We start from the raw sequence: 57671 nt of genomic DNA, 5'->3' as shown, positions 1-57671 counted from the left end.
CGATTTCTGGGGGCGTATTCGCAGTCTCAAGGACGCCGCCTTGCAGAACTATCTGGCGTCCGATGCTGCGCAACGGGCTGTCACACTGTCGATCATCACACAGGTGGCGCAGACGTATCTGGCCATTCGCGAGCTCGACGAACGGATCGCTCTGGCAAAGCAGACAACGGACACCCGGGCCGAATCGCTGCGTATCTTCACGCGCCGGGAACAAGTCGGTTCCGCATCCAAGCTGGAACTGACCGAAGTCATTACCCTTTATCAGCAGGCCCGGGCACTGGTCACCCAACTCGAGCAGGACCGCGCTACACAGTCTCACGCGCTGGAGGTTCTGGTCGGCGCGCCGGCCGATGTCAAGCCGGCCATCGGCCTGGTCAACGACGCCGAGTTGATGCGTCAGATCGACGCTGGCCTGCCATCCGAGCAACTGGAGAACCGGCCCGACATCGTTTCGGCCGAGCACCAGTTGATGGCCGAGAACGCAAACATCGGCGCTGCACGGGCGGCATTCTTCCCGCGAGTGACGCTGACCGGTTTCGCCGGCACGGCCAGCGCGGACCTGGATGGTCTGTTCCGTGGAGGCAGTGGCGTATGGTCCTTCGCACCAAGTATTTCCATTCCGATCTTCCAGGGCGGACAGTTGCGCAGCAACCTCGACCTCGCGAAAGCACGGCGCGTGGAGGCGGTAGCCCAATACGAAAAGACCATCCAGAATGCTTTCCGCGATGTGGCCGATGCCCTGAGCGCGCAGCGCTGGCTGGCCGAACAGGTCGATATTCTGCAACTCACACAGGCGGCCCAGGCCGAACGCCGACGACTGGCGAAGCTGCGCTACGACAATGGTGCCGCAACCTTCCTCGAAGTCCTCGATGCCGAGCGTGATCTGCTTGTCATCGAGCAACAGGCCGTCCAATCGCGCCGCGCCCTGCTTGCCAGCCGCGTCAGCCTGTATGCCGCACTGGGCGGTGGCACAGCCGTCGCCTCGCCGTCGGAGGTGGCCGCTCCGGAAGTTGCGCCCGCCAGTGCAGCGCCTGACGCCAAGCCCTCCACACCTTCTACTGCTCGTTAACCAAGTCGGCCCATGAAGCTTCCTACCAACAAGCTCGTTCCCGCCCTGGTCGTGCTCGCTGTCGTCGCCGGCGGCTGGTACGCGTGGGATCGCCTGCGTGACAACGGCCCCGGCGAAGGTTTCGCGCGCGGTAACGGCCGCATCGAGGCCACCGAGGTCGATGTGGCGACCAAGCTCGCTGGCCGCGTCAGCGACATCCTCGTCTTTGAAGGCGATTTCGTGACGGCCGGCCAGCCACTGGCCCAGATGCAGATCACCACGCTCGAGGCCCAGCACGATGAAGCCGTGGCCCAGCATCAACAGGCCATCAACGCAGCCGCGGCGGCTGTGGCGCAGGCCGCGGCGCGCAAGAGCGACAAGGCCACGTCGGAAGCGTTGGTCGGCCAGCGCGAGGCCGAGCTCGACGCGGCGCTCCGCCGGCGCGCACGCTCCGAAACCTTGTCCAAGGAAGGCGCCTCGTCGATCCAGGAACTGGACGATGACCGGGCGCGGGCGCGCAGCGCCCAGGCGGCCGTTACCGCAGCTCGCGCCCAGGTGGCCGCTGCCCAGTCTGCCATCGAGGCTGCCCAGGCACAGGTAGTTGGCGCGCAGTCGACGGTCGCCGCCACGCAGGCCACTATCGCCCGCATCCGAGCCGATATCGACGACAGCGAACTGAAGGCACCGCGCGACGGCCGGATCCAGTACCGCGTGGCGCAGCCGGGCGAGGTGCTCGGCGCTGGCGGCAAGGTACTGAACCTCGTTGACCTGTCGGATGTGTACATGACCTTCTTCCTGCCCGAAGCACAGGCCGGTCGGCTTGCCATCGGCCAGGACGCCCGAATCATTCTGGACGCCGCGCCGGAGTATGTGATTCCGGCCAAGATCTCCTTTGTCTCGAGCACTGCGCAGTTCACGCCAAAGACCGTCGAAACGGAAAGCGAGCGTCAGAAGCTGATGTTCCGGGTTCGCGCCAAGATCGACCCGGATCTGCTGCGCAAGCATCTGAAGGTGGTCAAGACGGGGCTGCCGGGCGTGGCATGGGTCAAGCTCGATGCCAAGGCAGAGTGGCCCGCGTCGCTGACCACCAAACTACCTTGAAGACCGCGTAATGAACGTCTCGACGGGTACGCACGAGCACGTTGCCGAAGTCGCGCACGTCACGCTGCGCTATGGCAAGACGGTTGCTCTCGACGACATTTCGCTGGAGTTTCCCGCGGGCCGCATGATCGGCGTGATCGGTCCCGATGGTGTTGGCAAGTCGAGCCTCCTGTCGCTGGTGGCCGGTGCGCGGGCCGTGCAGGAAGGCACGGTCACCGCGCTCGGCGGTGACATGTCGCGCAAGGACCATCGCGACGCCGTCTGCCCGCGCATCGCCTATATGCCGCAGGGGCTGGGCAAGAACCTCTACCCGACATTGTCGGTCGAGGAAAACCTGCAGTTCTTTGCCAGACTGTTCGGCCACGGTGCGGCCGAGCGGCGTCATCGCATCGACGACCTCACGCGCAGCACCGGTCTGCAGCCGTTCCTGGATCGCCCGGCCGGCAAACTCTCCGGCGGCATGAAGCAGAAACTTGGCCTTTGCTGCGCGCTGATCCACGACCCCGACCTGCTGATTCTGGACGAGCCGACCACCGGCGTGGATCCCCTCGCACGCGCACAGTTCTGGGATCTGATCGCCCGCATTCGCCAGGATCGTCCGGGCATGAGCGTGATCGTCGCCACCGCCTACATGGATGAAGCCCAGCGCTTCGACTGGCTGGTGGCAATGGACAGCGGCAAGATCCTCGATACCGGGACGCCGGCAGAACTGCTGGCCCGCACCGGCGCCGCCGATCTCGAAGGCGCGTTTATCGGGCTGCTGCCCGAGGAGAAGAAGCGTGGCTACGAGCCCGTGGTGATCGCGCCGTTGGCCGTGGACGAAAACACCCCGATCGCCATCGAAGCGAAAGACCTGACCATGCGCTTCGGCGATTTCGTCGCCGTGGACCACGTGCAGTTCAAGATCCGGCGGGGCGAGATCTTCGGATTCCTCGGCTCCAATGGCTGCGGCAAGTCCACGACGATGAAGATGCTGACCGGTCTGCTGCCCGCCAGCGACGGACGCGCGTGGCTGTTCGGCCAAGAGGTGGATCCGCGCGATATCGACACCCGCCGCCGCGTGGGCTACATGTCGCAGGCGTTCTCGCTTTACACCGAACTGACGGTGCGCCAGAACCTGGTGCTTCACGCCCAGCTCTTTCACGTGCCGAGGGAGGACATCGAGGTCCGCGTGGAGGAAATGGCCCAGCGCTTTGGGCTGCAGGACGTGATGGAGAGCCTGCCGGACGGCTTGCCGCTCGGTATGCGCCAGCGGCTTTCGCTGGCCGTGGCAATGGTGCATAAGCCCGAGTTGCTGATCCTCGACGAGCCGACCTCCGGCGTCGATCCCGTGGCGCGTGACAACTTCTGGCGGCTGTTGGTTGCGCTGTCCCGCGAGGATCACGTTACGATCTTCATCTCCACGCACTTCATGAACGAGGCGGCCCGCTGCGACCGCATCTCGCTGATGCACGCGGGCAAGGTGCTGGTCAGCGACCCGCCGGAGAAGATCGTCAGCGATTGCGGCGCGGGTACGCTGGAAGCCGCCTTTATCGACTACCTCGTGGCAGCCGGTGGCGGCACGCAGGCGGCCGCGGAAGACACGGAGGCCCCTGCGTCCCCGGTAGAGGCCCAGGCGGAGACAGAAGCAAGGAGCAAGCATCAGCCATTCTCGCTCGGTCGCATGTACAGCTACCTGTGGCGCGAGTCGCTGGAGCTTCAACGCGACCCGGTGCGCCTGACCCTGGCCATGCTGGGCTCCGTGATCCTGATGCTTGTAATGGGCTTCGGCATCAGCATGGACGTTGAGGATTTGACCTATGCGGTCCTCGACCGCGACCAGACCACATTGAGCGAGAACTACGCGCTCAATATCGCCGGCTCGCGCTACTTCGTCCAGAAGCCGCCACTTGAGAGCTATGCCGACATGGACGCGCGCCTGCGCAGCGGCAAGCTGGCCCTGGCTATCGAAATCCCGCCCGGCTTCGCGCGCGATGTGGCGCGTGGCAAGCAAGTCCAGATCGGCGCCTGGATCGACGGCGCCATGCCGACGCGGGCCGAAACCGTTCAGGGCTATGTCCAGGGTATGCACCAAGCCTGGCTGGCGGATCAGGCGCTACGGCGTTACGGTGTGCGGGCCACATCGAATGTCTCGATCGAAACCCGTTTCCGCTATAACCCAGACGTCAAGAGCCTGCCCGCGATGGTGCCGGCTGTGATTCCGCTGCTACTGATGATGATGCCGGCGATGCTGACCGCCCTGTCGGTCGTGCGCGAAAAGGAACTCGGCTCCATCCTGAATCTGTACGTCACCCCCGTCACGCGAACCGAGTTCCTGCTGGGCAAGCAGATGCCGTATGTCGCTCTTGGGATGCTGAATTTCTTCCTGATGTCGTTCCTGGCAGTCACTCTGTTTGGGGTGCCAGTGAAAGGCAACTTCCTGGCGCTGGTGCTGGCGGCCCTGATCTTCAACGTCGTGTCCACGGGCGTTGGCCTGTTCGCGTCCACGTTCACCCGTAGCCAGATCGCCGCCCTCTTCTTCACGATGATCGGCACGATGATCCCGACCATACAGTTCTCGGGTCTCCTGACGCCGGTATCCTCGATGGAGGGTGCGGGCAAGGTGATCGGCGGCATCTATCCCGCCACGCACATGCTCATCATCAGCCGTGGCGTGTTCAACAAGGCGCTTGGCTTCTCCGATCTTTACGCTTCGTACTGGCCGATGCTGATCGCCATCCCCGTCATTCTCGGGTTGACGGTGGCACTGCTAGCCAAGCAGGACAAATGATGGACGTCGCGCCCAACGCCTCCACCCCAGCAGCCCCAGCGACCCCACCCGCTCGCACCGATGCGCGACGCGGCACGTTGCGCCATCTGGCGAATATCTACCGGCTCGGCGTCAAGGAACTCTGGAGCCTGGCGCGTGACCCGATCATGCTGGTGCTGATCATCTACACGTTCACGGCCTCGGTGTACACAGCCGCCACGGCCCAGCCAGATACACTGCACATGGCGCCGATCGCCATCGTTGACGAGGACCATTCGCCGCTGTCGCAACAGATCGCTTCCGCCTTCTTCCCGCCGCAGTTCACCATGCCGCAGATGATCACGTCGTCGGAGGTCAACGCAGGTATGGATGCGGGCAACTACACGTTCGCGCTCAATATCCCGCCGAATTTCCAGCGGGATGTCCTGGGCGGACGCTTCGCCGAGATTCAGCTCAACGTCGACGCCACGCGCATGAGCCAGGCATTTACTGGCAGCGGTTACATCCAGCAGATCGTCTCGGGCGAAATCCAGACGTTCGTGGACCGGTACCGCTCCACCACCCGGCTTCCCGTGGAACTGGCGCTGCGTGTGCGGTTCAACCCAACGCTGACACTGGCATGGTTCGGCGCGCTGAACCAGATCATCAACAACATCACCATGCTGTCGATCATCCTGACCGGCGCCGCGCTGATCCGCGAGCGTGAGCACGGCACGATCGAACACCTGCTGGTCATGCCCGTCACGCCGTCGGAAATCATGCTCAGCAAGGTCTGGTCTATGGGGCTGGTGGTGCTGGTCGCCGCCGCCATGTCACTGCTGTTGATCGTGCGTGGCGCCTTGCACGTGCCGATCGCCGGGTCGGAGACGCTCTTCCTGTGTGGCGCCGCGCTGCTCCTGTTCGCCACCACCTCGATGGGCATCTTCATGGCCACGCTGGCACGCTCGATGCCGCAGTTCGGCATGCTGCTCGTGCTCGTGCTGATGCCGCTGCAGATGTTGTCCGGCGGAAATACGCCACGCGAAAGCATGCCGGAGGTTGTCCAGTACATCATGCTGGCGGCGCCCACCACCCACTTCGTGGAACTCAGCCAGGCGATCCTGTTCCGTGGCGCGGGCCTTGAGGTCGTATGGGTGCAGTTCGTCGCGCTGTTCGTGATCGGGGCGGCGTTTTTCGTGATATCGCTGCGGCGCTTCCGCAAGACGATCAGCCAGATGGCGTAAAAGAAGGAGCCGTCCGATGGACGGCGTTCCATCTACCGCCGATCTCGGACTCGACACCTTCGCGAGGCCGGCAACGCCGATATCCTCTACTCCGCCGCGGGCGCCAGCCGTGGCGTCCTCGGCGTGGAAGCAAAAGCGAACGCAACCTGGATCAGCCCGAGGGTCAAGCCAAGGGACGCACCGACCTTCCACGCCAGCGAGTAACTCTGCATCTGGTCGTAGAGCCAGCCACCACCGAAGGCGCCAATGAAACTCCCGATCTGATGGCTGAAGAACGCCACGCCGGCGATCATTGCCTGCCAGCGCAGACCAAACGTCTGGGCAATCCACCCCTGCACCAGCGGCGACACCCCGAGCCACAGAAAGCCCATGATCGCGGAGAACATCATCGTGGTTTCTGGTGTCGGCAGTGCGTGGAAGAACCAGATGAAGCCGATGGATCGGCAGATGTAGATGCCACCCAGCAATAGCAGCTTGTTGACCCTGCCGCCGGCCCATCCAAAGAACAGGCTTCCCAGAATATTGAATCCGCCGATCAGGCCGAGCGCCTTGGCGGACAACATCGGATCCATGCCGCAGACTTCCAGATATGCGGGAAGGTGCGTGGTCAGGAAGACCAGTTGCATGCCGCATACCGTATAGGCGAGCGCCATGACGACGAACGGAGGGTGTCGCAGCGCGGTCATCAGGGCCTGGCGGCCGCTCTGTTCCGGCTGCGCCCGCGCCGCCGGCGCTTCCCGCACCTTGTCCGCGCGGCCCGCAAACCATGCGGCGGGCAACATCACGACCGCCAGCACTGCAAAGGCTGCCACGCCCATGCGCCAGCCCCATTCGCCGGTGATGCCCTGGCCCAGGGGCGCCGCGATCATCGCACCGATCGATCCCGAAGCAGACACCAGGCCCAGAATCATGCTTCGCACGTTCTGACTGACCGCGCTCGACGCCGCGGCCATGGCCAAGGCTGTGCCCGTAGTGGCCATGGCCATGCCAATCAGCACACCAGCACCAATCACCACGGCCCACAAGCCATTAGCCGTGGCCAGCAACACCAGTCCGATGAGATACAGCAACGATCCCCCCATCATCAGCGGACGAAAACCGGTCCGGACCGCCAGCGCGCCGGCGAATGGCTGCAGCAAGCCCCAGGTGAGGTTTTGCACCGCTACCGCGATGGTGAAGTCGCCCACCGTTATCCCGATGTCCCGCGTCAGCGGCGGCACGAAGATTCCGAGACTCTGACGCAGTCCCATGGCAAGGGACAGCATGACTGACGCGCCGATGAGAATCGGCAAGACGGGGCGCAGCGAGGATCGAGAGGACATATCGTGGTTCTATTTTGTGTCCTGCCTTGGTGAAGACAGGTTCGCCCATTCTCCATTAATTGCGCCGTCAAGGAAATGCTCCCGAACACCAGTGCTAGCCTGCCCTGCAGAAACCGGACGGGTCGTATGCCTGCCTAGTTCCTTTCGCGCCTCTCACGCCTTCCGCTCATTTAAAATCTCTCCCGATCTAGCCTGCGGTATCGCAATGACAGGTTTGCCGGGTTCCGCTACAAAGCCTGGTTGGCATCAGCCGCCGCACAATATTCCCCAGTTTCCCCCAGGAGTCAGCCATGAATGATCCACAAAAGTCCCCGCCCACCGTTGCCGAAGGCTGGCAGGCGCCGCCGGACCGCACCAGTGTGACGGACGATGCGCGCGTGGAGGACATCATCCCGCTGCCCCCGCCCGAGCACTTGATCCGTTTCTTCCCCATCCGTGGCACCCCCGTTGAATCGCTGGTCACCCAGACGCGCCAGCGCATCTCCCGCATTCTGCATGGCAGTGATGACCGGCTGCTCGTGATCATGGGCCCCTGCTCGATCCACGACCCGCAGGCCGCGCTCGACTACGCACGGCGTCTGGCGGCCGAACGCGAGCGCTACGCGGACTCGCTGGAAATCGTGATGCGGGTGTATTTCGAGAAGCCCCGCACCACGGTCGGCTGGAAGGGCCTGATCAACGACCCCTACCTGGACGAGAGCTATCGCATCGACGAAGGCCTGCGCATCGCGCGCAGCCTGCTGGTGGATATCAACCGTCTCGGGTTGCCGGCGGCCGGCGAGTTCCTGGACGTCATTTCGCCCCAGTACATCGGCGATCTGATCTGCTGGGGCGCGATTGGCGCCCGCACGACCGAAAGCCAGGTACACCGGGAACTGGCTTCGGGTGTGTCCGCGCCCATTGGCTTCAAGAATGGCACCGATGGAAACATCAAGATCGCGATCGATGCAATCCAGGCCGCATCGCGCCCGCACCACTTCCTTGGTGTGCACAAGAACGGCCAGGTCGCAACGGTCCATACCAAGGGCAATCCGGACTGCCACGTCATTCTTCGCGGCGGCAAGGCGCCCAACTACGATGCGGAAGCTGTCGCCGCAGCCTGCAAGGAACTGGAAGCGGCGCGGCTGCGCAATTCGTTGATGGTGGATTGCAGCCATGCCAACAGCAACAAGCAGCACCAACGCCAGATCGACGTCGCGCGCGATGTGGCGCAACAGATCAGCGGCGGGAGCCAGTCGATCTTCGGCCTGATGGTCGAGAGCCATCTGGTACCCGGGGCGCAGAAGTTCACCCCAGGAGAACACAACCCGTCGGTTCTGACTTATGGTCAAAGCATCACGGACGCCTGCATCGGGTGGGAGGACTCCGTGACGGTGCTGGAACTGCTGAGCGAGGCGGTGAATGTGCGGCGCGGGGTGAACAGGAAGGCTTAACCGGTGATCCAGACGGGAGATGACCGGTCGGGGCTTGCCAATGTCCACCTGACAATCGGCAAGCCTCGAGCGGAAATCTCTGTCAGCGATTAATGTCTAGCGCCTTTCCGGTATCTCGAAGATGTCCCAACCCTTTCGCTGGGTCTTGAGGAAGGCCTCGATCGATTCCACGGTCACGGTACGGATCCTGCCCGCAAACCGCAGGGAATCAGGGTGATCATCGAATGCCACGTTGGCCTTGAACATCCGTCCACCGAGTCGGGTCAGCGTGCCAACCTCCATTTCGGACGGCTTGTAGCCCGCCATCTCCAGCCACGCTTGTGCTTGCCCACGGTCACGGATCGTGGCATCGCGCGCGCTTGCGGCGGCAACGGTTTCGATGACCCAGCCGTTTGAATTCTGATAGCGCGTCGAGAACGGATATGCCACGAGGCTGTAAAGCTCGTCATGGACGGCGCGGAGAGCCTGTCCATCCGACAGACGCGAAAGTAGCGCCTTCGCCGTGTCTTCGGGCGGCACCATGACCAGAGTGTCGAACAGGAACAGATCGTCCAGATAGAAGTTCCCAACACCTTCATACCAAAGGTCCGACTGGTTCGTTCCACAAGTATTCAGCAGATGGGCGATGCGCCACGGTGCCCCGGGCGCGCTCCGATAGACGATGCCCACATGGCTGTACTTGAGTCCGTACTTGCTGAGGTCCTGCCCGACCCGACCCAGCAGCGCGACCTGCACGTCCCGGCGGTCCAGTTCAGCGGTCACCCGCTGAGCGGTTGCCATTGCCGTTTGCAGTACCGCCGGCGTGAGCGGGCTGTCATTGCACGGCTGGCCGGCAAAAGCCTCCGGCGAACCGGCCAGGCACAGCGCGACAATCGCGCTGGCGGCAAAGGCTCCGACACGTCTCGCTTTCATCTTGCTGCCCCTTGCTGAACAACGGGGCTCGTGCCAGGCACGCGCGAATGATGCAATAGCGCCTCACCTGCCGCATTGGGCAGGAAGGCCAGGACCTTCCCCGATGCGACCAGCACGGTGCCAGTCGACTGCGCGACCACGTTTACCGTGGTGCCAACGGAGAGTCCAACCGCCTCCACCGCGCCACGCGTCACCTTCAAAGACGCCTTGCCAGCCTGCCTGGAGCCCTCCAGCAGCACATCGAATGCGTCCTTTCCTGCCTCGGTGATGCCCGTGACAACGAGGACACTCCCCACCCCCGCGATCGAGACCAGCGCCGCGGCCGGATCGCTGCCTTCGGCACTCGCGGCGACACTGGCAGCCGGGCTGGCAATGATCGACAGCGTGCCAACGGAGATCTGCTCGGAGGGTGATTGATGGTTGACCGATTGAGCCAGGGAAATTGCGGGAAGACCGGCTGCGGCCAGAAGACAAATGAACGATCGGAGTGGCGTCATCAGGGAAACACGAGGCAAAGAAGCGAGGAGGCGAAATTGCGGTCAAGGGCGCTCCAGGTGGAGTCCCGGCACAGGGCCGCTGTAGTAGCTGCCATGCTTCGCCAGACTGTAGGGGGCCGAGATGACTTCGGGGTTCAGAGGCAGCACAAGCTGGCCGGAGAAATTTCTGGAAAGCCTTTGCGGATAGGTCGCAAGGCAGGTGCGCCACTGCATCGCGTCAACAGGATTCGTCCGTCACAGCCCAATGGGACAGGAAGGAGGGACACGCCCTCAGCGCTTACGCATCGCCCTGCCCGTACACAGTCGTCATGTGACTATCCAGCGATGCCAGCAGCACCGCATCCTTCATGTTCCCCAATGACGACGCGCCCATATAGCCGCGCATCTCGCTAGCGCAGGCAATGGCGGCTTCCACTTCGCGCATCGCCAGGATTTCCGCCGTCATGCTTGCCGCCATGACGTACAGCGCTTCGGGATCTGGTGCGTTCGTGTCGCGCTGCCTCTGTCGGGCGAAGATGTCGCCGAACGACTCGAGCAGCTCGGCGCATTTGAAACTGCCTCCCATCGTCGTGCTGTAGTACCAAAACTGCTCATCTTCGTCGACCTCCAGCTCGCCGCCGTCCCGGATATGTTGCAACATGCTTTCGAGCGGCGCGAAGAGCTTGTCGAGCACCCACGGCTGCAAGCGTCCGGGGAGATGGGCCTCTGCCTGACGTGGACGATACGGCTTGCGGGGGCGGCTACTTTTTCCCATTTTCGTGCGGGGACGCCAGACGAATGACGACAAGCAGGATGACGCCGAGGATTGCGAGTGCTCGCCCCGTCAGCATGACAAACTGCTGGAATTCGACCGCTGTCATGCGCGCCTCCCAGTGATCTCCGGGAGCGCAGACCCCGGTGCGGGAGGCGATACCAACGTCAACGGCAAGGCATTCGGTTGCGCGCCGGCATTTGCTTCCAACAGCAGTGCTAACGCGGCCTTGCGCAGCAGACTGTCTGTCGGAAGAATCTCGGTTAGCGTCTTGAGTTGGCGAATAGCATCGGTCGCTTCGCTGCCAAGGCGCGAAGGTGGGGCTTGATGCATAGATACTTGGGACTGCACGACTGTTCCTGAAGAAAGCCCGTATACCAACAGCAAGTGCAATTGGATGGGAACAGATGTTTCCCAAGCTCTGGCGGGAACAGTCACAATTGGCCGGCAAAGCGAACTTCTGCCTGACCTATCCGGGGCATGCAGTGCTGCCCAATGTCGATGCTGCCTGCAGCTACGGTAATGACATCAGCGCATCATTGCCAATGAGCGGCCAGTCAGCACGCCCCGAACGTTCAATCCTCGAAATCACTGCGCACCACCAGCACAGGGATCCTGGATTGCGTCAGTACGCCCTCTGAAACGCTACCAAGCACCATACGCTTGATGCCGCGTCGGCCATGCGTTCCCATTACGATCAGATCTGCGTCCCAGTCATTGGCTTCGCTGGTGATCGTGTCGGCAATCTGCCCTGCTGCCGACCCGGCCTCTTCAAGCAGTTCGGTGGAATAGTGCAAGCCGTTGGCTTCCATCTTCGAGCGAGCATGTTCCAGTATCCGCTTGCCGATTGCCGCGGTTGCCGCCTCGGCGGGCGTCAAGGTGCTGCCAAGCGCCTGTGTGACAACAAATAATGCCTTGACCTCCGCGCTCATGGCTTTTGCGACGGTCACGGCCTGCGCAAGGGCAAGCTCGGCGGCATCACTATCATCAACAGCCAACAGGATTTTCTTGTACACGATGACCTCCTCCTCTTCTGTTTGTGGAATCGTCTGGCGAATTGCGCTTATCGGAACACGAGAACGGGGATCGTGCTATGGGAGAGCACGTCCTGCGTGACGCTGCCAAGCAGCAGCTTTCCCAACCCCTTTCGACCGTGAGACGCCATGAAAATGACATCGCACTGCAATTCATTGGCTTTCTCGATAATCCCAAGATGTGGTGCCGAGGCGGAGGACGTTTTTCCGATACACGGTACTCCCGCCAATGCGGCTGCGGCTTCAATCCGGGAGAGTTCCTCCCGGGCCGCACTTTCAAGCCTGCTCGCGACACTTTCGGTATCGACCGCCGCGCTCATCGAAATGGACAAGCGAGGCTCTTCCTTGCAAATGTATGGCGTCAGACGGGCCCTGGTGCTACGGGCAAATTCAATGGCCGCCGATACAGCCTTGCGCGATTGGTCGGAACCGTCAACGGGCAGCAGGATGTGTTTGAACATAGAGGTCTTGGGTTGAGGGCGAATCGGTTTGCAAACGGCTGACCGATTGCCGAACTGGCGGCATTCCCCTGCCTTCAGGCACGGGATACCGGCACGGCATACGGGGAGCGTTTCTCGATTCGTAAACTGAATCGATTTAGTTACAGTATCCCCGTACCGCCCCGGTCTCCTTGACTGGAGTCAACGTCCCGATGCCGGCCCTCTCCGACACGTGCTCCCACGGGAAGCGGCCGGCAAAAATCCAGAGCATTGATAGCCATCAGAGCGAACTGCCGCGATTTAGTGGCTTGCAGAGACGCCGGGGCGACATCTGGGTAATGCTACGAATCCCCTGGTCAATTTGGATTTCCCACGGATTTGGCATTCAGACCGGAAACATCTGAAATCGGGTGAGCAACCCGGTAGCCGCGGGTAACGCGCCATCCATTTGCATCGCTACGCTTGGCTCGCGTGGCACGAAATGTCAACGCCCTGGCTGTTCATGCAAAGTCGATCGCCAGTTGCCCACCTATGCTGGGGCTCTTGAATCCATGTTCGGTTCATGCTTGAGCGCCCCCGTCAGCAACCCCGTCCACGACACACGCCGGGACATTCCGCATGTGAATGCCCCCGGATCGCCGATCGAAGTGCAGACCCTGCTTCGCAGGGGATGAAGAACCGATCGTCCGTTAGTCCCCGGCACAGCCTGCACACGCGCTCCATGCACTGAAGATGGGGCACGCACCCATTGAGGCGCGGGATCCGGCTACACCTCGACCACCCGTTGAACGATACGCGGCGCCGCGCGCGTCGGCGCGCGGGTATCGCCTGGATCTGGCGCCCGAACAGCTTTCAACACTATCAAGGAGACCTCGTGAACACCCTGAATGGCTATGACTACGAAGACCTGCAGCTTGGCATGACCGCAAGCTACGCCAAGACCATCACTGAAACCGATATCGAGTTGTTCGCGACGGCTTCCGGCGACAACAACGCCATCCATCTTGACGACGACTTCGCGAAGACCACGCCGTTTGGCGGGCGCATCGCCCACGGGATGCTGACGGCCAGCGTGATCTCGGCAGCGTTGGCCAGTCGCCTGCCCGGCCCGGGATCGATCTACCTGAGCCAGAACCTGCGCTTCAGGGCCCCGGTGAAGCCTGGTGAAACCGTGCACGTGACAGTCACGGTCACGGATCTCCAACCGGAGAAACGGCGTGTCGCGCTCAGCACGGTCTGCATGGTCCAGGACAAAGTCGTGGTCGACGGTGACGCCCTGATCATGCCAACGTCAGCAAAACGACGCGAGCAATGAGCCGCGCAACCGTCCGACATAACACGCCATTCGTCATGAGAACGCCAATGCCTGTGCCGACACCGCTTGCCAATCCGCTGCTGAACGGCTTTCCCTCGCCGCTGACGTCGCTCGCGGAGCTATTCGCCTACCCACGCTACCTGCCCAGCGGCATCGACATGCCCCGCCTGATGCAGTCCGGCTTCCGGCACCTTGAAGGTCAGTTTTCGATACTGGCCTCGGCATTCGGTCAGGCCGGAGCAGACCAAAAGCCGGACCGCCGGTTCGCGGTGAAGGACTGGGACGAGAACCCGTGGTACCGGATGCTCAAGGAAGGTTATCTCCTCAATGCCAAGACGCTTGCCGAACTGGCCGAGTCGATCCATCTGAACGACGACGACAAGAGCAAACTGTCCTTCTTCCTGGGGCAACTCGTCGATGCCATGAGCCCGTCCAACTTCCTGGCCACCAACCCGGAAGCCATCCGGCTGGCATTGGAGACCAACGGTGAGAGCCTCCTGAACGGCTTCGCGAACTATGTCGAGGACATGCGCCAGCGGCGCATCGCCATCACCGACGAGTCGGCGTTCGAGGTGGGCCGTGACGTCGCCACATCCGAAGGCGCCGTGGTGTTCGAATGCGATGTGATGCAGCTGATCCAGTACAAGCCGCTGACGTCGAAGGTGATGTCGCGCCCGCTGGTGATCGTGCCGCCCTGCATCAACAAGTACTACATCCTCGATCTCCAGCCGGAGAACTCCTTCGTCCGTTTCGCCTGCGAACAGGGTTACACGGTCTTTGTCACTTCGTGGCGCAATCCGCAAGAAGACATGCGCGGTACCACCTGGGACGACTATGTGGAAGGTGTCATCAAGGCGCTGGAGGTCAGCCGTGCCATCGGTGGCGCAAGCCAGGTGAACGCGCTGGGCTGGTGCGTCGGCGGCACGCTGCTGACCTCGGCCCTGGCAGTCCAGGAGGCACGCGGCGAAGACATGGTGGCCAGCATGACACTGCTGACGACCATGCTCGACTTCACCGACCCGGGCGACCTAGGTTTCTTCCTCGACGAAACCACCGTGGCGGCGCGCGAGCAGACCATTGGCACCGGTGGCATTTACTCTGGCAAGGAACTGGCCTTCGTCTTCCAGACCCTGCGACCCAACGACCTGATCTGGCCGTACGTCGTCACCAACTACCTGAAGGGGAAATCGCCGGCGGCCTTCGACCTGCTCTATTGGAACGCCGATGCGACCAACCTGCCCGGCCCCATGTACGCGTGGTACCTGCGCAATATGTACCTGGAAAACCGGCTATGCAAACGCGACGAGTTGTCGATGTGCGGGCATTCGATCGACCTGGGCAAGATCAAGGTGCCGAGCTACGTCCTGGCCACCAAGGAGGATCACATCGTCCCCTGGCAGTCGGCCTATCGCAGCACGCAACTGCTCGGTGGCGATAGCGAGTTCGTGCTGGGCGAAAGTGGCCACATCGCCGGTGTCATCAATCCGGCCTCCAAGCAGAAGCGCGGCTACTGGAGCGCCGGCGCACAGGGAGATCATGCAGAGGACTGGCTCGCTTCCGCACAGTCCACGCCGGGAAGCTGGTGGACGCACTGGAGCGCCTGGCTCAAGCGTCACGGCGGCAAGCAAAAGGCGGCGCCGGCGAAGCTCGGCGACAGCAGGTTCCAGCCGATCGAACCCGCGCCGGGCCGGTATGTGAAGGTCAGGGTCGAGTAAGTCTCAGCGGCCATAGCGCGCAACACTCGCGGCGCAGCCTGACGACCCGGACTCCGCTCACGGTACGCGCCGTAGCCGCGACACGCTCGCGGCTACGGGCACGATAACCGCGAGCCCAGCTATTGCCGTGACCCCCATGCGGTGATCGGGGCGAAGGAATATAGCCACTAGCACGCCGACGATGATCAGGATGCCTGCCCATGTGAGCCACGGGTAAAGCCACATGTGCAGAGGCATCTTCTGAGTCTCCGCATCGACCTTGGCACCCACCTGCAGTTGGGTAGCGGCAATGGCCAGTTACACCAGCGGAGCATGTGTTCCTATTCCATCTTTATCAAACTATTCCCATACGTTTTCGATCATTGCTTTATCGCAATGGATTGTGCAGGGGGCATCAATCCCTTTGACGTAGACGGGACTAAGGCACCGGCGCGGCCGCGTCCTTCGACAACCCAAGCGGCGCGGCAGCGAGCGCCAGCCGCAACGTCTACGTGGTGGAATGGTGGAACCAAAGTACCCGCAAGATCATGCTGGTACATTAAAGGAAGCTCCCAGTCCTTACCGGGCATCGATCAACGTATGCTTACGGATTGCCTTGCCCAGTGCAGTCCTGATTTACACGACGGGCGCTGACTCTCCACCGCTTACTGCTCGTGGTTCCGATGATGCGATCGATGCTTTCAAATATGCTGCGTTTCCGATCAATGATCGATGACCGCTTCGTTGTGGGGCACTTATGAGCGGGCTCCATGCCGCCTGGCGCAACCAGACTGATGACGCGCACACCCCACGAGCCCGTGCCATCGGGTTAAGCGACCCATGCCGATGCCAACGTGCAGTGTTGCTGGGAGACCGTCCGACTGTCGTCGTCATTCATCAAGGGTCGTCTCGCCTCAACGCCGATTTGGATGTCGTTGGCCACTCCTGATGCAGTGACAGCGCCATAGACCGATGGCTGCGACGGCGGCAGTCGTGCTCATTGGATGAGCACGGTCAATTGACTGTTGGCGTCTGAACCACGTACGTTCGCCACGTGTGTGGACGTCGCTGGCTGGATTCGGAGGGCACGTGGGAGGGAACACTCACAATTTGCCGGCGCAAGACGATGAGACCGGCGCGAACAAAAAAAACGGGCCGACGGGTGACGGCCCGGAAAGGGGGTCCACGAGTTTGAACCTTCCACACGTGCGTACGCAGCTTAGCGCATGGGGCTGGCAGAGCGGTATAGGCGCGCGCCTAAATGGCGCTTGTGTAACGATTCCCTGCGCTGCGGCATTGGGGAACGCGGCGGTTACCAGCGTCATTAACAATGTAGTGCTCTTGCGGAAACGAGTGCTTCGGCGTTTGCATGCACTTTCGTCATTGCGTAGACATAGACCGGCTCAGGATAGGAAGTTGGCGGGATTGGGAAAGCGCGTAATGTCGACACCGATCTCAGCCACGGGGACTCGCGGGAGTGCCCTTGCCTGAGGCGATGGTCATGAGCATGGTCCGGCCCGCTGCCGCCGCTAACAGGACACTGCCGAGCACGAGGTTGGCGTCCTTGCGCACGTTCTGGGTACGCAGGCGATTCTGAATGATCTCGCGGACGAGTCAGCGTGACTCCAATGTCACGCGTTCGCAACGCGGCTCAAGCAGTTTAGGCCGCGTCCTACTAGACCTTCGCGTCCGCTAATTTGACAATGCCCTGCATCCTATGCCGACGCGACAAAGGGAACGCGCATGTTCCAGACCAAGGCCATTGAAATCGAGTTGGGCACGGTTCCCGCCGCAGAATCGTGCGCGCAGGTTGACCATAAGGACTACAGCGAGCGTTCGAGACGCGAATGTGCTGTGTACATCCGACTGTTGCGACGAGTTTTCAACGAACCCAACCCTGGTCTGCTGACATTCGTGCGTCGCAGCTTTCCGCATGGGCTCGGGCGGTACAACAGCGTGGTGGCCGTCATGACAACTGAAGGTGCCATGCTGTTCGACCAGCAATTGGTACCGCACGAGTGGGACCACATCGCCCGTGCCGAACTGACGTGGCTCCGGCTGCGACAGAAGTGGTGCGAGACAGTGCATGCCCGTCCATCTGCAAAGGCATTGGTACCGGACATCTTTCTCCACCACGCGATCCCCAACTTCCCCAACCATCCTGCGGCAATATGGTGGGCAATGGGCTACATGCCCATTCCTGCGAACTATGCAACCGCCGTTCAATGAGCCTCGACTATGAAAAGCTTGCAATCCATGCCGACTATCGTGGTCCATTTGGACGGTGGCCGTGTGCGGCATTTCGAAAGCGATGACCCCGTGATCGTAATCGTGGTCGACCACGATGCTGAGGGCACCGATGCACACGAAGTGAAAACGCTGCCAAAAGGCGGCGCGGCGACAGTCCGTCAGCAGTTGGTCGTTGACGTGGCGCGCGAGACGGTTGAGGCGTGGCGCTGGCTGGCCCGAGGCTGAGACGCAATGCCAGGTGCTCTCCCATCTGGAGCCCCTCCGGCTGGGCGGTCTCCCGCAACCTACTGAGAGACCGGTACATTCAACCAGATCAACGACTAGTTCATTGCCGCCCAGAAGACGGCAGACCAGGTTGACACGGATCCCTAGCCGAGTTCAGCAAGTCGAGCAGAAAATCATACATATCCAGCAGTGACGCACCAACCTGCTGCACTTCCGAGCGCGGCGCCGCTTCGTACAGAACATCCAGTCGACGAACAAGCTGGACCAGGTAAGGTTGATTCAGCATCGTCAGGGCTGAAGCGGCCCGATGACACCAGAGGTGCAGGCCTGTGGGTGAAAGCTCCGCCAGATGCTTGCGAAGTGCCTCACGATCTTCCTTGAGAGCCTGCTGAAAGATCTGCCGTGCTTCCTGTCTTGCCAGTATGTCGCCTAGGTGCGAACTCAACTCAGCGGCGTTGATTCGCTCAGGACGAAAGCCGTCTGATCCGGGTGCTTCATGACCGGAGATCACTACGGGATCCTGCGCTCCAGCTGCGGGGGCTAGACCTAGAGGCTTTCCTTGCAACGCTGCCTCGATCGCATGATGTAACGATGCCGGAGTCGCCGGCTTTAGCAGGAACCCGTTCATACCAACGTTGATGCAATGGAGATGCTCCTCTTGATCGATCGTGGCGGTCACGCCAACTACGGGAATTCCGCGTACAGGAAGTCGCTCGCTCGCGCGAATCGATCGCGTCAGTTCGAATCCATCCATGACCGGCATATGGCAATCGGTCAGCACCAGATCGTAGGTGTCTGCATGGACTGCGGTCAGCGCTTCCTGTCCATTGGCGCATGTTGTGCAGCGATAGCCAAGCAGACTCAACTGCCGCTGTATAACCTCCCGATTAATGGGATGATCCTCGACAAGCAAGACCCTGGGCCCGCCAACTGCGGGCGTGGAATACTGGCTGGCCGACGGGACATGCCCGAGCACCGCTTCCAGTGCCCCGAGAAATGCTGTCCAGCGTAATGGATTGGTGCCAAGCAATACACCACGTTCATCCTGACGATAACCCAGCGGGAGAAATTCGTCGGTCAAATAGATCGTGATCCTGTTGTCTGGTTTTTCTGGTCCACAGTAATCGGTGAGCAGCACCCCATCCCTGGGAAGTACGTCACCTGCATCGATGTGCAGCATCCCGGCGGCGGCACCGAGCGCTATCAGTGCCTCTCGCATTTCAGCATCTCTGACCAAAACCGATAGCGGTCGACCTTTTAGGTGCGGGATGTCAAAGTCCTTGGAGACGACCTCGCAGGGTATCCGCAGCACCACAGTTGTACCGACGCCTTTCTCGCTCTCAAGCGTAACCTCGCCGTCCATCAGGTCAACCAGTCTTCGGACGATTGACAGGCCGAGTCCAGTGCCACCAATCCTTCGCGTGGCACTCTCCTTGCTCTGAACGAATGGTTCGTACAGTCGGCTGAGGTCCTCCTTGGCAATGCCAATACCGCTGTCCTCCACTTCCACGACCACATTCGGTGGCCCACCGCTTGCAGGCTCCACGGTTACGCGCAACGTAACGCGACCCCGCTCAGTGAACTTGACGGCATTGCCCAGCAGATTGAACAGGATCTGGCGCAGGCGGATACTGTCAGCCTGAACGATGGCAGGTAACTCTGCACCCACTGTTTGTCTCAAGCTCAAGTTCTTCTGGGCGGCTTGGGGTAGAAGCAGGCTCAGCACGCCATCGAACAGATTCCGAAGGTCCACCGGCGTACGCAGGATGATCATCCGGTCGGCTTCCAGTTTGGCGTAGTCCAGAATATCGTCGAGGATCTGCGCGAGTGCGTGCCCGGATTCGCCTGCCAGTGCCAGCATACGCTGCTGCTCTAGCGTCAGCGACATATTCTGCAACAGGTCAAGCAATCCAAGAATGCCGTTCATCGGCGTGCGGATCTCATGGCTCATCATCGCCAGGAAGCGGTCCTTGGCGATGGATGCTGCCTCCGCCGCGTTCTTCGCTTTTGCCAGCACTTCGGATTGTTCGCGGTCTTCCGTACGGTCAGCATAGTAGCCATGCCACAGGACGCTGCCATCGGCCTCTAGCTGCGGCATCGCCTGGACCCGAATCCAGCGTGTCTGGCCACGGACGAGAAAACGCAAATCCTGTGTCATGAGTTGAACCTTCGCCTTGGCATTGGCTGCCGCGGCCAATGCCTTGCGGAGGTCCTCCGGATTGACGATATCCAGCATCAGGTCGCTATCACCGACCAGCGAATCGGCGGAGCGATCCAGCAACTGCTGAGTGTTGCCGCTTACCCATGTGTACGCGCAAACGCCATCGCGTTCGCGCATCTGGAACACCGTGGCAGGCAAATGACGAGTCACGTCGACCAGCATGGCTTCGGCGGCTCGGGCTTTAGACTCCGCGTTGCGAATATCCGTGACGTCGACGGCCGCTGAGATGATGCCGGCGATGTCCTCACCAGCACCGATGATAGGTTTCGTCCAACACAGAAAATGGCGCCGCATCCCATCACAATCTTGGAAATCCACGGCAAACTGCTGCAATTGCCTAGTTTCCAGCGCTCGCTGCGAGCCAGCTTCCAGCGCTTCGGACACGCGTGCCGATTCCAACCTCTGTAAGTCGCTGGGCAACGCACCGATCATCTGCTCCCGTGTCATCCCGGCGATAGCCTGATAGACAGCATTGACTTCGACGTAGTACCCCTTCCCATCCTTGACAGCAATGGGGATGGGTAAGGCGTCCATCAGCGTACGCTGGAAAGCCAGCTGCGCTTGAAGCCGCTGCTGGGCAAGTCGCCTCGCGCTTGCCTCGCGCCGCAGTTGATACTGCCAGCGCAACAGGACACCGACAAAGACGACCACGGCAACCAGGTATGGAGCAATGCGCTTGAGTATCTGCTGCCATGATGGCTCCAGTGGGTAGCCGGCCGCAAAGTAACGGTTCGCGATCGCCAGCCGTTCGTCTTCCGGCATATGATCTATGGCGCGGTTAATAAGCGGCACCAGTCTCGAACCGAGCGCAGGGGAGACGGCAAAGCCCATCTCCACCCCTCGCCTGCTGGAGCCGATGATGCGCAAAGCACCTGCGAAATGACGTTCTAACTCCACTTCAACGGTGACCAGATCGGCCACGTAAGCGTCGGCTTTCCCATCAGCAACGGCTTTCATCCCTGCATGCACCGAACTTACGGTCGACAAGCGCAGACCTGGCACTGCCTCCTGGAGCAAGCCCGCAATACCGCTTCCCTCGTTGATTGTCACACGCTTACCTCGGAGGTCTCCGGCGCCGTCAATACCCGCGGCCGATAGACGCCCCGCGATGACCAGCGGAAATGTCGCGTAGGGTTGAGTGGCAAGCAATCCTGTCTGCATTGCATTTTCGCCTACTGCAACAGCAATGAGATCCGCCTTACCTTCCCGAACAGTCTCCAAGGCATGAGAAAAGGATGCGGTAGCCTCGTTCTGGAACCGCACGCCAAGCGTGCGATTCAGATAGGACAGATAGCCGGCCACCATGTCGTTGAGCCGCTTGTTCGCCTTTAGATAGCCGCACGGCGACGATCCGCTATGGAATGCTACCTTCAGCACAGGCAGAGACTGCAGGTACTCTCGCTCATCGGAAGTCAGAACGAGTTCCCCTGGGTGTGGTGTCGTAGTGGAGGTGGTCGGCGCCGAGACTGTCTCCGCTACTGGACGCCGCATGTCTGACGGCATTACCGACGCGGTCGTGACTGACGCGGATTCGGTCGGCGTGCCATGCAAAGCCAGTACTGGCAGGAGCAATTGCGCCCACGCCCGCAGGCGAAGCTGTCTGAGCCACCGCCTCGCTCGTCTAGGCACAGATATTGGGGTGCAGATCAAAGCCTCTCGCAGCAATGAGGATGTTTCGGGAAACTGTTGCCCTACTCGTACAGCGGTCTTGCAGACCTCAAGCGTGAATCTGCTGGGGATTTTCATAGTTGCGCAGGCGTGATAATCCATTGGCGTCTCGCCACGCCTGTACACGTCTCGTCGTTCCGTAAAGATGTCACGATGGCGCTAGTTAGCGCATCACTCTAGCCAGCCACGCCGCGCCAGATAATGAGAAAGGGCAAGGTCATTGCGCAAGCCGAGTTTGGCCATGGCCGAACATTTCTGAACACTCACTGTCTTCGGGCTACGACGTAGGTGCTTGCCAATCTCTCTCACACTCATTCCCTGGGCAATGAGCCGCATCACTTCACGCTCGCGCACGCTTAGGAGTTCGAATGCTCCGCCATCCTGCGTGGCAGTTAGGGGGGAAAAATTGACGCCTTGGGCCGCGGTACGCTTAAGGACATTTTGGCAGGCGCGCAACAACGTCTCGGTCCCTTCTGTCTTGGGGACGAAGGCATTGGCGCCGGCCAAGAGAATGTCATTGATGACAGGAGCCGACGTCACCATCGAATAAACAAGGATGCCGATATCGCTTCGTAGACGCCGCAAGCGGTCAACGAGATGCAAACCATCTCCGGGATGTCCGAAGACGTAGTCTGTAATGACCAACTGCACATCTGGGTTGAGAATGGCGGCGCAAGTTTCGTCTGCCGTCGACACCATCGCATCAACGGTAAACCCGTGTGAATTAAGGAAATGGCTCAATGCAATGAGTACGATGGGATGATCGTCTGCGATGACGATTCTACAATTTTTTGAGGGCGCGAAATCCGATCCTACTGCACGGATCATGGCGTCCCTGGATGATCTGTCGAAGCCTCGAAGGCGCTATTGGGGAGTGAACCCAAACGGCCCTGGCTGATGTCTGATTCAGCGTGTGTGAGCTGCATGATAGTGCCACGTGGATTCGATTGCGACGATGAAACATCGAGAATTGATTCGACAACGCAAACGATGTTCGGGCATGAAAAAGGATGAATCAATAGGCCTTGGATTATTTTATAATCTATCTTTTATTTCTGAAAATCATCCCTTCAGGGTGAAGCAGCGCGACCCGTGCGTCATTATGTCGGGACCATCGACATAAGAACCTAATACATTGCATACGGAAGTGTGCAGAATCCGGCGCAGCCAACTTACGCGTGGGCGGTTAGCCTAATCACACAAAGAAAGTTCGTCAATCCGGATAAACGAGGGTAGAACTGAAGCAGCGAAGCGCAGTGCGCTGGCGCCATCTGGCCCCTTTGGTTTATGGAGGGTCTGCACAAGTCCACGTTCGTAGGTCCTCAGTCGTTAATGCGCGGAGCCACCGCAAATGGCGAACAAGATGAAAAGGCCAGCCCTGGACTGAACCACTCAACCAAACGCACTCGTCAGCACGACCCCATAGTGAGACCTATTAGGCACTTTTCGCACTGAATCACCAGCAGCGCGCTATTGTGAATGTTCCAAGCCAATTAATTATTTGTCGATAGGCCATCGCCTAATCAATCGATGCAGGCGATGGCCTATCCAACAGCACGAACAAATCCGAAGAGAGCCTGAAGACATTCCGGCTGCATCCTTCAAAGCTCGCCTTTATCCATTTCAACGGTCCTGATCTCGGTCATCGGCATATGCTCCAGGATAGTCCTCCCCGATGACGCAGCCGCCACGGGATCTCAACGCTCCCCCAAGTCCCTGAAAATTTATACTGGTGGCCTAAGAACTCCGCCTCCGAGTCACGAATTACCTGAACCAGCCAGCCTCCTCAGTTTCCTTAGCGCCTCACAACTTCAATATTGAAAAAATCCTATGAAATTGTCAGTGACGCATTGGGCATCGAGTAGTATCTAAAAGCTCTCGCTTTCATTGATTTCGCGAACAACCATCCCTGCCCATGCTGCACGCCGGGATGAATCCGTCAGCAGTTGCTGTAGTGGCGGTAAATGAAGCTGGAATCGGATGCCAAGACGCAAGAAGAGTAATGCAGTGACGTGCTCAGCGACCGGAATTTGAAAAGGCCCCAACCGCACGGGGAAGGCTCGTCTCTTGCGTCGCGAGTGTTTCAGCCGCCGTTTAGTCTCTGTTACGCTGGCGGAAGTCGGTCGTCATTAGATGAAGATGCGAAGCGTCGCTTCATGCGTTGGACGGATTCTAGTTGACGGCGGACACGACATTCCTTTTCCCGCCTGATCCTGCGCCCGCCCAGGCCCAGCAGACCGAGCAATGCGAACAACGCTGCAATGCCAGGATCCACCGCACCACCACCACCACTGCCCGCACCACTACTACTACCACTACCACCGCTACTACCACCGCTACTACCACCGTTGACCGACGGTTTTGCTGTTACATCAATGAATACGGCCGAAGGCGGCCCTTCGTAGCTGACGGCTTCCGTCGCACCGTTCTGAGTGATGCTACCTGCATTGACGCCGCGAACATATATTAGATGGCGTCCCGGCGCGAGTTTGCTCGTGTCGATCTCGCCTGCTACCGACAAGGTTCGCGTCGTATCGAACGCGCCTGACGTTGCAGTCAGCGTAATCGGTTGCGCACCAACATCCCATGGCAGCTTGTCGACGAAGGCGTGTGCCGCCTTTATGTTCAGTTCATACGGCAGCGGTGGCGGCGCGACATGACTCTGTCCCGCCTTGCTGTACTTGTAACGGCTGTCGTCGATAAGCGCAGTGATTTTGACCTTTATTCCTTGTTCAACAGAGGCTGCGCCCACCTTGACGTCCGCCGTGTCTGGACCGAACGGTAGCTTGTATGGCGCCTTCAGGATCCGCGAGGCATATAGCATCGCATTGAAGTTTTGGGGATAGGTGGTTTTCTCGAACTTGTCGCACGGTTCATAAAACGAGGTGCCAAGCTCGATGGTGTACGACGGCGCGCCGAGCAGACCATAGAAGGTGTCAGTAGTCGTGCCCTCCACGTTGTAACTCAGCACTTGCTGCGGGGAATATGTGTTGTACCACGCCAGGCGCTGTGCCAGTACTGCCATGCTTTTGTTGTTCGGCGTGTGTGTGGTGTTGTTGTTTTCCGGCCGAGTGATGCCCCACGGCCACAGAATTGCGCGGCTGAAGCTATGTAGGTCGAAGTACAGGCCGGAATAATCATCCGGCGCTGGCGCACTCCAGTCTTTTACCGGGCGCGCATCGGGTAGCACGCCGCCGAGATAGCGGCCATTCTTCAACTCGCCAGCGATGTACTTGATGATGGCCTGCGTTTCTGGCTCCGATGCGGCAGCGGCGCCGCGGAACGTCTCACCGCATGCTCTTCCGTCCGAGCCCCCGGAGCCTTTGGCCGACCAGCCGAACGGAAAGTTGCGGTTCAGATCGACACCGGAGCTTTGCGCATGCGCGGCACAAAATGCCGTGTCGAAGTTCACGTTCTTGCGCCAGCCGGCCCCAGAGCTTGGCGCAGCCTGCTCCGCCATCTTGCGCCCGGCGGGATTCGCATGCAGGATGAAATGGAACTGGTTGTTGTCCACCAGCCAGGTGGCTTGCGGATCCTTGCCGTAGTTGGCGAGTAGCCATTCGGCATAACGCAGCAGCAATTCCGCCGGCTGATACTCGCGCGCGTGGATCGAGCCGGTGGCCGCCATGCGCGGCGTCTTGTCGTTCTGCTTTGCGAGGTTGCCGACGACAAGGACTTTCAGGTCATTGCCTGCCTCGCCGGGAAACGCATCCAGATTATATTCCCGCAACACCGCGGCTGGCAGGTACTTCACAAGCAGGTTGCGGAACGACATCGTTTGTTGCTGCACCCAGGTCTTGCCCACGCTCTTGAACTGAACAAGATTTGGGTACGTTCTTGCGAGAGCTTCCCCTGTGGCGAAGGATTGCTCCACGGTGCGATAACAAGCGTGCTTGCCGTTGGTGATGCTCGATGGAGTCAGCGTGTCAAACGACTTCTGCGTATTGGATGCGGCGGCCTCCGCAGCCTTGTAGCGACTCGCCATGAATTCGCGAATGCGAGCGGTCTCGCCTTCATCGACCTGAACAACCAAGCCCGCCTGTTTCAGTTGCTCCACCATGTCACCATCGACTTCAGCGAAGATGACGCGCTGATCCGCATCGAGCCGGAAATGATCGAACAGATCACTGACCTTGCGAATATCCTCATCCGAAGCGTACGGAATCATGATCGAGTACAGGTCGTGTGTCGTGTCTGCGTGCGCTACGCCGGATAGGCCGCCGACAAGGGCAATGGCGAGGGTAAGTGCCGCGAGATGCGGCCCGGTAAAGGGTTTCATAGGGTCTCCTCATTATTTGTGATGACAAACATAGCGCCGTGACATCATGGTTGATTGCCAGCGTATATCGCCATTGATGTGAATCTATTTACTGTTTCATTTGCATCAACTCCTAAAATTCATATCAACTCAAGACTCTCTGGCTATCGTAAAAAACCTCGCTTCTTCAATCGATAACCGGCGATAAAATTATCCGCCGAATATGTGGTTTGGCTATAAAAACAAATGTCACACCGAATAGATGACAATGTTTCGAATGGAGTGATCGTAGCCAATCTACTATTTTCTTCTATAGGCCATTGCCTAAATTTCTAATAATCTCAGTAGATATGGCTTAGTTGAGCGGGTTCTGTCGCTATAAAAAGCGGCGAGCCTAAGCCAGGCGGGCGGAGCGGCTATTGCTAGTGGCGTGCGCCCTCGCCCAGTCGTCGGAAGCAGGCCACTCCGCCCCTGGATGTCAAAGTGGCGCGATTCACATCGTGGCAGTCTCGGCAGCTCACTTGTGGATAGCAAGATTGCGTTGCATTGCAGCCCCACGAGATCCGGCGCGTAGCGTCGCGATATCAGCTATATGGAAAAAATGCGGTTACACGCGGAGGGGAACAGCTATCAATCGCAAAATAGGCGTAGGGCACGATCAGGCCGGCGCCATGCGCCCAAAATCTGTGTGAGTTCGCGTTGCGCAAACCTTCCTTGACATGGCTGCCAAGGTCCTCATCGCGTTGGCAATGAGGACTGGGAGTACTGCATTTCACAGTCCGGAAACCGGACGTCGCTGCATCGACTTACTCCGCTTTGCTGCATCTGCTCCATGAGTTAGCGCTCAGAGCGAATGCTGTAGAGCACCTGCAGCAGCATGGCCCGCTGCAACTCTCCCCGGCGCCCCCACCAGTACCGCCTCGTACATCTGCGCGAGCAACCAGCCCATCTTCGTCACCCGTAACACCGGAGTTACAAGAATCTAATGAGTTGCTTCGAATACCGTACGCAACGCCAACGGTCATCCATTGTGCTCTGCTGGACGGACATGGCGGGAGACAGGAGTCCGTTGTAACAACGTAGCTACCAGGATCGCCACCGCCACTATCACAGGCGGCAAGGAAAAGGGTACCGGCCAAGGGCGGCCATACGACTTCGGCGTTTCCGCAGGCGTGTAGGAGACCACTCTTTCTGCCGAAGAACCAACACCGATTGGCTGAGAGGCGCCCAGATCCTGCGCCAGCTTTGTCGGCTTTTGGTTTGTCGCCTAACGACATCATTGCGATAAGTTTTCTTATCGCAATAGCAACACGATAAACGAAACTCACAGAAAACCAATTGCGGGAGACCAGCATGCCGCCCCCCCTTACCAATGTCGGTCGTCGAATCTGAGCCATCAGAAATGAGCTTGCGCATGCGCAAAGTTCCCGCGCACACTGCCGTATGCCCGAACAAGCGCCGGCCAAAAGCAAACGGTCAGTCCTGCCCCAACCGCTCTCGCCCATGCGGCGAGGACAAATCAAGCATTGGACCCATCGGCACGATCCCCGTGGGGTTCAGCATCCGATGGCTCTCATAGTAGTGGCCCTTGATGTGCAGAAAATCGACCGTGTCCGCAATGCCTGGCCGTTGGTAGAAATCCCGCAAATAGGCTGACAAGGCCGGATAGTCGACGATTCGGCGCAGGTTGCACTTGAAGTGCCCTACGTACACGGCGTCGAAACGGATCAGTGTGGTGAAGAGCCGGATATCGGCTTCGGTAAAGCGGTTTCCGACCAACCAGCGCTGCTGGGAAAGATGTGCCTCCAGCCAGTCCAGCGTATCGAACAACGACCGCACGCTTTCCTCGTAGGCCGCCTGAGAGGTGGCGAAACCTGCCTTGTACACACCGTTGTTGACGGTGTCGTAGATCCGCGCGTTGACGGCATCGATCTGCGCGCGCAGATCAAGCGGGTAGTAATCCCCCGGCCTCGCCCCAAGCCCGTCGAATGCGCTGTTCATCATACGGATGATTTCCGACGATTCATTGCTGACGATCGTGGCCTGCTGCCTGTCCCACAGCACAGGCACGGTCACCCGGCCGGTGTACTTTGGGTTGGCCAATGTGTAGACCTGATGCAGCACGCGCGCGCCACTGACGGAGTCTGGTATCACCCCAGGGCCGTCGGCAAAGGTCCAGCCCTCCTCGCGCATTAGCCAGTGCACGACCGAAAGGCTGATCATGTCCTCCAGCCCCTTGAGTTGGCGCATGATCAGTGTCCGGTGTGCCCAAGGGCAAGCCAGACTGACATAGAGGTGGTAGCGGCCCGGCTCCGCGCGGAATCCACCTATACCAGTGGGCCCGGCCGCGCCATCGCATGTGACCCAGTTGCGGAAAGCCGCATCCTTACGCACGAAACGCCCACCGGTGGAGGTAGTGTCATACCACCTGTCTTGCCATTCACCATTCACCAGGAGTCCCATTGATCGCCCCTTGCCGTTTTACCGCCGCACCTTGCTTTGCCTGACGCATCGCGTTGAGATTGCATTGTGCTCCACATGACGACCTGCCATGTCTTGCGTATGCCGATCAGGGCTGCAGTCATCTGGGTGCGGGACGAGGCCGGCCAGCCGCCCCAACTACTTCATTTGAACGCGACAGAGTCAGATATCGGCCTGCCAAGCCTCATTGACCGAATCGCTCTTACAAATGCGTGCCAAGTGCCCGGCACCCTCCCCCCTTCACCTTCACCTCATCCTGCCTTCACCCACGCGCTAAATACTCCCTGCCATCCAATCACCAAGAAGGAACCGAGATGGCGACGCGAACCCAGGATTTTGACCATGACGTGGTAGTCGTCGGCGCAAGCTTTGCAGGCGCCGCCTGCGCGCTGGCTGCGGCACGTGCGGGATTGCGCGTGGTGGTGCTCGAGCGGAAGACGGACCCCGGGAGCAAGCTTCACACCACTGGCATCCTGGTCAAGGAGGCGGCCGAGCAGACATGGCTCGGCCGCGCTCCTGCCGATTGCGTGCGACGCATCGAGAAGGTTCGCCTCTATTCGCCGGCGTTGCGCAGCCTCGCGTTGGCGGCGCCCGGCTACTACTTTCTCACCACCGATACACCGAATCTGATGCGCTGGCTGGCCTCGGAACTGGTGGATCACGGGGTCGACCTGCGTCTCGACACCTCTTTCAGTCAAGCGGCACGATCCGGTGCCGGATGGTCCGTGCCGGGCGTCGGCCGCACGCGGTACCTGGTAGGTGCCGACGGCGCGAGGTCAAGGGTGGCCCAGATCGCCGGACTCGGGCAAGGTCACGCCTTTCTCTACGGCGTCGAATACGAGTTTGCCGGCCTGCAACTCTCCGATCCAGATGCCCTGCATTGCTTCGCCAGCAAGCACTTCGCGCCTGGGTATATCGGTTGGGTGGCCCAAAATCCCACCGGTGTGCAAGCTGGCCTGGCGCTGCGCCATGCGCCACGGCGTCGGGCGGCGCCGGATATCGACGGTTTTCTTCGACGTGTCCGGCACCTGCTCGGTGTACCGGAGGACGCGGCACCGACCACTACCCGTGCCGGCCTGATACCCTGTGGCGGGCCGATATATCCGTTGGCCCGGGATGGCGTACTGCTGACGGGCGATGCGGCTGGTATCGTGTCGCCGGTGACGGCCGGCGGCATTCACGCGGCGTGGCGGCATGGCGAAGCCGTCGGGCGGGCCATTGCGGCGCACCTTCGCATCGGCGCCGCAAAGCCGGAGCAAGTGGCCGAACAGAGCGCGCCGCGTTTTCGGACCAAGCGGGTGCTACGTTGGGCGTTCGACCATTTCCAGTCGGATTGGGCGTTCGATGTCCTGTTGCATTCGGCGCCTTTGCGATGGGCCGCGGAACGCATCTATTTCCATAAACGCGGCGTCGCGGCAAAGATTTGAACCTGATAGCGAGACTTGTGTGATGAAACAGCCAGCCGTACTTGTGGTGGAAGATGAATCAGCCATTGCGGACACGATTCTGTACGCCCTACGCACGGAAGGTATGCAGGTCGAGACTTGCTCGCTGGGGAGTGAAGCATTGGATCGCGTGCGATCACGACGCCCCGATCTCGTTATCCTCGACGTTGGGCTGCCCGATATCAGCGGCTTCGAGGTCTGCCGCTCGATGCGGACGTTTTCGGACGTTCCCGTCATCTTCCTGACGGCCCGGCACGAGGAGATCGATCGCATCGTCGGGCTCGAAATTGGCGCCGATGACTACGTGGTAAAGCCATTTTCGCCGCGTGAGCTTGCCGCTCGTGTCCGTGTGATCCTCCGTCGCGCCAAGGGCGCCGGCGACTCCCCCCACCCATCGCTGACGGTCCAGGAGGAAGCCAATTTCGTCCATGACACTGACGGCGCCCGCCTGGCCTATCGAGGCCGTTGGCTAGACCTCACCCGTTATGAGTACCGCCTTCTGGCGCTTCTGGTGCAACACCCAGGGCGCATCTTCGCCCGCTCGCAGCTCATGGATCTGGTCTGGCACGATTCGCTCGATACGGTCGATCGCACCGTCGACACGCACGTCAAGACGCTCCGAGCCAAGCTCCGCGAGATCGACCCCGTCGGCGACCCGATCCGGACCCATCGCGGCATGGGCTATTCACTCGAATCACGATAAGGAAGATAAGGGCATTCCATGCATATCGGCCTGCGCATCTTCTTTGGCTTCTTCCTTATCGTCGGGCTGGCAGCGTTCCTGACCTTGCGCGTGTTTGTCCAGGAAGTGAAACCTGGCGTGCGTCAGGCCATGGAAGATACCCTCGTGGACACCGCCAACGTCCTCGCCGTGCTGGCCACTGACGATTTCAAGAGCGGTCATCTTGCCGACGGCAATTTCGCGAATCGTCTGGCGCGGCTGCATGAGCAGCCCGTCGAAGCCAGCGTGTGGGGGATGCACAAGGGTGCCGTCGGTTACCGCATCTACATCACCGATGATCGTGGCATCGTCCGCTTCGACTCGTCCGGCGCGGCGGTCGGGCAAGACTACTCCCGGTGGAACGATGTCTACCTGACCCTGCAGGGCAAGTATGGCGCTCGCAGCACGCCCTCCGACCCCAACGATGACAGCAGCACGGTCATGTATGTGGCGGCCCCGATCCGCGATGGCGAACGAATCATCGGCGTGCTGACCGTGGCCAAGCCGAACCAGACCGTGGCACCGTTCATCGCGCGCAGTCAGCGCACTATCCTGATGTACGGGCTGTTGCTGATCGGCGGCGCCGCGGTCATCGGCCTGGTTTGCACGCTCTGGCTCGTGCACGGGCTGCGCAAGCTGCAGCGCTATGCGCGGGCCGTAGCGGCCGGCGAGCGCGCCGAGATGCCCTTGCGCGGCGCCAGCGAACTCGCGGAACTCGGCCGAGCGGTGGAAACCATGCGTGTGCGACTGGAAGACAAGCAGTACGTTGAGCACTATATCCACACGCTGACGCACGAAATGAAGAGCCCGCTCGCGGCCATCGGCGGCGCGGCGGAACTGCTTCAGGAGGACATGCCGACGGCAGACCGCCAGCGCTTTCTCGGCAATATCCGCAATCAGGCACAACGGCTCGATCTGTTGATCCGCAAGCTTCTGGCACTCGCCGAAGTCGAACAACGCCAGCGTCTGGAGAAGCGCGAACCCGTGCGGCTGGCGCAGGAGATCGAGCATATTCTTGCGTCTCTTGAGCCACGGGCGCGCCAACGCGGCGTAAGCCTGCATTGGCAGCCAGCGGCGCAGGGACAATCCTTCGACGTCTCCGGCGACGTGTTCCTGCTGCGGCAGGCAATCGTCAACCTGATCGAGAATGCCCTGGATTTCGCGCCGCCGGGGACCGACGTCGACGTGGTGCTGGAACCCGGACCCCATCAGGATCAGATCATGCTCAGGATCGAGGACCGAGGGCCCGGCATCCCCGAGTACGCGCTTTCGCGGCTGTTCGAGCGCTTCTATTCCCTGCCCCGCCCCGGTGGCGGCGAGCGCAGCACCGGGCTTGGCTTATGTCTGGTTCGCGAAGTTGCCCTGCTGCACCACGGCAGCGCTACCGTTACCAACAGAGAGGGCGGTGGCGCCAGCGCCGTGATGGTCCTGCCCATCTCCGCATGACGCGCAACACATGACGTAACGCGAAAGACGGAGCGCAGCCTTCACAACGGCTTCACGCCAACCACACGCCCTCCTCACCCGCGATCGCTAGTCTTGCTGCATCTTCACTCGCAAGACAGTCATGAAAAACTTTCGCTCGTATCCCTACAAGATTCTGGTCGCGGCGGGCCTGATCCTGGTGCTGTGGGCCGCCCTGCAGATGGTCTTCAATCTAGTGGAGGAGCGCAGCCAGCTCCAGGAGTCCGCCGAGCAAAGCATCTGGCGTAGTTATGCCGGCCCGCAAACCTTGAATGGCCCGATCATCGTCCTGCCTTACAAGGAAGTCCTCGTGGAATCCGAAGCAAAGGATGCCAAGGGCCGCAAGACACAGACGCAGTACCGGGAGGTCACGCGACAACTGCTGGTCTTCCCGAAGTCCCTCCAGGTTCAAACCGAGATCAAGCCCAGCGAACGGTACCGGGGCATCCACAAGGCAATTGTTTATGAGGCGGCGAGCCAGTGGACGGGCACCTTCGCCTTGCCTGACCTGAAGGCGGCCACCGCATTCGAGAAATCCGCCGGGCATGTCCGCTTCGAACTGGGCGAGCCGTTCGTGGCACTGGGCGTGTCCGACATGCGCGGCCTTGCTGCGGCGCCGGTCATGCAACTCGCCGGAAAGTCGCTGGAAATGGAGCAAGGCGCGCAACTCAATGGGTTGGGCCAGGGGCTCCATGCGGACCTCGACCTCCGCAGTGCGGCCGGCAAGCCCGCCGACGCGCGCGTCGTGCCGTTCTCGCTCACGCTTTCCCTGCTTGGAAGCCGTTCCATCGCGTTCGCGCCGGTAGCGGACATGAATACGTTCAGTATGCGATCCGCATGGCCGCACCCAAGTTTCGATGGCGACTTCCTGCCACGCCAGCGCACGGTGGACGCCAGTGGCTTTCGCGCCGAATGGTCGGTCAACGCGCTTAACACCCACGTGCGAGAACGCATTCTGTCCATGGAGAATGGCGAGCGTACGCAACCAGCCGTGACGGCCCCGGCGAACGCGGCGGAGTCCATCTCCGTCACGCTGATCGATCCGGTCAACGGCTATGTACGCGTCGAGCGTGCCATCAAGTATGGGCTGTTGTTCGTGCTACTGACCTTCGCCGGCTTCTATGTATTCGAGCAGATCAAGGGACTGCGGATTCATCCGATCCAGTACCTGCTCGTTGGACTGGCGCTGACCCTGTTCTTCCTCATGCTCGTCAGCCTTTCCGAGCACGTGACATTCCTGCTGGCCTATCTGGCCGCGAGTGCCGCCTGCATCGGACTGCTCGCCTTTTACCTGACGTTCGTCCTTCGCAGCTGGCGCCGAGGCGCGAGTTTCGCGGCGTTGATTGCGGCGCTGTATGGCGCGCTGTACGGCATTCTGGTTTCCGAGGACAACGCGCTACTGCTGGGTTCGACCCTGCTCTTCCTGGTGCTGGCCAGCATTATGACGGTGACACGTCGCGTGGATTGGTACAACGGGGATATGCAATCCATCTCGGAGAAAGACGGGGGCGAAGGATAAAGGTAATAACAGGCGCGTGGCTCAGTAGTGTCCAGGCCGCCTGTACCCAATCAGGAGGTGCACCGCGCTATTCCCCGCGACGGTTCCTCCGCCCCATTAAGTGTGATGGCTCGCCCAGCCTGTGGCTGGGTCGGGCCACTCACTCCCGCTCCCTCGTCAACCCACGAACGCCCCCGGCACTGGGTCCTCGCCCAGCACACTCAGCAGAATCGCCCAGTGCATGGCCTCATCGCCAAGGATGCTGCCGGCGGATTTGGCGAGTTCCCGGTTGTGGAAGCTCGGCAGTACGCCCAGGTAGGCAGCAGTAGCACCCTTCTCCAGCCCGGCGGCGAAACGCAGGACGTCGGCCTGGGTTTTCAGATCCGCAGCCGGGAAGTTGTACTCGCTGGCCTTCCGGGTCTTGACCGGCGTGCCACCCAGCTTCATCACCGTGTTGGCCAGCACATCCGCATGGGCCTTGTGGTGCGTCTGGAACTTGACAGCGGTGTCGAGCACCGGCTTCTGCAGCAGCCCGCTTTCGGCGCCGACCTGGTAAGCAGCGATCGCCTGGTATTCCAGACCAAGTGCCGTGTTGAGGATATTGATGTCGTCCTTTGTGCTGGTGGAATGCGTTTGCCCCCAGGCGGGCATGGCCTCGCCAAGCGACATCACGGCCAGCGACCCGAGTGCAAATGCACCCGGTGCCTTGAGCCAGCCGCGGCGGACCAGATCGGGAGCAAGGTCGGCGTCGCCGGCGTCGCAGGTGGCGCCGGCGAACGGCAAAGACAGGTCAGGCTTGGTTTTCATGGGAACCCTCCTTGATTTGGGCGATGAACGCTAGCGGGCGAAGCACATTGCCCAGGCGTTATCGGCTTATACGCAGCCATCCACCCGGCGGATGCACCGCTGACTCTCCGCTACCTATAATCCGGCCAACCTCATCCGCCTGGAGCGCCGCGTGGCCCTGTCCCCGGAACCTCCTTCTTCGTTGCCCGATACGTCCACGGGGCTTGATGTATTGCTCGGCCGGGTGGCGTTGGGGGATCGGCTGGCACTTCGCGCGCTTTACGATCAGGTCGTGCCGAAACTGTTCGGCCTCGCGCTGCGTATCACTGGCAGGCGTGACTGGGCGGAGGACGTGGTGCAGGAGAGTTTTGTCAGCATCTGGCACCACGCCGCCGATTACCGACCGCAAGTGGCCGCCCCGATGACGTGGATGACGACGATTGTGCGCAACCGGGCGCTCGACTGCCTGCGCCGGGCGCATGCGGCGCGGCTGGCATCGGCCGCTTCCCTGGAAGACACCCCGGAAGCCGATCTCGCAGACGAACACGATGGCCCGGCCGAACTGGCGCAGGCCAGCGAACAAGCTCGCGCGCTGAACCGTTGCCTGCAGCGCCTGGACGGCCCGCAGCGCGAGGCGGTGGTGCTGGCCTACCTGCAGGACCTCAGCCATGCCGAACTGGCCGCGCGGCTGCGCGTGCCGCTGGGCACCATCAAATCGTGGATCCGCCGTGGTCTGGAGAAGCTGCGCGCCTGCCTGGAGGCCACGCCATGAATCTTGCGCGCCACCCTGACCTGCTCGACCGCATGGCCGCCCAGTACGCATTGGGCGTGCTGCGCGGCGGCGCGCGCCGCCGCATGGAGCAAATGGCGCGCCAGGAACCCGCCGTGCGCTTGGCGATTGCCCATTGGCAGGCACGACTGGCTGGGGTGGCCGAACTGCAAGCGCGGGCCGTTCCCGTAGAAGCCGTCTGGTGCGGCATCGAGCGACGGCTAGGCTGGAAAGCCGATCCCGCCGAGGCACAGCCGACACGCACGACTGGCTGGCGTCACGTCTGGCAGGCCGCGAGCTTCTGGCGTGGCGCCACGGCGGCGATGACGGTCATCGCGCTGATCGCCGTTATTGCCACCATAGGCCTCGGGCCCGAGCGACGGCCCAGTCCCTCCACAGTGGTTGCCTTGCTGCAGTCGCAACAATCCCGGGCTGCCATGCTGGTCAGTTGGGATCCAACTGGCCCCGCCCTGGTGGTTCGCAGGCTCGACGACCTGACGCTGACAAACCAGCAGGTCCTCCAGCTTTGGGCGCTCCCCGTGGATGGCAAGCCTCAGTCGCTGGGCGTGATTGGCCGTGCGCGCCAGGTTCGCCTGCCGCTGGCCACGCTGCCCGCCAACGTGCCGACCCTGGCGGTCAGCATCGAGCCACTCGGCGGGTCCACCAATCCGGATGGGCCGAGCGGGCCAGTCGTGTTCCATGGCGCCTTGCTGAAATCCCCGCGCTGACGGGCTGAGGGACTACGGCTAAGTCTTCTCCGCGCCTGGCGCCGCGTACTGATTGTCTGGCGATACCACCACCGGCGCGGCGGGCTGGTCCATGTAGTGCGGGGACATGATCTGTACCCCGTTGCGGTTGAATTCGTCCTGGATCGCCGCGTGCAGGACCGATAGGAGCTCGAAGCGCCGCCGTGGGTCGTCAATCGAGCAAAACAATTCATACTCGACGTAGAAGTCCTGCAGTCCACGCTGAAGCACGTAAGGGGGCGGATTGTTGCCAAGCCCCGGCACGGTGGCGGCCGCGCGGATCAACATGCCGTGGATCTGGCGCCAAGGCGCGTCATAGCCAATGGTGACCGACGTGGAGACCAGCGCGCCCATATTCGCTTCCGAACCACCCCGGCGAGAGTAATTGTGGATCGCGCTGCCGACCACCACCGCGTTCGGCAGCGTCACTTCCTCGCGCCGCACGTTGACGATCTTGACCGACAGCGAATCCAGTGACGTCACGGTGCCGATCGTGCCGCCGATATCGACCATGTCGCCGCGCCGGAGCGCGCGCGAATACACCAGCACCATGCCGCTCATGATCTGGTTGACGATATTCGCCGATCCCAGCGTCACCATGAACCCGAACAGTACCGACAGGCCCTTGAATACATCGCTCTGCGAGCCCGGAATGTACGGATACGCAAACGTCAGCCCCAGCGCCCAGACCACGGTCGACGCGATGCGCCGCGTTGCGCCGGCGGTCTCCGGGTGCATGCCGGGCACCGTGACCTGGCCTCGCTGCACCGCAATAAAGATCGCGACCACCAGCTTGTGCACGGCACGTGTGATAAGCAGGATGACCGCCACGGTCACCAGCCCCGGGACGGCGTCTAGCATGGACGTGCCGACATGCCCCAGCAGGCCGAGCAGGAACGCCCCCATGCGCTGGCCCAGCGGCCGGGTCAGCGGGAACTGTTCGAGCGCGAAATCGAGCCACAGGAAGATGAGTAGCGCGATCAGCGCCGCGCCAACGATCTGCGCGATGCTGTTGGCAAGCTGCAGCAGCGCGCCTGACCAGTCGAAACGACCCGACGTCCGCGTGCGCAAGCGTGATTCCAGCGCGCGGCGGAGCATCAGATCAAGCCGACGGCGGCCGCGCGCGATGGACCACAACAGGCCTAGCAGGAGCAGCAGCGCAGCCAGCGAGTAGCTTGTGCCACGCAGGATGGTGGGCCAGTGCAACTGGTCGCGGCGGGCATCGAGCGCAGTCTGGAGTTGCGCGGCGGCCGTGGCAGCCACGGACTCCACGGTCTGCCCTGGCTGCTCGGGGTCCAGATCGCCATCGACGACCGAGAACAGGATGCGGTTACCGACCTGCACTGCCACGCCCGAAACGTTGCCCAGTCGGCCCGGCAATTGGGTCACGGGTTCGCCAAGCTCGCGCCGGTCAAGCTTGTCGAACCGTTCCTGCGCGCGGGCGACCCGCACCGCGGGGGGCGTGCCTCCAAGTTCCGCGCGGAGCGTCACCACCGGCAGGTTCATCAGCACCAGATCGGCGGGCGGCGCCGCAGGTGACGTGGACGCCTCGGCAGCCCACGTGGCGAAAGGCATGGTCAGCCACCACAGCAGCGCGATCCATGACACGGCGGCGGACCTGCCGCGGCTGCTTCGCTTCGCTCCCCGTGGTATCAGTGAATCCATCATCTCCATGCATCCGCCTAGCCGTTCACAATCGCCGATATCACCCACGTTTGACGCCTCAGGCAAGTGAAATCATTCGTGTTGTGATTTAAGTTCGGTCCGTCCGCTAGAATTCCCGCCAGATACAGGCCCCCGAAGGTTTCGAAGTTGGCACTACAGCAGGGTTTTCTCCTGACCCGTCACTGGCGCGACACGCCCGCAGGCACGGAAGTCGAGTTCTGGCTCGCCACCGATGAGGGCCCGCGCCGACTGCGCCTGCCCCGGCAGCCATCCACGGCGTTCATACCGGCCGCGCAACGCGAGACGGCCGAGGCGCTGCTGCGTGGCGAGCGCGATGTCGAGTTCCGCCCGCTGAACTTGCAGGACTTCCAGCGACGCCCGGTGATAGGGATCTACTGCGACCAGCACCGCCAGCTCATGCGGATTGAAAAGGCGCTCCGCGACGCAGGCGTCAGCGTCTACGAGGCCGACGTCCGCCCGCCCGAGCGCTATCTGATGGAGCGGTTCATTACCGCCCCGGTCTGGTTCGACGGCCAGCCCGGGGCGGATGGCGTGCTGCGCGATGCCCAGATGAAGCCGGCGGCCGACTACCGGCCCAAGCTGCGCCTGGTCTCGCTCGACATCGAAACCAATGCCTTCGGCGAACTCTATTCCATCGCGCTGGAGGGCTGTGGCGAGCGGCAGGTCTACATGCTGGGCCCCACCCCCGCGCAACCGGCAGCGGATATCGACTTCGCGCTGGAATACCGCGCAACCCGTCCTCTGCTGCTGGAGGCGCTCAATGACTGGCTGGCTCGCCACGATCCCGACGCGATCATCGGCTGGAATCTGGTGCAGTTCGACCTGCGTGTGCTGCGCGAACACGCGCGCCAGTACCAGATTCCGTTGCGCCTGGGTCGCGGCGGCGCGGAACTGGAGTGGCGCGAGCACAACCAGCAGCAGCACTACTTCGCGGCAGCGGCGGGCCGGCTGATCATCGACGGCATCGAGGCCCTCCGCTCGGCCACCTGGAACTTCCCGTCGTTCAGTCTCGAATCCGTGGCCCGGACGCTGCTGGGCGAAGGCAAGGCGATCGACAACCCGTACGACCGCATGGATGCGATCGACCGGATGTTCGCCGAGGACAAGCCGGCACTGGCCCGCTACAACCTCCGAGACTGCGAACTGGTCACGCGCATTTTCGAGAAAACGGAGCTGCTCTCCTTCCTGCTGGAACGCGCGACGGTGACCGGCCTGCCGGCGGACCGCAGCGGCGGTTCGGTCGCGGCTTTCACGCATCTCTACATGCCGCTAATGCATCGGCAAGGCTACGTCGCGCCGAATCTTGGCGAGAAGGCGCCGGAAGCCAGCCCTGGCGGCTTTGTCATGGACTCCCGCCCCGGACTCTATGAATCGGTGCTCGTGCTCGACTACAAGAGCCTGTATCCGTCGATCATCCGCACCTTCCTGATTGACCCGATCGGGCTGGTCGAGGGTCTGGCCCACCCAGACGACGCCGACTCGGTGCCCGGCTTCCGGGGCGCGCGGTTTTCACGCACGAAGCACTGCCTGCCGGCCATCGTCGCGCGCGTGTGGCAGGGCCGCGAAGCCGCCAAGCGAGACAAGAACAAGCCGCTCTCGCAGGCGCTCAAGATCATCATGAATGCGTTCTACGGCGTGCTGGGCTCCAGCGGCTGCCGCTTCTTCGACCCACGACTGGCGTCGTCGATCACGATGCGCGGCCACGAGATCATGCGCCAGACGCGCGCGCTTATCGAGGCCCGGGGCTACGAGGTGATCTACGGCGACACCGACTCCACGTTCGTGTGGCTGCGTCGCGCGCGGTCCGAGGCCGACGCCGCGCAGATCGGCCGCAGCCTGGTGGCCTACGTGAACGACTGGTGGCGAGATCATCTGTGGCAGACCTACAGCCTGGAGTCCGCGCTCGAGCTGCAGTTCGAGACCCATTTCCGGCGCTTCCTGATGCCGACCATCCGTGGCGCCGATCTCGGCAGCAAGAAGCGCTACGCGGGCCAGGTGATGCGCGCCGACGGCACGGCCGAGATGGTGTTCAAGGGCCTGGAAACCGTGCGCACCGACTGGTCACCGCTGGCGCAGCAGTTCCAGCAGACGCTCTACGCGAAGATCTTCAACCGCGAGCCCTATCGGGACTATGTGCGCGACACCGTGCGCCGCACGCTAGCCGGCGAACTCGACGAGCAGTTGATCTACCGTAAGCGCCTGCGCCGCCAGCTCGACGAATACCAGCGCAACGTGCCACCGCACGTACGGGCGGCACGCATCGCCGACGAGTACAACGTACTGCACGGCAGGCCGCTCCAGTACCAGCGCGGCGGCTGGATCAGCTACGTGATGACGGTGGCCGGCCCCGAGCCACTGGAAACACGCGCATCGCCAATCGACTATGAGCACTACGTCACACGACAGTTGCAGCCGATAGCCGATGCGATCCTGCCGTTCCTGGACGACGATTTCGAGACGTTGCTCACCGGGCAAATGACGCTGTTTCCCCAGTAACTTCCCTAGTTGCACGGTTCCGGGCACACCCGCTGAGGTATGCTTGGCGACTTAGAACAAGAATCCGCAGAGACTCCCCGCGCAGTCCATCATGTCCACCACCCTCCCCGATCCCACTTCCCCGGTTCCCCGTTCCAAGGCCATGCGCGCCGCCGCCAGCATGCTCGTACTGCGTGACGGAACACGCGGCATGGAGGTGCTGATGATGCGCCGCCCGCAGCGCGACGACGATCGCAGCGCCGGCGCCTTCGTGTTTCCCGGCGGCACGCTCGACCCGCAGGACGCCACGTTGCACAGCCTGTGCAGCGGACTCGAGGACTCAGCGGCCAGCGCGCGGCTCAGCGTCGCGGCGAACGGGCTCGACTACTACCTATGCGCGGTGCGAGAAGCGTTCGAGGAAGCCAACCTGCTGTTCGCCTACGACACGCGCGGGCAGTTGGTGCAACTCGACAGCCTGGCGGAAAGCGTGCGCCACCAACTGCGCGAGGCGGCCGGCTACGGTGGCAAGGGGCTGGCGCACGTTTGCGAGATGCTTGGGTTGCGGCTGGCCGTCGACCGACTGGCGTACAGCGCCTACTGGCTCACGCCACCCGGACTGCCCAAGCGCTTCGACACGCGCTTCTTCATGGCCATGCTGCCCTCGGGCCAGACCGCTCTCCACGACGGTGTGGAAGCCGTGGAGCACCGCTGGCTGCGTCCGGCCGAGGCGATCGACCCGGCCAGCAATTTCACGCTGGTCAATGCCACGCGCAGGATCCTGCAGTCGATCGCGCATTTCCAGAACGCACAGACTTGCTTCGATTTCGCGCAGCAGCAGCGCAACATCCCCCTGGTCATGCCACGTCTGGCGAGCGGACCCAAGGGCCAGCGCCCGGTGATGCCGGAAGAGGCACCGTATGCGGAAATCTCCCGCATCGACCCCGATGGCGCCGGGCACGGCCGCTACGCGCTGGAGCCGGGCCATGCCGTAAAACTGTCCGATCGCGTCTGGCGCGTGACGGCCAATAACGGCAGCGTCATGACCGGGCCGGGCACCAATACGTACTTCGTGGCCGGTGCGGACAACACCTGGGCCGTGATCGACCCGGGTCCCGACGATCCCGCCCACTTCGACGCCGTCATGGCCGCCGCGCCAGGCCCCGTCAAATGGATCTTCGCCACGCACACACATATGGACCACTCGCCGGGCGCCGTGCGACTGCGGGCCGCCACGGGCGCGCCGGTCATCGGGCTGGTCACGGCCGCGACCGACCGGCAGGACCCGACCTTCGCGCCCGACCATATGCCGCGTCACGGCGACCGTATCGCCCTCGGGCCCCAGACGACGCTGCGCGTCGTCCACACTCCAGGCCATGCGTCGAACCATCTCTGCTATCTGCTCGAGGAAGAGAAGACGCTGTTCACGGGCGACCACGTGATGCAGGGCTCGACCGTCGTGATCAACCCGCCCGATGGCGATATGCGCGCATACCTGGGGTCACTGCGGGCGCTGCTCGACGAGGACATCGAGTGGATTGCGCCCGGTCATGGCTTCCTGATGGGCCGGCCGCATGACGCGATCCGCCTGCTGATCCGGCATCGCCAGCAACGTGAAGCCAAGGTCATGAACGCGCTGCGCGCGCTGGCCCCGACGGATCTCGCCACGCTGCTGGCCAGCGTCTACGACGACGTGCCTCCGGGCAAGCATCCGATCGCCCAACGCTCGCTGCTGGCACATCTGCGCAAGCTGGAGGCCGACGGGTTGGCACGCGAGGTGGACGGTAACTGGCACCTGTTGCCGGCCGGGCTGTAACGGCCGGGCAGGCATCTTGCTGCGGCGCCGCACAACCGCCACCATCGCTTGAAATATCTGGATACCACGCCGGTCTTGGCGGTACGCCGGCGCGCTGCCTACATTGATGGCATTGAGATGCATCGGAGGCGCCATCATGTCCAGACTCATTGCCGTGATGCTGCTGACGCTGACCGCTACAGGCGCGGGCGCCGCGACTGCCGTCACCAAGTGTGAAAGCAGCCAGGACACGCTCTATACGGCAACGCCCTCATGCCCCGCCGGCTACACCAACACGACCCGGACCATGCGCGGCAGCGTGGTCACCGTCCCCCGCGCTACCCCCAAGGCGCGACAGGCTGAGCTGGCCTACCTGCAACATCAGGCGCAGATTTCGCAGCAGATCCAGGCTTGGGACGAACGTGACGCCGAGCAGGACTGGCGACTGATGAATGCGTTCTGGAACCAGTGCCGCGTTCTCGACTACCAGATCCGAGGCACGGAATGGGCCATGGAGAACACCGAATACTGGAGCCGGGCAGACCGCTACCGTGACGCGGTGAACGCCGCCCGTGCGACGCAGTTCCAGATGGGATGTTTCCTCTGACTTCGGATGGGTCGCGGGACGGCAGCCTCGCCGCCCCGCCGTGGAGGTTCCGGACCCGGGCGCACCGTATATTTCGCCGATATTAAATGCGCTTAGATCGGCATACAGAAAATTTCAGGCGGATTGCGGCCAGATTCAGGTCTTCTCTCACATACAATCCGTTCCCATCCGGCCCGCCACGTTTACATGAAAAAATCATGTTCCGAACGCTGGCACTGCGGTCGCAACCGCTTCCTGTGAAGATCATGCTTACTCTCACTGCGATAGTTGCGTATATGCTGGCCTGCATCGTTGCATTGGCCTTCGGTGCCCGCTGGGTACTCAAGAATGACCCGCTGCTCAAGCAGCAACAACTACTCGACTCCGCTGCTGGCGCTCGCGCGGAAGATCACCCCACCTGACGCGCCACAGACGCTGCAAGCACCGTCACCTTGTCGAAACGCCGGTCCACGAGACCGGCGTTTTGCTTTCCGGTCCTCCCGGATCCGGCCTTGCGCGGCCATGCCTCCTTATGGTTTTGATGCGACGCAAAATGATCTTGCGTCGCCTTTTCGTCTATAAACGCGCAACATGGCGAGACCCTGCCGGTTATCAAGGCGAAGCATCAATCCAACAAGAGGAGACACGAAGCATGCGTTGGAAGCAGCGTCCAGAAGGCTCCAACTGGGGCGAATTCGGGCCCGATGATCAACTTGGCCGCGTCAATCTGATCGGGCCCGAGCAGGTGATCAGAGGGGCGAAAGAGATACAGGCAGGCATCAGTTTCTGCCTCTCGCTACCGCTCGATTACCCTGGTGGCAACAAGCTCAATCCGCGACGCCACCCACCTCAGTTGCGCCCGACATTCCGCGACGACATCCCCTATCTGAACTTCCCGCTGGCCAAGGTGGACCCTGCCGCCACCGATGTCATCAGCGACGATCAGGTATTGCTGTGTCTGCAGTATTCGACACAGTGGGACTCATTGGCGCACGTTGGCGCGCTGTTCGACGCCGACGGCGACGGCCGTCCGGAGCGGGTCTACTACAACGGCTACCGAGCCAATGCCGATGTCGTTGGACCCGTGGACTACGCCGAGGATGACCACTTCGAAGCCCACGATTGCGGCCACGGCCACGGCAGCCATGCCGATGCGCTCGGCATCGAGAACTTCGCCGTCAAGGGCATGCAAGGCCGAGGCGTGCTGGTCGATCTGGCCGACGTCTACGGCACCGGGTACCGCAACGTGGGCTACGAAGACCTGATGCGGGCGATGGAGACACACCAGGTGGAAGTGGAACGCGGCGACATGCTCCTGCTGCGCACCGGCTTTGCCGAGGTGGTGCTGTCGATGCAACGCGAGCCCGACGAGAATGTGCTGCACCACAGCTGCTGCGCCCTGGATGGTCGTGACGACCGCCTGCTCAACTGGATCACCGATGCCGGCATCGCCGCCCTGATCGCGGACAACTATGCCGTCGAACGCTATCCGGCACGCCCGGCGCCGGCCGACGCGAAAACCCACCCGCTGCTGCCGCTACATCATCACTGCCTATTCAAGTTGGGATTGCCGCTTGGCGAACTCTGGTATCTGCGCGAACTGGCCGACTGGCTGCGCGCGCATCGTCGCACCCGCTTCATGCTGACCGCGCCACCACTCAGGCTGCCAGGCGCTGTGGGATCGCCGACGACGCCGATCGCGACGGTCTGACTTGCTCCGCTCTCCCACGCGTGGGAGAGCGGAAAACCAGAAGAACCCGAAAGGACACCCGAACACCAAGGAGGAGACGCATGAAAACAAAAGCACAAAAGCTCGCTGCCGCGGTACTGGTCACAGCGGCATTCACCAGCGTGACCACGCACGTCCACGCGCAGCCCAAGCCCGGTATCTCCGACGATGTCGTCAAGATCGGACTACTGCTCGACATGAGCGGCCTGTACTCGGACGTCACCGGGCGCGGTAGCGCCGCCGCCGCGCAGATGGCGATCGACGACTTCGGCGGCAAGGTACTTGGCAAGAAGATAGAACTGGTGGTGGTCGATCACCAGAACAAGGCCGATATCGCCGCCAACAAGGCGCGCGAATGGTTCGATCAGGATCACGTGGACGCGATCCTCGACGTGGCCGCATCGGCGCCCGCGCTGGCCGTGCTGGACGTCGCCAAGCAGAAGAACAAGATCGTGGTGTTCTCGGGCCCCGGCACGGAGCGCATCACGAATGACCTGTGCACGCCCGTGTCCGTCCACTACGCGTATGACACCTACGCGCTGGCCAACACCACCGCGCGCGCCATGGTCCAGCGTGGCGGCAAGACATGGTTCTTCCTGACAGCCGACTACGCCTTCGGTCATACCCTGCAGCAATCGGCCACCGTCGTGGTCAATGAGGCCGGCGGCCGCGTGCTGGGCGCCGCACGGCATCCGCTCAACACGAGCGACTTCGCCTCGTATCTGCTGCAGGCCCAGGCCAGCAAGGCACAGGTGGTGGGGCTGGCCAACGCCGGTGGCGACACCGTCAACGCGATCAAGGCCGCATCCGAGTTCGGCCTGACACGTAACGGCAATCAGAAGCTGGCCGGGCTGCTGCTCTACATCAACGACATCCACGCCATCGGCCTGAAGACCGCGCAGGGGCTGGTGCTGACCGAGGCGTTCTACTGGGACATGAACGACGCCACGCGCGCGTGGTCACGCCGGTATTTCGAGAAGGTCAAGAAGATGCCGAACATGAGCCAGGCCGGTGTCTACTCATCGGTCTCGCACTACCTGAAGGCTGTACAGGCAACCGGTACCGACGAGACCGCGGCGGTCATGAAGCAGATGAAAGCCACGCCGATCAACGACTTCTTCGCAAAGAACGGACGCATCCGAGAGGACGGTCGCATGGTGCACGACATGTACCTGTTCGAAGTGAAGAAGCCCGAGGAATCGAAGTATCCGTGGGACTACTACAAGCTACTGGCCACGGTGCCTGGAGACCAGGCCTTCATTCCGCCTTCGAAGTCGCAATGCCCGTTGCTGAAGAAGTAGCGGACATCGTTGGAGACATGCGTGGCGTCGAAGCGCCGCGCATGTCGCTGCGACTCGACGTCGTATGACAATGCGCTGATAGGACTGATTGACGTAGCCCTACTGACCTGGCGCTACTCCTGAACGGAAAACTGAAACGGTTTGGTGACTCGTGCGAGGGCGCAAGAAGCGCCTCTAACGGAAGACGCGCAAGGCGTCCATGGGAGAAATTTGAAACCGCCAGTCGGCGACTAGTTTCGAAACCCAACTGGGCTGCGGCCCGGCATTGTTCACAGCCACGAACAAACTGTCACCGATTCCACTCTTCTTTGCTTCGCCTCCTCTCGTTACATTCCTGACGCCGCACCGCGCCCGAGCCCGCAAGGAGGCGTGCGTGCGTCTGATAACAAGGATCACGAAGCATGAAGACCCGTATAACCTGCCTGGCCGCTCTGGCCATTCTGCCCATACTGCCCGCCACGGCCCACGCCGACGGCAGCATTACGCTCTATGGCGTAGTCGATGCCGGCGTGGAATACCTGACCCACGTACCGAACTCCGCCGGCGGTAGCAGCAGCGTTGTCCGCCTGTCGGCCGGCAACCTGTCGACCTCGCGTTGGGGCCTGCGTGGCAGCGAAGATCTTGGCGGTGGCCTGAAAGCCATCTTCACGCTGGAGAACGGATTCGACCTGGACACCGGCAACGCCAACCAGGCCGGCCGGCTGTTCGGCCGCCAGGCATTCGTGGGCCTGCAGAACCAGTACGGATCGCTGACACTGGGTCGTCATCAGACCGTGCTGTATGACTTCTCGCTCACGTATGACCCGATGGCCATCGCCACACGCTATTCGGTGCTGATGCACGACAAGTGGATGTCGGGGCGCGCCGACAACTCGCTGAAGCTGACCGGCAAGCTTGGCGCGGTCTACTACGGGCTGCTCTACAGCACCGGCTACGACAGCAAGGCCGGCGGCGAGATTCCGGGCGACTACAAGGCTGGCCGCAACTGGTCGGCCGCGGCCGGCTACGATGCGGGGCCGCTGTCGGCGCGCGTGGTCTACGACGAAGTGCGCGGCAGCACCGTTGCCACCGATGACAATCGCGAGCGCCGCGCCAGCATCGGCGCCAGCTACAACTTCGGCCGTGGCCGGGCTTTTGCCGGCTACCGCTGGTACTACGGCGATTTCGCCACCAGCTCGCTGCGCACCAACCTGTACTGGCTTGGCGCGAGCTACCAGGTGACGCCTGCGGTCACCGTGACCGGCGCAGCCTACTACACCGACGTGCGCAACAGCAGCGGCGATCCGTACAGCTTCGTGCTTTCGGGTACCTATGCATTCTCGAAGCGTACGGACCTCTACGCCATTGCCGCCTACGCCCAGAACAGCAACGGATCGGCTATGGGACTTTCCGGCTTCGGCCCGTCGCTGAACGCCAACGCGACCACGCTGACGGCCGCCACCGAGCAGGTCGGTGCGGGCCAGAACCAGTTCGGCGCGATCATCGGCATCCGCCATCGCTTCTGATCGGCAAGCGCATACCAGACACGCTCCACGACGGAGGTTTCCTTCGTCATTGCGGGCCCGCCTTGGCGGGCCTTTTTTGCGTCTGGCCGAACGCCCTTCCCTCTAACGCCCCCCTTCGACCGTTTAACCCTTCAACTCGATCAGCAGATCCTTCGCTGCCACGCGGTCGCCCGGCTTGACGTGCACGGCAGCGATCTCGCCGTCGCGATCGGCCGCGATATGGGTCTCCATCTTCATCGCCTCCAGCGCGAGCAGCGTCGTGCCGGCTACCACGCGCTGCCCGGGCTGCACCGCCACAGTCACGATCGAGCCCGGCATCGGCGCGGCGATGTGCAACGGGTTCTCGGGATCGGCAACCTGGCGGCCCTGTCGGGCCGTGGCGACGCTGACGGTACTGCGCTGCTCGATCAGGGCCGTGCGCGACTGGCCGTTCAGCTCGAACTGGACCTTGATCACGCCCTCTTCGGCATCGGGGTGGGTGCCTTGCAGCGAGACAAGGAGCGTCTTGCCCGCCGCAATGTCGACGGCCACTTCTTCCTGGGGCTGCAGGCCGTACAGATAGGCCGGAGTCGGCAGCACGGAAGTATCGCTATAGGCGCGCACATGCGCGTGGTACTCGACCGTCTGCTTCGGATACATCAGGTACGACGCCAGTTGCATGTCATCGAGCGGCTGCTCGCAGGCGGCCTCACCCTGTGCGCGGACGGCATCGAGATCGACGGCCGGGATCAGGTCGCCCGGACGGTACGGCGCGGGCGGCTCACCTCGGAGCACCTTGCGCGAAAGCTCGGCGGGGAAGCCATCCGGCGGGAAGCCCAGTTCGCCCTTGAACAGCGACACTACAGATTCGGGGAATGCCACATCCTTGTTTGGATCGCACACATCCGCTGCCGTCATATCGTTGGCCACCATCATCAGCGCCAGATCGCCAACCACCTTCGACGTAGGCGTCACCTTCACGATGTCACCGAACATCCGGTTGACGTCGGCGTAGGCGCGCGACACCTCGGTCCAGCGATGCTCGATACCAAGCGAGCGAGCCTGCTCGCGCAGGTTCGTGTACTGGCCACCCGGCATCTCGTGGCGATAGACGTCGGCAGTACCAGCGCGAATTTCGGACTCGAACGGCGCGTAGTAGCGGCGCACGCCTTCCCAATACATCGACGCCTCGTGCAGGCGGTCCAGGCTGAGCCCGGGATCGCGCTCGCTGCCGGCCAGCGCGGCGACGATACTCGACAGGTTCGGTTGCGAGGTGAGCCCGCTCATCGCGTCCAGCGCGCCGTCGACGGCATCGCAACCCGCCTCGATGGCAGCCAGTGCCGATGCCGCGGAAATGCCGCTGGTATCGTGCGTGTGGAAATGCACGGGCAGCCCGGTCTCTTCCTTCAGTGCCTTGACCAGCGCCGCCGCGGCCTGGGGACGGCAGATACCCGCCATGTCCTTGATGCCGAGCACGTGCACGCCAGCGCGTTGCAGTTCGCGGGCAATGCCCACGTAGTACTTCAGGTCGTACTTGGGACGGGAACCGTCGAACAGATCGCCCGTATAGCAAATCGCGCCTTCGCACAGCGCGCCGGTTTCGCCTACGGCGTCGATCGCCACGCGCATGTTGCGCACCCAGTTCAACGAATCGAACACGCGGAAGACGTCCACGCCGGCACTGGCGGCCTGCTTGACGAAGAAACGCACCACGTTGTCCGCGTAGTTCGTGTAACCGACGGCATTCGAGCCGCGCAGCAGCATCTGGAACAGGATGTTGGGCACACGCTCGCGCAGCTGCGCCAGGCGCTGCCACGGGTCTTCCTTCAGGAAGCGCAAGGCCACGTCGAACGTGGCGCCGCCCCAGCACTCCATCGAAAACAGTTGCGACAGCTCGCTGGCGTAGAACGGCGCGATCGGCAGCATGTCTGCCGTGCGCATACGCGTGGCGAACAACGACTGGTGCGCATCGCGCATGGTGGTGTCGGTCAGCAGCACCTGCTTCTGATCCAGCATCCAGCTTGCGAATTTCTCCGCGCCCAGCTCGCGCAGTCGATCGCGCGTGCCGAGCGGAAGCGGTCTGGTGGTGTCGGTAGCCGGCAGGACAGGCCTCGGAAGCGGCAACTGCGGCACCGCGCGGCCCGTCATTTCCTGATGACCGTTGATGCTGACGTCGCCCAGATAGCTCAGCAGCTTGGTGGCGGTATCGCGCCGTTTGGTGAAGGCCAGCAGTTCCGGTGTCAGGTCGATAAAGCGCGTGGTGACGTCACCACTCCCAAACGCGGGATGGTTGATGACGTTCTCCAGGAACTGCAGGTTGGAGGACACCCCTCGAATACGGAACTCGCGCAGGGCGCGATCCATGCGGCGGATCGACTCGGCGGCCGTCGGCGCCCAGGTGGTGACCTTGACCAGCAGCGAATCGTAGTACGGCGTGATCACCGCGCCGCCATAGGCGGTGCCGGCATCCAGGCGCACCCCGAAGCCGGCCGCGCTGCGATACGCGGTGAGTCGGCCATAGTCCGGCAGGAAGCCATTCTCAGGGTCCTCGGACGTGATCCGGCATTGCAGCGCGTGGCCATTGAGCGGAATCTGGGCCTGCGGCGGCACGCCCGCCGCGCGCGTGGTGATATCGCCGTTCTCGTCGAGCGTGTCTTCGGTCATGCCGATCCGGCCGCCTTCCGTGACGCGGATCTGTGCCTTGACGATGTCGATCCCCGTGATCATTTCGGTGACCGTGTGTTCCACCTGGATACGTGGATTGACCTCGATGAAGTAGAACTTGTTCGTGTCCGCATCCATCAGGAATTCCACCGTGCCTGCGTGCGAATAGCCGACCGCGCCCATCAGACGCAGCGCCGCGTCGCACAGTGACGCGCGACCGGCAGCGTCCATGTATGGCGCAGGCGCGCGTTCGATAACCTTCTGGTTGCGCCGCTGCACCGTGCAGTCACGCTCGTGCAGATGCACGAGATTGCCGTGCGTGTCGCCCAGGATCTGCACCTCGACGTGGCGCGCATTGCGTACCAGCTTCTCCAGGTACACCTCGTCGTTGCCAAACGCGGCCAGCGCCTCGCGACGGGCTGCCGCCAGCGAAGGCTCCAGGTCCTGTTCGCTCTCCAGCACCCGCATGCCACGGCCGCCACCCCCCCAGCTTGCCTTGAGCATCAACGGATAACCAATGCCGGCCGCCAGGCGCTTGCACTCGGCCAGATCGAGCGGCAGCGGATCGGTCGCCGGCATGACGGGCACACCCGCCGCAATGGCCGCATTACGCGCCGCCACCTTGTTGCCGAGCATCCGCATGACTTCAGGCGATGGCCCGATCCAGCGAATGCCGGCGTCGATGACCGCCTGGGCGAAGTCCGGGTTCTCGGACAGAAAACCATACCCCGGGTGAATCGCATCGACCTTGGCCTGCCGCGCGATCCGCAGAACGTCTTCGATATCGAGGTAAGCCGCCAGCGGCTTCTTGCCTTCGCCAACCAGATAGCTCTCATCGGCCTTGAAGCGATGAAGCGCGAGCCGGTCCTCCTTCGAGTAAATGGCGACTGTGCGGATGCTCATCTCGGCGGCGGCCCGCATCACGCGAATCGCGATCTCGGAACGGTTGGCAATCAACAACGACTTGATCGGGGCGAAGTCCATGGGGCATGCAACCTAAGCGAACAGGCCACGCGTGGGGACACGCGATGGCCAGAAGTCAGAAGACGGCGGTGGGCAGGTCCTGCCCACGCCGGAGAAGTCGGAGATCAGCCCGTCGGCACTGCATGGTGAGCGGGATTGACGATCAACTTGCGCGCACATTCACATGTGCGTCTGCGGGGGGTGAAAACGCAAAAAGCGGGCCACAGGGTAACGCTGCGCCTATCTCGTTGATTTGTCAGGGAATATCAATCACAGCGGTTTGATGCGATGGTTTCAGGAATGAAATTCATAAGTTCAATCATGAAACCCGCCATTTCTGAGCGACACCGATTGATCCCCAGCTTCATTGCACCCGATTGCCGGGCCTAATGAGCACCATCAGCCGCTATCTCCCCTATTTGGGACGCAGGGGGCGCGAAGACTGATGCCGGCCACCCCAGGGTCATGATCCCTCCATTGCCTCCCTTGAAATTTCCCGAGTACTGTATATATTTACAGTAACTGTATGGATGAACAGTCCTAGGAATTCTCGGAGGTATCAGATGGAACACCTGATCCGTGTGCAAAACGAATACGACCGACAGGTACTGGTGTGGCTGCGAGGCCGGATTGGCGATGCCGCCCTGATGTCTGCCGCCCGGCGTGTCGCGGCGGATGGGAAGAAGCCCTATCTTTCCACCATCTGCCGGCTGCTCAATATCCGGGCGCCATCGCGCCGGAGCTTCGCCGAGGAAGCGCGCAAGACCCATCGCGCCGTGGGCGAACGCTATCTGGCGCAGATTCGCCAGATCCTGAACCAGCCGGCTGCCCAAATGAAAACGGCCGGACACGAAGTCCGGCCGCAGGCAACGCTCTTCTAGGATCAGTCGGAGCAACCCAACCTTTCCGACCCTTCCGGCCTTTTTGGTCGATCCGATCTCAGGTCGGCATTTCGGTCACCCGCATGGCGGGCGTGATCTGAAGCGGGTCGGTCAGCAGTTCCAGCACGGCCGGCTTGCCGGCATTGCGGGCACGCTCGAAGGCCGCCGCGAAATCCTCGGTTTTCTCCACGCGCTCGGCCCAGGCGCCACAGGCACGCGCCATGCCAACGAAATCCGGGTTGACGATCGTCGTGCCGCTCTGACGGCCCGGGTAGCGGCGCTCCTGGTGCATCCGGATCGTGCCGTACATGCGGTTGTTGACCACCACCACGATCAGGTTGACGCCATGCGCCGCAGCGGTGGCGATCTCCTGCGGGTACATCAGGAAGCAGCCGTCACCGGCCAGACAGACCACGGTCTTCTCCGGATGACGCAGCTTGGCCGCGATCGCCGCCGGCAGGCCATAGCCCATTGCGCCACAGGTCGGCGCCAGTTCGGTACGCGGGCGCTTGTAGGCGTAGAAGCGGTGCAGCCAGACGGCATAGTTGCCTGCGCCGTTGGTCACGACCGAATCCTCGGGCAGCACGCTGCTCAGATGCGAAATCGCGGCGGACATATTCACGCCGCTCAGTTCCGAATGCGGCTTCGGCGGTGTGACAAAGGCCTCGTGATCCGCGCGCGCGCCCGCGGTCCACGACTTCCACGGTACCTGCGCCGGCGGCTGCAGCGATGCGAGCATCGCCGCGCCGGGTTCCACCCCGGCATGGATCGGCAGCGCGGCCTGGTAGACGCGGCCCAGTTCGAAGCTGTCGGCATGGATATGCACGAGCTTCTGCTTCGGCCGCGGCACCTCGAGCATCGTGTAGCCATCGGTGGCGATGTCCCCGAGGCGCGTGCCGAATGCGACGATCAGGTCGGCGGTTTCCACGCGCTCGGCAAGCTTCGGGTTGACGCCCAGGCTCAGGTGCCCAACGTAATGCGGATCGCGATTGTCGAGCACGTCCTGGCGGCGGAAGGCGCAGGCCACCGGCAAATCCCATGCGTGCACGAAGGCCGCGAAGTCGCGCACAGTGGCTTCCGTCCAGTTGGCGCCACCGGCGATCACGAGCGGACGCTCCGCCGCGCGCAGGGCCGAGGCCAGCGCCTGGGCATCTTCGGCACGCGGGGCCGCTGCCACCGCGCGATACGGCGCCGCGTCGACGCACTCCACCATGTTGTCGAGCACGTCCTCCGGCAATGCCAGCACCACCGGGCCGGGACGGCCCGACGTAGCTACCTGGAAGGCACGGGCCACCATCTCCGGAATCCGCGCGGGATCGTCGATCTCGGCCGCCCATTTGGCCATCGAGCCGAAGACCGCAGCGTAGTCCACTTCCTGGAACGCTTCCCGCCCCTTGTGCTCGCGCGCGATCTGGCCAACGAACAGGATCATCGGCGTGGAATCCTGCGCGGCGATATGCACGCCGCAGCTTGCGTGCGTGGCGCCCGGCCCGCGCGTCACGAAGCAGATGCCGGGACGCCCGGTCAGCTTGCCGTCGGCCTCTGCCATGTTGCCGGCCGCCCCTTCGTGCTTGGTGACGATCAGGTCGATCGTCGGCTGGTCATGCAGCGCGTCCAGAACATCCAGAAAGCTCTCCCCCGGCACGCAGAAAATGCGCTCGGTGCCGTGGATGCGAAGTTGATCGACGAGGACACGTCCGCCAGTGCGGGCGACAGGAGAAGAAGCGTTAGCGGTCATATCGAAAGCCTGCGATGGAATGTCTGCGATTGTTCCGTTTGACGCGCGCCCTCGCGCGGTCTATCGTGCATTTCTGTTATGCGGATTCTGCAAGTCAGCGTGGCACTCGCGCGTGTAGATTTGCTGGCGAGGCGCGGAACAAGACGCCCAGATCTGCCCACGGAACCGACAGGCAGAACAAGAAGAAAACACAGCGAATATCGTACCGCAACGCCGTACCCACCCGTTCGCGTAACAGGAGACAACGCAATGTTTTTCACCCATCGTCGGATGCGGCCCATGCTGGCCGTGCTTTGTGCCGGATGCATGACCATCGCCACGCAGGCCGGCGCGCAGTCTGCCGATCACTGGCCCAGCAAGCCCATCACCTACGTGGTGCCATTCGCGGCGGGTGGCACTACTGATCTGCTGGGCCGCCTGATCGGGCAGCGCCTGTCACAGACGCTGGGCCAGTCGATCGTGGTGGAAAACCGCGCTGGCGCGGGCGGCAACATCGGTTCGGACTACGTGGCCAAGGCCGCCCCCGATGGCTATACCCTGCTCGGCGGCACGATCAGCTCCCACGCGATCAATATCAGCCTGTATCCGAAGATGCCGTATGACCCGGTCAAGAACTTCCAGCCTGTGGCACTAATCGGCACCCTGCCGAACGTGCTGGTGGTCAATGCCAACAGCCCATGGAAGAGCGTGCAGGACGTGATCGCCGCGGCCAAGGCCAAGCCGGGCTCGGTCAACTTCGGGTCGTCGGGCAACGGCACGTCGCAGCATCTGGCAGCCGAACTGTTCGCCAACATGGCCGGGCTGCGCATGACCCATGTTCCCTACAAAGGCAGCAGCCAGGCTGTGCAGGCGCTGCTGGGCAACCAGGTCGACATCGTGTTCGAGAACAGCGTGGCGGCGATGCCGATGATCCAGGCCGGCAAGTTCCGCGCGCTGGCCACGACTGGCGCGAAGCGCGCGCCGGAACTGCCCGACGTGCCGACCATGGCCGAGTCCGCCCCCGGCCTGTCCGGCTATGAAATCGTGTCATGGCAAGCGATCTTCGCGCCGGCTGGCACACCGATGCCGATCATCAACAAACTCTCCGGCGAGATCGGCAAGATCATTCGCCAGCCCGATGTGCGCAGCAAGCTGGCAGGGATGGGCATCGAACCTTCGGGCGCCGGCCCCACCGAACTGGGCAACTTCCAGAAAAGCGAAGTTGCCAAATGGGCAAACCTGATCAAGGTGGCCAATATTCACCTGGAGTAAGCATGAGTGAACACCGTATTCCGACCGCCGACCTGCATCAGTGGGTGGTCGATCTCTGGCTGGCGGCAGGCTCCGATGCCCGCGAGGCCCGGCTGACCGCCGATCACCTCGTGGGTGCCAACCTGTCGGGCCACGACTCTCACGGCGTGGGGATGATCCCGAAGTATGTGATGTCGTGGCAAGGCGATCAGCTCCAGCTCAACCAGAAGGTCAGCGTGGTGCACGAATCGGGCGGCATCCTGAGCCTGGACGGCAATCGCGGCATGGGCCAGGCGGTGACCGAACAGGCCATGGGGATGGGCATCGAGCGCGCCCGCGAGCATGGTGTCTGCGTGCTTGGCCTGCGCCGCTCGCACCATCTGGGCCGGGTCGGCCACTGGGCCGAGCAGGCCACGGCAGCCGGCATGATCTCGATCCATTTCGTCAACGTCCTCTCCAAGCCAATCGTCGCGCCACACGGCGGCTACGACGCGCGCTTCGGCACCAATCCGTTCACGATCGGCGTGCCGCTACCCGCGCAGCCGCCTCTGGTGCTCGACTTCGCCACCAGCGCCATCGCGCTTGGCAAGGTACGCGTGGCCCACAACAAGGGCGTGCCGGTGCCGCCGGGCTCCTTGATGGACCCGAACGGCCACCCCACCGACGACCCCTCGGTCATGTTCCCGGGCGCCGGCGGCCCGCAGGGCGCGCTGCGCACGTTCGGCGAGCACAAGGGCTACGTGCTGGCCGTGATGTGCGAACTGCTCGGCGCGGCGGTGACCGGTGGCCATACGATCCGTCCGGAGACGCTCACACACGAACATGCGGTGTGGAACAACATGCTGGCGATCATCTTCGATCCGGCACGGCTGGGCAGCAGCACCACGTTCGGCCACGAGGTCGAGGCGTTTGTTGAATGGGTCAAGGCGTCACGGCTGCAGCCGGGCAATGACCAAATCCGCCTGCCCGGCGACACGGAACGCGAATGGCGCCGCGCCCGCGCCGATTTCATCCCCGTGGACAGCAGCACGCTGGCCCAGCTAGACGATGCCGCCGCTCGCGTGCTGCAGGCGCGTGGCAAGTCGCCGGGGCCAGTCTCCGCGCTGGCGGCCGATTGAACCAGGAGTAACCGCATGACCCAACATCTGCCGCAGATCACCCCCCTGCCAAACCGTTTCCGGGCCGACGTGCTCGCGCGCAAGCGCCTGATTGGCCTGTGGAGTTCGCTGGGCCAGCCCGTGACCACCGAGATCATCGGTCTGGCCGGATTTGACTGGCTGCTGCTCGACGGCGAACACTCGCCCAATGACGTGCTGACGTTCATGCCGCAGCTCATGGCGCTCAAGGACAGCACCAGCGCACCGGTGGTTCGCCCGCCGTGGAACGACCCGGTGATGCTCAAGCGGCTGCTCGATATCGGCTTCTACAACTTCCTGATTCCGTTCGTGGAATCGGCGGAAGAAGCCCGTCGTGCCGTGCGCGCCACGCGCTACCCGCCCGACGGCATTCGTGGCGTCTCCGGCGCGCAGCGCCAGAACCGCTATGGCACGCTGCCGGACTTCTTCAAGACCATCAACGACAATATCTGCGTGCTGGTACAGATCGAAAGCCGCAAAGGCGTGGAAGCGGCCGACGAAATCTGCGCAGAATCCGGCGTCGACGGCATCTTCATCGGCCCCAACGACCTGGCCGCGGCCTACGGGCATCTGGGCAACCCGAACCATCCTGAGGTGCAGGCAGCCGTGCGGCAGATCTATGATGCAGCCAACCGCGCCGGCAAGGCCATCGGCACGCTGACGCCCGTGGAAGCCGACGCCAGGCGCTACCTGGACATGGGCGCGCATTTTGTCGCGGTGGGCATCGACAACGCACTGCTGCGCGACGCGGCACGCGCGTTGCGCGAGCGCTTTACCGTGTGACTCCCCTTCAACCGGATATCGACATGAGCAAGATCGGATTTATCGGACTCGGCGTAATGGGCAAGCCCATGGCGCTGCATCTGCAAACGGGCGGTCACGCCGTCCATGCTCATACACGCAGCGGTGTGCCGCAGGCGTTGCTGGATGCGGGCGTCCAGTCGTGCGCCAGTGCGGCCGATGTGGCGCGGCAGGCCGACGTCATCTTCCTGATGCTGCCGGACACCCCCGACGTCGCCCGCGTGCTGTTCGGCGAACAGGGCGTGGCCGAGGGCCTGTCCCCGGGCAAGATCGTGGTGGACATGAGCTCGATCTCGCCAATCGAGACGCGCGAATTCGCGGCACGCATCGAGAAGCTCGGCTGCGACTACGTCGACGCGCCAGTTTCCGGCGGCGAGGTTGGCGCGAAGGCCGCCACGCTGTCGATCATGGCCGGTGGCAAGCAGGATGTTTTCGACAAGGTGCTGCCGCTGCTGCAACTGATGGGCAAGAACATCACGCTGGTCGGCAATGCCGGCGACGGACAGGTGGCCAAGGTGGCGAATCAGGTCATCGTCGCGCTGACGATCGAAGCTGTCAGCGAGGCGCTGGTGCTGGCTGCCAAGGCCGGCGCCGATCCGGCACGCGTGCGGCAGGCGCTGATGGGCGGCTTTGCGAGTTCGCGCATTCTGGAAGTGCACGGCGAGCGCATGATCAAGCGCACCTTCGAACCGGGGTTCCGCATCGAGCTACATCAGAAGGACCTGAATCTCGCGCTGTCCACTGCCAAGGCGCTCGGTTTGGGCCTGCCTAACACCGCATCGTGCCAGCAACTGTTCAACGTGTGCGTGGCGCAGGGCGGCGCGGGCTGGGATCACTCGGGACTGGTCAAGGCGATCGAGCACATGTCGTCGTTCGCGATCGGTGACAAGCCGACCAACGCTCCGACCAAAGGCTGATGTCGGCACTGAACTCCGACGATCTCGCGTGCTTTATCTGCGTGGCCAACACGCAGAGCATTTCGCGCGCTGCGCTGGAACTGGGCGCGGACCAGTCGACCGTAAGCCGGCAGATCGCGCGGCTCGAGGCGTCGCTGGACACGCGCCTGTTTCACCGCAGCGGCCGCGGCGTGGTGCTGACCGAGGCGGGCAATACGCTGCTGGGCTACGCGCGGCAGGTGGCCGCCACGCTGACCG

At 62.3% G+C, this 57671-nt stretch carries 42 protein-coding genes and 1 pseudogene (1 of these 43 running past the window's edge); 28 read left to right on the top strand and 15 right to left on the bottom strand.

From position 1 onward, the window contains the following. The 4 genes from D769_RS25185 to D769_RS25170 form a co-directional block, all read left to right on the top strand. Positions 1-1069 carry the 3' portion of an efflux transporter outer membrane subunit gene (locus D769_RS25185; protein ID WP_052018162.1) on the top strand. It extends 464 nt beyond the left edge of the window, so the window shows 1069 of its 1533 coding nt (coding positions 465-1533); its start codon lies beyond the left edge, outside the window; it ends in the stop codon at positions 1067-1069. Positions 1070-1081: 12 nt separating this feature from the next. Continuing rightward, a complete protein-coding gene (locus tag D769_RS25180) occupies positions 1082-2149 on the top strand; it encodes an HlyD family efflux transporter periplasmic adaptor subunit (RefSeq protein ID WP_008650804.1) in 1068 nt (355 codons plus the stop codon). Positions 2150-2159: 10 nt separating this feature from the next. Continuing rightward, positions 2160-4919, top strand: coding sequence for a ribosome-associated ATPase/putative transporter RbbA (rbbA, locus tag D769_RS25175; RefSeq protein ID WP_008650801.1), 2760 nt, complete (start codon positions 2160-2162; stop codon positions 4917-4919). A gap of 77 nt (positions 4920-4996) precedes the next feature. Next, positions 4997-6121 carry an ABC transporter permease gene (locus D769_RS25170; RefSeq protein WP_008650799.1) on the top strand — a complete coding sequence of 375 codons (1125 nt, stop codon included), beginning with the start codon at positions 4997-4999 and terminating at the stop codon, positions 6119-6121. Between the two features lie 86 nt (positions 6122-6207). Here D769_RS25170 and D769_RS25165 read toward each other — a convergent pair whose 3' ends face one another. After that, positions 6208-7443, bottom strand: coding sequence for an MFS transporter (locus tag D769_RS25165; RefSeq protein ID WP_040011246.1), 1236 nt, complete (start codon positions 7441-7443; stop codon positions 6208-6210). A gap of 290 nt (positions 7444-7733) precedes the next feature. On the opposite strand from D769_RS25165, the gene D769_RS25160 reads away from it, so the two are divergent. Further along, entirely contained in the window at positions 7734-8876 is a 1143-nt protein-coding gene (locus D769_RS25160) for a 3-deoxy-7-phosphoheptulonate synthase (protein WP_008650797.1), read from the top strand. Positions 8877-8972: 96 nt separating this feature from the next. Here the strand turns inward: D769_RS25160 and D769_RS25155 are convergent, their stop codons facing one another. From D769_RS25155 to D769_RS25135, 5 genes are all read right to left on the bottom strand, one after another. Then, positions 8973-9788, bottom strand: a complete 816-nt coding sequence (locus tag D769_RS25155; RefSeq protein ID WP_008650795.1) for a DUF2145 domain-containing protein — start codon at positions 9786-9788, stop codon at positions 8973-8975. Further along, entirely contained in the window at positions 9785-10285 is a 501-nt protein-coding gene (locus D769_RS25150; RefSeq protein ID WP_008650793.1) for a hypothetical protein, read from the bottom strand. Before D769_RS25150 ends, D769_RS25155 begins: the two co-directional genes overlap by 4 nt. 277 nt (positions 10286-10562) lie before the next feature. Further along, positions 10563-10958, bottom strand: coding sequence for a hypothetical protein (locus tag D769_RS25145; RefSeq protein ID WP_234818985.1), 396 nt, complete (start codon positions 10956-10958; stop codon positions 10563-10565). A 653-nt stretch (positions 10959-11611) separates the two neighbouring features. Then, the gene (locus tag D769_RS25140; protein WP_008650789.1) at positions 11612-12052 is read right to left on the bottom strand and encodes a universal stress protein; all 441 of its coding nucleotides are present in this window, start codon (positions 12050-12052) and stop codon (positions 11612-11614) included. Positions 12053-12099: 47 nt separating this feature from the next. Then, positions 12100-12531 carry a universal stress protein gene (locus tag D769_RS25135; RefSeq protein ID WP_008650786.1) on the bottom strand — a complete coding sequence of 144 codons (432 nt, stop codon included), beginning with the start codon at positions 12529-12531 and terminating at the stop codon, positions 12100-12102. Between the two features lie 853 nt (positions 12532-13384). On the opposite strand from D769_RS25135, the gene D769_RS25130 reads away from it, so the two are divergent. Further along, a complete protein-coding gene (locus D769_RS25130) occupies positions 13385-13825 on the top strand; it encodes a MaoC family dehydratase (RefSeq protein WP_035882144.1) in 441 nt (146 codons plus the stop codon). 47 nt (positions 13826-13872) lie between these two features. Then, positions 13873-15540: a class I poly(R)-hydroxyalkanoic acid synthase gene (gene phaC / locus D769_RS25125; RefSeq protein ID WP_008650783.1), complete on the top strand. Its 1668-nt coding sequence runs from the start codon at positions 13873-13875 to the stop codon at positions 15538-15540. A gap of 1280 nt (positions 15541-16820) precedes the next feature. Here phaC and D769_RS32800 read toward each other — a convergent pair. Beyond that, positions 16821-16988, bottom strand: a pseudogene (locus tag D769_RS32800) (transposase); the annotation flags it as partial. 274 nt (positions 16989-17262) lie between these two features. Here D769_RS32800 and D769_RS25115 point away from each other — a divergent pair. Continuing rightward, positions 17263-17748 (top strand): hypothetical protein, encoded by a 486-nt coding sequence (locus tag D769_RS25115; protein ID WP_008650780.1) that lies wholly within the window; start codon positions 17263-17265, stop codon positions 17746-17748. Between the two features lie 9 nt (positions 17749-17757). Then, a complete protein-coding gene (locus D769_RS25110) occupies positions 17758-17994 on the top strand; it encodes a hypothetical protein (protein ID WP_008650778.1) in 237 nt (78 codons plus the stop codon). A gap of 100 nt (positions 17995-18094) precedes the next feature. Here the strand turns inward: D769_RS25110 and D769_RS25105 are convergent, their stop codons facing one another. From D769_RS25105 to D769_RS25090, 4 genes are all read right to left on the bottom strand, one after another. Then, positions 18095-21592, bottom strand: coding sequence for an ATP-binding protein (locus D769_RS25105; protein WP_241227902.1), 3498 nt, complete (start codon positions 21590-21592; stop codon positions 18095-18097). A gap of 462 nt (positions 21593-22054) precedes the next feature. Then, on the bottom strand, positions 22055-22711 hold the full coding sequence (locus D769_RS25100) for a response regulator transcription factor (RefSeq protein WP_008650776.1): 657 nt from the start codon (positions 22709-22711) through the stop codon (positions 22055-22057). 1276 nt (positions 22712-23987) lie between these two features. Next, positions 23988-26162: a M14 family zinc carboxypeptidase gene (locus D769_RS25095; RefSeq protein WP_008650773.1), complete on the bottom strand. Its 2175-nt coding sequence runs from the start codon at positions 26160-26162 to the stop codon at positions 23988-23990. 1455 nt (positions 26163-27617) lie between these two features. Continuing rightward, the gene (locus D769_RS25090) at positions 27618-28604 is read right to left on the bottom strand and encodes a glutathione S-transferase family protein (protein WP_008650771.1); all 987 of its coding nucleotides are present in this window, start codon (positions 28602-28604) and stop codon (positions 27618-27620) included. Between the two features lie 332 nt (positions 28605-28936). Here D769_RS25090 and D769_RS25085 point away from each other — a divergent pair, with 332 nt between their 5' ends. The 4 genes from D769_RS25085 to creD all read left to right on the top strand — a co-directional run bounded on the left by D769_RS25085 (position 28937) and on the right by creD (position 33771). Further along, positions 28937-30049 carry an NAD(P)/FAD-dependent oxidoreductase gene (locus D769_RS25085; RefSeq protein ID WP_008650769.1) on the top strand — a complete coding sequence of 371 codons (1113 nt, stop codon included), beginning with the start codon at positions 28937-28939 and terminating at the stop codon, positions 30047-30049. A gap of 22 nt (positions 30050-30071) precedes the next feature. Next, positions 30072-30770, top strand: coding sequence for a two-component system response regulator CreB (creB, locus tag D769_RS25080; RefSeq protein ID WP_008650767.1), 699 nt, complete (start codon positions 30072-30074; stop codon positions 30768-30770). A gap of 18 nt (positions 30771-30788) precedes the next feature. Beyond that, a complete protein-coding gene (gene creC / locus D769_RS25075; protein ID WP_008650766.1) occupies positions 30789-32234 on the top strand; it encodes a two-component system sensor histidine kinase CreC in 1446 nt (481 codons plus the stop codon). 121 nt (positions 32235-32355) lie between these two features. After that, entirely contained in the window at positions 32356-33771 is a 1416-nt protein-coding gene (gene creD, locus D769_RS25070) for a cell envelope integrity protein CreD (protein ID WP_008650765.1), read from the top strand. Between the two features lie 156 nt (positions 33772-33927). Here the strand turns inward: creD and D769_RS25065 are convergent, their stop codons facing one another. Then, a complete protein-coding gene (locus D769_RS25065) occupies positions 33928-34557 on the bottom strand; it encodes a ferritin-like domain-containing protein (RefSeq protein ID WP_008650764.1) in 630 nt (209 codons plus the stop codon). A gap of 151 nt (positions 34558-34708) precedes the next feature. Here D769_RS25065 and D769_RS25060 point away from each other — a divergent pair, with 151 nt between their 5' ends. Next, positions 34709-35308 (top strand): sigma-70 family RNA polymerase sigma factor, encoded by a 600-nt coding sequence (locus D769_RS25060; RefSeq protein ID WP_085959094.1) that lies wholly within the window; start codon positions 34709-34711, stop codon positions 35306-35308. Beyond that, on the top strand, positions 35305-36033 hold the full coding sequence (locus D769_RS25055) for an anti-sigma factor (protein WP_008650762.1): 729 nt from the start codon (positions 35305-35307) through the stop codon (positions 36031-36033). The genes D769_RS25060 and D769_RS25055 overlap by 4 nt, the downstream gene beginning before the upstream one ends. An 18-nt stretch (positions 36034-36051) precedes the next feature. Here D769_RS25055 and D769_RS25050 read toward each other — a convergent pair whose 3' ends face one another. After that, the gene (locus D769_RS25050) at positions 36052-37659 is read right to left on the bottom strand and encodes a mechanosensitive ion channel domain-containing protein (protein ID WP_241227901.1); all 1608 of its coding nucleotides are present in this window, start codon (positions 37657-37659) and stop codon (positions 36052-36054) included. Between the two features lie 204 nt (positions 37660-37863). On the opposite strand from D769_RS25050, the gene D769_RS25045 reads away from it, so the two are divergent. The 7 genes from D769_RS25045 to D769_RS25015 all read left to right on the top strand — a co-directional run bounded on the left by D769_RS25045 (position 37864) and on the right by D769_RS25015 (position 47125). Further along, complete coding sequence (locus tag D769_RS25045; RefSeq protein ID WP_008650759.1) at positions 37864-40233, top strand: DNA polymerase II; 2370 nt, start codon at positions 37864-37866, stop codon at positions 40231-40233. A 91-nt stretch (positions 40234-40324) separates the two neighbouring features. Next, positions 40325-42025 carry an MBL fold metallo-hydrolase gene (locus D769_RS25040; RefSeq protein ID WP_040011245.1) on the top strand — a complete coding sequence of 567 codons (1701 nt, stop codon included), beginning with the start codon at positions 40325-40327 and terminating at the stop codon, positions 42023-42025. 136 nt (positions 42026-42161) lie between these two features. Continuing rightward, positions 42162-42611, top strand: coding sequence for a hypothetical protein (locus tag D769_RS25035; protein WP_008650755.1), 450 nt, complete (start codon positions 42162-42164; stop codon positions 42609-42611). Positions 42612-42856: 245 nt separating this feature from the next. After that, positions 42857-43012 carry a hypothetical protein gene (locus D769_RS25030; RefSeq protein ID WP_223277318.1) on the top strand — a complete coding sequence of 52 codons (156 nt, stop codon included), beginning with the start codon at positions 42857-42859 and terminating at the stop codon, positions 43010-43012. A gap of 230 nt (positions 43013-43242) precedes the next feature. Next, positions 43243-44301 (top strand): cyclase family protein, encoded by a 1059-nt coding sequence (locus D769_RS25025; RefSeq protein ID WP_008650752.1) that lies wholly within the window; start codon positions 43243-43245, stop codon positions 44299-44301. Positions 44302-44381: 80 nt separating this feature from the next. Further along, positions 44382-45620, top strand: coding sequence for an ABC transporter substrate-binding protein (locus tag D769_RS25020; protein ID WP_008650750.1), 1239 nt, complete (start codon positions 44382-44384; stop codon positions 45618-45620). 401 nt (positions 45621-46021) lie between these two features. Beyond that, positions 46022-47125: a porin gene (locus D769_RS25015; protein ID WP_008650748.1), complete on the top strand. Its 1104-nt coding sequence runs from the start codon at positions 46022-46024 to the stop codon at positions 47123-47125. Positions 47126-47248: 123 nt separating this feature from the next. Here D769_RS25015 and D769_RS25010 read toward each other — a convergent pair whose 3' ends face one another. Beyond that, positions 47249-50752, bottom strand: a complete 3504-nt coding sequence (locus D769_RS25010; protein WP_008650746.1) for a pyruvate carboxylase — start codon at positions 50750-50752, stop codon at positions 47249-47251. A gap of 542 nt (positions 50753-51294) precedes the next feature. On the opposite strand from D769_RS25010, the gene D769_RS25005 reads away from it, so the two are divergent. Continuing rightward, positions 51295-51612, top strand: coding sequence for a hypothetical protein (locus tag D769_RS25005; protein WP_008650745.1), 318 nt, complete (start codon positions 51295-51297; stop codon positions 51610-51612). A gap of 58 nt (positions 51613-51670) precedes the next feature. Here the strand turns inward: D769_RS25005 and D769_RS25000 are convergent, their stop codons facing one another. Continuing rightward, positions 51671-53350: a thiamine pyrophosphate-binding protein gene (locus tag D769_RS25000; protein ID WP_008650743.1), complete on the bottom strand. Its 1680-nt coding sequence runs from the start codon at positions 53348-53350 to the stop codon at positions 51671-51673. Between the two features lie 249 nt (positions 53351-53599). On the opposite strand from D769_RS25000, the gene D769_RS24995 reads away from it, so the two are divergent. The 5 genes from D769_RS24995 to D769_RS24975 form a co-directional block, all read left to right on the top strand. Beyond that, positions 53600-54601: a tripartite tricarboxylate transporter substrate binding protein gene (locus tag D769_RS24995; RefSeq protein WP_008650742.1), complete on the top strand. Its 1002-nt coding sequence runs from the start codon at positions 53600-53602 to the stop codon at positions 54599-54601. Positions 54602-54603: 2 nt separating this feature from the next. Continuing rightward, positions 54604-55698 (top strand): malate/lactate/ureidoglycolate dehydrogenase, encoded by a 1095-nt coding sequence (locus tag D769_RS24990; RefSeq protein ID WP_008650740.1) that lies wholly within the window; start codon positions 54604-54606, stop codon positions 55696-55698. Between the two features lie 15 nt (positions 55699-55713). Next, the gene (garL, locus tag D769_RS24985; protein ID WP_008650739.1) at positions 55714-56499 is read left to right on the top strand and encodes a 2-dehydro-3-deoxyglucarate aldolase; all 786 of its coding nucleotides are present in this window, start codon (positions 55714-55716) and stop codon (positions 56497-56499) included. Next, the gene (locus tag D769_RS24980; RefSeq protein WP_227874092.1) at positions 56496-57434 is read left to right on the top strand and encodes a 2-hydroxy-3-oxopropionate reductase; all 939 of its coding nucleotides are present in this window, start codon (positions 56496-56498) and stop codon (positions 57432-57434) included. The genes garL and D769_RS24980 overlap by 4 nt, the downstream gene beginning before the upstream one ends. Beyond that, positions 57434-57671: LysR family transcriptional regulator (locus D769_RS24975; RefSeq protein ID WP_008650735.1), on the top strand; the 238-nt coding region annotated here is incomplete at its 3' end. The genes D769_RS24980 and D769_RS24975, both read left to right, overlap by 1 nt.

This window comes from Cupriavidus sp. HMR-1 (genome assembly GCF_000319775.1).
Taxonomy (GTDB): Bacteria; Pseudomonadota; Gammaproteobacteria; order Burkholderiales; family Burkholderiaceae; genus Cupriavidus; species Cupriavidus metallidurans.
Note: the sequence above shows the minus strand (reverse complement) of the source record. Positions and strands in the feature narration are given on the sequence as shown.

What these genes read in the sequence shown, in the direction of transcription:
- D769_RS25180 (WP_008650804.1), top strand. Translation starts at nt 1,082, where the DNA reads ATGAAGCTTCCTACCAACAAGCTCGTTCCCGCCCTGGTCGTGCTCGCT.
- creB (WP_008650767.1), top strand. Translation starts at nt 30,072, where the DNA reads ATGAAACAGCCAGCCGTACTTGTGGTGGAAGATGAATCAGCCATTGCG.
- D769_RS25035 (WP_008650755.1), top strand. Translation starts at nt 42,162, where the DNA reads ATGTCCAGACTCATTGCCGTGATGCTGCTGACGCTGACCGCTACAGGC.
- D769_RS25020 (WP_008650750.1), top strand. Translation starts at nt 44,382, where the DNA reads ATGAAAACAAAAGCACAAAAGCTCGCTGCCGCGGTACTGGTCACAGCG.
- D769_RS25150 (WP_008650793.1), bottom strand. Translation starts at nt 10,285, where the DNA reads ATGACGCCACTCCGATCGTTCATTTGTCTTCTGGCCGCAGCCGGTCTT.
- D769_RS25155 (WP_008650795.1), bottom strand. Translation starts at nt 9,788, where the DNA reads ATGAAAGCGAGACGTGTCGGAGCCTTTGCCGCCAGCGCGATTGTCGCG.
- phaC (WP_008650783.1), top strand. Translation starts at nt 13,873, where the DNA reads ATGCCTGTGCCGACACCGCTTGCCAATCCGCTGCTGAACGGCTTTCCC.
- D769_RS25000 (WP_008650743.1), bottom strand. Translation starts at nt 53,350, where the DNA reads ATGACCGCTAACGCTTCTTCTCCTGTCGCCCGCACTGGCGGACGTGTC.
- D769_RS25160 (WP_008650797.1), top strand. Translation starts at nt 7,734, where the DNA reads ATGAATGATCCACAAAAGTCCCCGCCCACCGTTGCCGAAGGCTGGCAG.
- D769_RS24990 (WP_008650740.1), top strand. Translation starts at nt 54,604, where the DNA reads ATGAGTGAACACCGTATTCCGACCGCCGACCTGCATCAGTGGGTGGTC.
- D769_RS25025 (WP_008650752.1), top strand. Translation starts at nt 43,243, where the DNA reads ATGCGTTGGAAGCAGCGTCCAGAAGGCTCCAACTGGGGCGAATTCGGG.
- D769_RS25115 (WP_008650780.1), top strand. Translation starts at nt 17,263, where the DNA reads ATGTTCCAGACCAAGGCCATTGAAATCGAGTTGGGCACGGTTCCCGCC.
- D769_RS25005 (WP_008650745.1), top strand. Translation starts at nt 51,295, where the DNA reads ATGGAACACCTGATCCGTGTGCAAAACGAATACGACCGACAGGTACTG.
- D769_RS25010 (WP_008650746.1), bottom strand. Translation starts at nt 50,752, where the DNA reads ATGGACTTCGCCCCGATCAAGTCGTTGTTGATTGCCAACCGTTCCGAG.
- D769_RS25135 (WP_008650786.1), bottom strand. Translation starts at nt 12,531, where the DNA reads ATGTTCAAACACATCCTGCTGCCCGTTGACGGTTCCGACCAATCGCGC.
- D769_RS25030 (WP_223277318.1), top strand. Translation starts at nt 42,857, where the DNA reads ATGCTTACTCTCACTGCGATAGTTGCGTATATGCTGGCCTGCATCGTT.
- D769_RS25100 (WP_008650776.1), bottom strand. Translation starts at nt 22,711, where the DNA reads ATGATCCGTGCAGTAGGATCGGATTTCGCGCCCTCAAAAAATTGTAGA.
- rbbA (WP_008650801.1), top strand. Translation starts at nt 2,160, where the DNA reads ATGAACGTCTCGACGGGTACGCACGAGCACGTTGCCGAAGTCGCGCAC.
- D769_RS25095 (WP_008650773.1), bottom strand. Translation starts at nt 26,162, where the DNA reads ATGAAACCCTTTACCGGGCCGCATCTCGCGGCACTTACCCTCGCCATT.
- D769_RS25085 (WP_008650769.1), top strand. Translation starts at nt 28,937, where the DNA reads ATGGCGACGCGAACCCAGGATTTTGACCATGACGTGGTAGTCGTCGGC.
- garL (WP_008650739.1), top strand. Translation starts at nt 55,714, where the DNA reads ATGACCCAACATCTGCCGCAGATCACCCCCCTGCCAAACCGTTTCCGG.
- D769_RS25110 (WP_008650778.1), top strand. Translation starts at nt 17,758, where the DNA reads ATGAAAAGCTTGCAATCCATGCCGACTATCGTGGTCCATTTGGACGGT.
- creC (WP_008650766.1), top strand. Translation starts at nt 30,789, where the DNA reads ATGCATATCGGCCTGCGCATCTTCTTTGGCTTCTTCCTTATCGTCGGG.
- D769_RS25055 (WP_008650762.1), top strand. Translation starts at nt 35,305, where the DNA reads ATGAATCTTGCGCGCCACCCTGACCTGCTCGACCGCATGGCCGCCCAG.
- D769_RS25040 (WP_040011245.1), top strand. Translation starts at nt 40,325, where the DNA reads ATGTCCACCACCCTCCCCGATCCCACTTCCCCGGTTCCCCGTTCCAAG.
- D769_RS25090 (WP_008650771.1), bottom strand. Translation starts at nt 28,604, where the DNA reads ATGGGACTCCTGGTGAATGGTGAATGGCAAGACAGGTGGTATGACACT.
- D769_RS24995 (WP_008650742.1), top strand. Translation starts at nt 53,600, where the DNA reads ATGTTTTTCACCCATCGTCGGATGCGGCCCATGCTGGCCGTGCTTTGT.
- D769_RS25165 (WP_040011246.1), bottom strand. Translation starts at nt 7,443, where the DNA reads ATGTCCTCTCGATCCTCGCTGCGCCCCGTCTTGCCGATTCTCATCGGC.
- D769_RS25065 (WP_008650764.1), bottom strand. Translation starts at nt 34,557, where the DNA reads ATGAAAACCAAGCCTGACCTGTCTTTGCCGTTCGCCGGCGCCACCTGC.
- D769_RS25015 (WP_008650748.1), top strand. Translation starts at nt 46,022, where the DNA reads ATGAAGACCCGTATAACCTGCCTGGCCGCTCTGGCCATTCTGCCCATA.
- creD (WP_008650765.1), top strand. Translation starts at nt 32,356, where the DNA reads ATGAAAAACTTTCGCTCGTATCCCTACAAGATTCTGGTCGCGGCGGGC.